The sequence below is a fragment of the Lysobacter sp. 05T417 genome (genome assembly GCF_056396405.1).
Map to the genome: position 1 here is coordinate 283,284 of NZ_JBFTLK010000008.1, position 57,444 is coordinate 340,727.

The 57,444-nt window shown below is 64.7% G+C and carries 44 protein-coding genes, 1 tRNA gene and 2 pseudogenes (1 of these 47 cut by a window edge); 25 read left to right on the top strand and 22 right to left on the bottom strand.

Going from position 1 to position 57,444, the window contains the following annotated elements; genetic code table 11:
- The 12 genes from AC1DER_RS16075 to AC1DER_RS16130 all read right to left on the bottom strand — a co-directional run.
- A protein-coding gene (locus AC1DER_RS16075) for an HvfA family oxazolone/thioamide-modified RiPP metallophore (RefSeq protein WP_441815904.1) crosses the window boundary here: on the bottom strand, nucleotides 1–202 show its 5' portion. It extends 185 nt beyond the left edge of the window; the window shows 202 of its 387 coding nt (coding positions 1–202); its start codon is at nucleotides 200–202; its stop codon lies beyond the left edge, outside the window.
- Between the two features lie 94 nt (nucleotides 203–296).
- Complete coding sequence (locus AC1DER_RS16080) at nucleotides 297–812, bottom strand: RNA polymerase sigma factor (RefSeq protein WP_441815905.1); 516 nt, start codon at nucleotides 810–812, stop codon at nucleotides 297–299.
- Nucleotides 813–1,118: 306 nt separating this feature from the next.
- Nucleotides 1,119–1,829 carry a phosphate signaling complex protein PhoU gene (phoU, locus tag AC1DER_RS16085; protein WP_441815906.1) on the bottom strand — a complete coding sequence of 237 codons (711 nt, stop codon included), beginning with the start codon at nucleotides 1,827–1,829 and terminating at the stop codon, nucleotides 1,119–1,121.
- 19 nt (nucleotides 1,830–1,848) lie between these two features.
- Entirely contained in the window at nucleotides 1,849–2,658 is an 810-nt protein-coding gene (pstB, locus tag AC1DER_RS16090; RefSeq protein ID WP_477244805.1) for a phosphate ABC transporter ATP-binding protein PstB, read from the bottom strand.
- A gap of 34 nt (nucleotides 2,659–2,692) precedes the next feature.
- Nucleotides 2,693–3,589 (bottom strand): phosphate ABC transporter permease PstA, encoded by an 897-nt coding sequence (gene pstA, locus AC1DER_RS16095; RefSeq protein WP_441815908.1) that lies wholly within the window; start codon nucleotides 3,587–3,589, stop codon nucleotides 2,693–2,695.
- Complete coding sequence (pstC, locus tag AC1DER_RS16100) at nucleotides 3,589–4,557, bottom strand: phosphate ABC transporter permease subunit PstC (RefSeq protein ID WP_477244803.1); 969 nt, start codon at nucleotides 4,555–4,557, stop codon at nucleotides 3,589–3,591. The genes pstA and pstC overlap by 1 nt, the downstream gene beginning before the upstream one ends.
- A 4-nt stretch (nucleotides 4,558–4,561) precedes the next feature.
- Entirely contained in the window at nucleotides 4,562–5,644 is a 1,083-nt protein-coding gene (gene pstS / locus AC1DER_RS16105; protein ID WP_477244801.1) for a phosphate ABC transporter substrate-binding protein PstS, read from the bottom strand.
- Between the two features lie 448 nt (nucleotides 5,645–6,092).
- Nucleotides 6,093–7,112: a phosphate ABC transporter substrate-binding protein PstS gene (gene pstS / locus AC1DER_RS16110; RefSeq protein ID WP_477244799.1), complete on the bottom strand. Its 1,020-nt coding sequence runs from the start codon at nucleotides 7,110–7,112 to the stop codon at nucleotides 6,093–6,095.
- Nucleotides 7,113–7,334: 222 nt separating this feature from the next.
- Complete coding sequence (locus AC1DER_RS16115) at nucleotides 7,335–8,618, bottom strand: OprO/OprP family phosphate-selective porin (protein WP_441815912.1); 1,284 nt, start codon at nucleotides 8,616–8,618, stop codon at nucleotides 7,335–7,337.
- 156 nt (nucleotides 8,619–8,774) lie between these two features.
- Nucleotides 8,775–9,491, bottom strand: a complete 717-nt coding sequence (gene nth, locus AC1DER_RS16120) for an endonuclease III (protein WP_477244796.1) — start codon at nucleotides 9,489–9,491, stop codon at nucleotides 8,775–8,777.
- Nucleotides 9,492–9,499: 8 nt separating this feature from the next.
- Nucleotides 9,500–9,895 (bottom strand): hypothetical protein, encoded by a 396-nt coding sequence (locus AC1DER_RS16125; protein WP_477358156.1) that lies wholly within the window; start codon nucleotides 9,893–9,895, stop codon nucleotides 9,500–9,502.
- Nucleotides 9,896–9,921: 26 nt separating this feature from the next.
- Nucleotides 9,922–10,704, bottom strand: a complete 783-nt coding sequence (locus tag AC1DER_RS16130) for an enoyl-CoA hydratase/isomerase family protein (protein WP_477244792.1) — start codon at nucleotides 10,702–10,704, stop codon at nucleotides 9,922–9,924.
- Between the two features lie 234 nt (nucleotides 10,705–10,938).
- Between AC1DER_RS16130 and AC1DER_RS16135 the strand changes: the two genes are divergently transcribed.
- The 4 genes and pseudogenes from AC1DER_RS16135 to AC1DER_RS16150 all read left to right on the top strand — a co-directional run bounded on the left by AC1DER_RS16135 (nucleotide 10,939) and on the right by AC1DER_RS16150 (nucleotide 14,994).
- On the top strand, nucleotides 10,939–11,625 hold the full coding sequence (locus AC1DER_RS16135) for an FKBP-type peptidyl-prolyl cis-trans isomerase N-terminal domain-containing protein (protein ID WP_441815916.1): 687 nt from the start codon (nucleotides 10,939–10,941) through the stop codon (nucleotides 11,623–11,625).
- Between the two features lie 147 nt (nucleotides 11,626–11,772).
- Nucleotides 11,773–12,590, top strand: a pseudogene (locus tag AC1DER_RS16140) (NUDIX hydrolase).
- On the top strand, nucleotides 12,587–13,498 hold the full coding sequence (locus tag AC1DER_RS16145) for a sulfurtransferase (protein WP_477244789.1): 912 nt from the start codon (nucleotides 12,587–12,589) through the stop codon (nucleotides 13,496–13,498). Before AC1DER_RS16140 ends, AC1DER_RS16145 begins: the two are co-directional and overlap by 4 nt.
- Before the next feature lie 152 nt (nucleotides 13,499–13,650).
- Entirely contained in the window at nucleotides 13,651–14,994 is a 1,344-nt protein-coding gene (locus AC1DER_RS16150; RefSeq protein ID WP_477244787.1) for a substrate-binding domain-containing protein, read from the top strand.
- 52 nt (nucleotides 14,995–15,046) lie between these two features.
- Here AC1DER_RS16150 and AC1DER_RS16155 read toward each other — a convergent pair whose 3' ends face one another.
- Both AC1DER_RS16155 and AC1DER_RS16160 read right to left on the bottom strand, forming a co-directional pair.
- On the bottom strand, nucleotides 15,047–15,814 hold the full coding sequence (locus tag AC1DER_RS16155) for an enoyl-CoA hydratase/isomerase family protein (RefSeq protein WP_441816321.1): 768 nt from the start codon (nucleotides 15,812–15,814) through the stop codon (nucleotides 15,047–15,049).
- Nucleotides 15,815–15,825: 11 nt separating this feature from the next.
- A complete protein-coding gene (locus AC1DER_RS16160; protein ID WP_477244785.1) occupies nucleotides 15,826–17,391 on the bottom strand; it encodes a DUF4139 domain-containing protein in 1,566 nt (521 codons plus the stop codon).
- Between the two features lie 38 nt (nucleotides 17,392–17,429).
- On the opposite strand from AC1DER_RS16160, the gene AC1DER_RS16165 reads away from it, so the two are divergent.
- The 5 genes from AC1DER_RS16165 (at nucleotide 17,430) to AC1DER_RS16185 (ending at nucleotide 24,303) form a co-directional block, all read left to right on the top strand.
- A complete protein-coding gene (locus AC1DER_RS16165) occupies nucleotides 17,430–17,885 on the top strand; it encodes a copper chaperone PCu(A)C (protein WP_441815920.1) in 456 nt (151 codons plus the stop codon).
- Nucleotides 17,886–17,989: 104 nt separating this feature from the next.
- Nucleotides 17,990–18,892, top strand: a complete 903-nt coding sequence (locus tag AC1DER_RS16170; protein ID WP_441815921.1) for a cation diffusion facilitator family transporter — start codon at nucleotides 17,990–17,992, stop codon at nucleotides 18,890–18,892.
- Nucleotides 18,893–19,125: 233 nt separating this feature from the next.
- Nucleotides 19,126–20,526: a DcaP family trimeric outer membrane transporter gene (locus AC1DER_RS16175; protein WP_477244783.1), complete on the top strand. Its 1,401-nt coding sequence runs from the start codon at nucleotides 19,126–19,128 to the stop codon at nucleotides 20,524–20,526.
- A 140-nt stretch (nucleotides 20,527–20,666) separates the two neighbouring features.
- Entirely contained in the window at nucleotides 20,667–22,973 is a 2,307-nt protein-coding gene (locus AC1DER_RS16180) for an Orn/Lys/Arg family decarboxylase (protein ID WP_477244781.1), read from the top strand.
- A 10-nt stretch (nucleotides 22,974–22,983) separates the two neighbouring features.
- Entirely contained in the window at nucleotides 22,984–24,303 is a 1,320-nt protein-coding gene (locus tag AC1DER_RS16185) for an amino acid permease (RefSeq protein WP_441815924.1), read from the top strand.
- A gap of 58 nt (nucleotides 24,304–24,361) precedes the next feature.
- Here the strand turns inward: AC1DER_RS16185 and potE are convergent, their stop codons facing one another.
- Nucleotides 24,362–25,714: a putrescine-ornithine antiporter gene (gene potE / locus AC1DER_RS16190; RefSeq protein ID WP_441815925.1), complete on the bottom strand. Its 1,353-nt coding sequence runs from the start codon at nucleotides 25,712–25,714 to the stop codon at nucleotides 24,362–24,364.
- Between the two features lie 533 nt (nucleotides 25,715–26,247).
- Here potE and speC point away from each other — a divergent pair.
- On the top strand, nucleotides 26,248–28,497 hold the full coding sequence (speC, locus tag AC1DER_RS16195) for an ornithine decarboxylase (RefSeq protein WP_477244778.1): 2,250 nt from the start codon (nucleotides 26,248–26,250) through the stop codon (nucleotides 28,495–28,497).
- A gap of 104 nt (nucleotides 28,498–28,601) precedes the next feature.
- Complete coding sequence (locus tag AC1DER_RS16200; protein WP_477244776.1) at nucleotides 28,602–30,953, top strand: Orn/Lys/Arg family decarboxylase; 2,352 nt, start codon at nucleotides 28,602–28,604, stop codon at nucleotides 30,951–30,953.
- An 80-nt stretch (nucleotides 30,954–31,033) separates the two neighbouring features.
- Here the strand turns inward: AC1DER_RS16200 and AC1DER_RS16205 are convergent, their stop codons facing one another.
- The 5 genes and pseudogenes from AC1DER_RS16205 to AC1DER_RS16225 form a co-directional block, all read right to left on the bottom strand.
- On the bottom strand, nucleotides 31,034–31,411 hold the full coding sequence (locus tag AC1DER_RS16205; protein WP_441816322.1) for an acyl-CoA thioesterase: 378 nt from the start codon (nucleotides 31,409–31,411) through the stop codon (nucleotides 31,034–31,036).
- A 188-nt stretch (nucleotides 31,412–31,599) separates the two neighbouring features.
- Nucleotides 31,600–34,476 (bottom strand): annotated as a pseudogene (gene uvrA, locus AC1DER_RS16210) (excinuclease ABC subunit UvrA); the annotation flags it as partial.
- Nucleotides 34,477–34,684: 208 nt separating this feature from the next.
- Nucleotides 34,685–35,584, bottom strand: a complete 900-nt coding sequence (locus AC1DER_RS16215; protein ID WP_477244774.1) for an OmpA family protein — start codon at nucleotides 35,582–35,584, stop codon at nucleotides 34,685–34,687.
- Nucleotides 35,585–35,671: 87 nt separating this feature from the next.
- Nucleotides 35,672–37,762 (bottom strand): S8 family peptidase, encoded by a 2,091-nt coding sequence (locus AC1DER_RS16220; protein WP_477244772.1) that lies wholly within the window; start codon nucleotides 37,760–37,762, stop codon nucleotides 35,672–35,674.
- A gap of 513 nt (nucleotides 37,763–38,275) precedes the next feature.
- The gene (locus AC1DER_RS16225) at nucleotides 38,276–39,337 is read right to left on the bottom strand and encodes an OmpA family protein (RefSeq protein ID WP_477244770.1); all 1,062 of its coding nucleotides are present in this window, start codon (nucleotides 39,335–39,337) and stop codon (nucleotides 38,276–38,278) included.
- A gap of 230 nt (nucleotides 39,338–39,567) precedes the next feature.
- Here AC1DER_RS16225 and rplU point away from each other — a divergent pair, with 230 nt between their 5' ends.
- From rplU to obgE, 3 genes are all read left to right on the top strand, one after another.
- On the top strand, nucleotides 39,568–39,876 hold the full coding sequence (gene rplU, locus AC1DER_RS16230) for a 50S ribosomal protein L21 (protein ID WP_441815931.1): 309 nt from the start codon (nucleotides 39,568–39,570) through the stop codon (nucleotides 39,874–39,876).
- A gap of 15 nt (nucleotides 39,877–39,891) precedes the next feature.
- Nucleotides 39,892–40,149 carry a 50S ribosomal protein L27 gene (rpmA, locus tag AC1DER_RS16235; RefSeq protein ID WP_441815932.1) on the top strand — a complete coding sequence of 86 codons (258 nt, stop codon included), beginning with the start codon at nucleotides 39,892–39,894 and terminating at the stop codon, nucleotides 40,147–40,149.
- Between the two features lie 121 nt (nucleotides 40,150–40,270).
- Complete coding sequence (obgE, locus tag AC1DER_RS16240) at nucleotides 40,271–41,350, top strand: GTPase ObgE (protein WP_477244767.1); 1,080 nt, start codon at nucleotides 40,271–40,273, stop codon at nucleotides 41,348–41,350.
- A gap of 136 nt (nucleotides 41,351–41,486) precedes the next feature.
- On the opposite strand, the gene rpsT is transcribed toward obgE, so the two are convergent.
- The gene (rpsT, locus tag AC1DER_RS16245) at nucleotides 41,487–41,756 is read right to left on the bottom strand and encodes a 30S ribosomal protein S20 (RefSeq protein WP_137833401.1); all 270 of its coding nucleotides are present in this window, start codon (nucleotides 41,754–41,756) and stop codon (nucleotides 41,487–41,489) included.
- 104 nt (nucleotides 41,757–41,860) lie between these two features.
- Between rpsT and murJ the strand changes: the two genes are divergently transcribed.
- The 10 genes from murJ to AC1DER_RS16295 all read left to right on the top strand — a co-directional run bounded on the left by murJ (nucleotide 41,861) and on the right by AC1DER_RS16295 (nucleotide 55,019).
- Entirely contained in the window at nucleotides 41,861–43,486 is a 1,626-nt protein-coding gene (gene murJ / locus AC1DER_RS16250) for a murein biosynthesis integral membrane protein MurJ (protein WP_477244764.1), read from the top strand.
- A gap of 40 nt (nucleotides 43,487–43,526) precedes the next feature.
- On the top strand, nucleotides 43,527–44,468 hold the full coding sequence (locus AC1DER_RS16255; RefSeq protein WP_477244762.1) for a bifunctional riboflavin kinase/FAD synthetase: 942 nt from the start codon (nucleotides 43,527–43,529) through the stop codon (nucleotides 44,466–44,468).
- Nucleotides 44,469–44,540: 72 nt separating this feature from the next.
- Nucleotides 44,541–47,354: an isoleucine--tRNA ligase gene (gene ileS / locus AC1DER_RS16260; protein WP_477244886.1), complete on the top strand. Its 2,814-nt coding sequence runs from the start codon at nucleotides 44,541–44,543 to the stop codon at nucleotides 47,352–47,354.
- The gene (gene lspA / locus AC1DER_RS16265; RefSeq protein ID WP_441816324.1) at nucleotides 47,351–47,857 is read left to right on the top strand and encodes a signal peptidase II; all 507 of its coding nucleotides are present in this window, start codon (nucleotides 47,351–47,353) and stop codon (nucleotides 47,855–47,857) included. Before ileS ends, lspA begins: the two co-directional genes overlap by 4 nt.
- 28 nt (nucleotides 47,858–47,885) lie before the next feature.
- Nucleotides 47,886–48,836 (top strand): 4-hydroxy-3-methylbut-2-enyl diphosphate reductase, encoded by a 951-nt coding sequence (ispH, locus tag AC1DER_RS16270; RefSeq protein WP_477244760.1) that lies wholly within the window; start codon nucleotides 47,886–47,888, stop codon nucleotides 48,834–48,836.
- 94 nt (nucleotides 48,837–48,930) lie between these two features.
- Nucleotides 48,931–49,006: transfer RNA gene (locus tag AC1DER_RS16275), tRNA-Thr, on the top strand.
- 375 nt (nucleotides 49,007–49,381) lie between these two features.
- Nucleotides 49,382–50,308, top strand: coding sequence for an S-4TM family putative pore-forming effector (locus AC1DER_RS16280; RefSeq protein WP_477244758.1), 927 nt, complete (start codon nucleotides 49,382–49,384; stop codon nucleotides 50,306–50,308).
- Nucleotides 50,305–51,711: an SMODS domain-containing nucleotidyltransferase gene (locus AC1DER_RS16285; protein ID WP_477358161.1), complete on the top strand. Its 1,407-nt coding sequence runs from the start codon at nucleotides 50,305–50,307 to the stop codon at nucleotides 51,709–51,711. Before AC1DER_RS16280 ends, AC1DER_RS16285 begins: the two co-directional genes overlap by 4 nt.
- Before the next feature lie 119 nt (nucleotides 51,712–51,830).
- A complete protein-coding gene (locus AC1DER_RS16290) occupies nucleotides 51,831–52,799 on the top strand; it encodes a toll/interleukin-1 receptor domain-containing protein (protein WP_477244754.1) in 969 nt (322 codons plus the stop codon).
- A 1,386-nt stretch (nucleotides 52,800–54,185) separates the two neighbouring features.
- Nucleotides 54,186–55,019: a DUF4238 domain-containing protein gene (locus AC1DER_RS16295; protein ID WP_477248542.1), complete on the top strand. Its 834-nt coding sequence runs from the start codon at nucleotides 54,186–54,188 to the stop codon at nucleotides 55,017–55,019.
- An 86-nt stretch (nucleotides 55,020–55,105) separates the two neighbouring features.
- Here AC1DER_RS16295 and AC1DER_RS16300 read toward each other — a convergent pair whose 3' ends face one another.
- On the bottom strand, nucleotides 55,106–56,797 hold the full coding sequence (locus AC1DER_RS16300; protein WP_477248540.1) for a hypothetical protein: 1,692 nt from the start codon (nucleotides 56,795–56,797) through the stop codon (nucleotides 55,106–55,108).
- Between the two features lie 533 nt (nucleotides 56,798–57,330).
- Here AC1DER_RS16300 and AC1DER_RS16305 point away from each other — a divergent pair.
- On the top strand, nucleotides 57,331–57,444 hold a 114-nt coding region (locus AC1DER_RS16305; protein WP_477357748.1), incomplete at its 3' end, for a transposase.

The window sequence follows — 57,444 nt, forward strand, 5'->3', positions numbered from 1 at the left end:
CCTTGCCGTCCTTGTCGGTGTCCATCTTGGCAACGCCGCAGCTGCCTTCGGCGGCCTTGGCGTCTGCTGCAGCGGCCTGGCCGGCGCCGAGCATGTAGCCCGAGGCCAGGTCGCTCATCGCGAATGCCGAGCCCGACAGGGCCAGGCCGCCGACGATGGCGCCAAGGGTAAGGGCGATGGGTTTGTTGGATTGCTTGGACATTCGATTTCTCCTGCGGGTGGTGGCGGGGGATCCGCCTTTGGATGAGCTGTATCGTTTCCGATGCACATAAGAGCCACCGGCCGTGCAAAAGGATTCACCGACTGAGGTATTCGCGTGCAAGTGCTCGTGCTCTATGCAGTCGCGATTTGACTGCTTCGCGTGTTAGCGCAAGGTGGTCGGCGATCTCGGCGATGGTCAGGCCCTCAAGGTCGCGCAGCAATACCACTTCCCGATAATGGCCCGGTAGCGATTCCAGTGCAGCGGCAACGTCGTGGCGCCACTCGGCCGGTTCAGGCGTCACCACCGGCAGGATGTCCTCGGTGATGGCGTCGCCGGTCAGCCAGCGCCGGCCACGCTTGAGGCGGTTGCACTCGCGCTTGACGATGCGGAACACCCAGGACGTGAAGCATTCGAGCGTCCGCAGGTCGCAGAGCTTGCGCGAAACCGTTATCAGGCTTTCCTGGACGGCGTCCTCGACGTCATTGACGACGCAGTGGACCTCGGCATAGCGGCGCAGGTTCTGGCGCGAATGGCACAGCACTCGCTCGAGTGCGAGCGAGTCGCCCATGCGCGCTGCTTCCAGGTCGCCGTTGGCCATGAGTTGCTTCATGCCGCGTATGTCCTCTTACCGAGCTTGGCGCACGGCGCTTGCCGACGCATAAGCCATGAGTTGGGGGAGGCGCGGGAAGATTCGGCGCGGAGGGCTTGTCCGCGCTCGCATTTACATTTCGTTCAGTTCCAGGCCCCGTTGCGGGGCTGGAGGGACCGGCTTGTCTGTTACCCGGCGCCGGGTATGCAGATCATCGTAAGCGGTCGGCTGCCCCGCGGCTTTTCACTGCACGCCAAGGGGCTGACTCTGTCGGGCCGGCGTCATTGCCGGCCAGGTGTCACGCGTTTGCGGTACGAGGCGTCCCGCTCAGACCGCGCCGGTCGTGCTGCTGTCGTCGCGCTTCTCGCGCGGCGGCAACAGTTCCTCGCCCCTGACCAGGAACCAGACGTTCTCGGCGATGTTGGTGGCGTGGTCGCCGATGCGCTCGATGTTCTTGGCCATGAACAGCAGATGCGTGCAGGCGGTGATGCTGCGTGCGTCTTCCATCATGTAGGTCAGCAGCTCGCGGAACAGGGCGGTGTAGGCGATGTCGATCTCGGCGTCGCGGGCGCGCACGCGCTGGGCCAGCTCGATGTTGTTGTCGCGATACGCGGCCAGGACGTCGCGCAGCTGCTGCACGGCCAGGGTGCCGATCGCGTGCAGGCCGCTCACATGCGGCAGGGGCGGCGACAGGTTCAGTGCGGTGGAGCGCTTGGCGACGTTGGCGGCGTAGTCGCCGATGCGTTCGATGTCTGCCGCGATGCGGATCGCCGACAGGATCTCGCGCAGATCGCGCGCCATCGGGCCGCGCAGCGCCAGCTTCATCACGTCGTGGCTGATCTCCAGCTCCATTGCGTCGATCGCCTCGTCGTTGGCGATGATGCGCTCGGCGGCCTTGTCGTCGCGACGCTGTACGACATCGAGGGCGGCCTCGAGCTGGGAGGCGGCCATCTCGCCCATGCGGAGGGTCTCGTTGAGCAGGCGGCGCTGCTCTTCGTCGTAGCTCTTGACGATGTGGTCGTGCATTTGGGTACTCATGTGGTTGTCCTGAAAAGCATCAGCCGAAACGACCGGTGATGTAGTCTTCGGTCTGCTGCTTGCCCGGGTTGGAGAAGATCGTCTCGGTGTTGCCGTGCTCGATCAGGTCGCCCAGGTACATGAAGGCGGTGAAGTCGGACACGCGCGCGGCCTGCTGCATGTTGTGGGTCACGATCGCGATCGTGTAGTCCTTCTTCAGTTCCTCGACCAGCTGCTCGATGCGGCTGGTGGAGATCGGGTCCAGCGCCGAGGTCGGCTCATCGAGCAGCAGCACGTCCGGACGCAGGGCCACGGCTCGTGCGATGCACAGGCGCTGCTGCTGGCCGCCTGACAGGCCCAGCGCGCTCTGGCCGAGCTTGTCCTTGACCTCGTCCCACAGCGCGCCCTGGCGCAGGGCGTGCTCGACACGGTCGTTCATGTCGGCCTTCGACAGCTTCTCGTGGTGACGGATGCCGTAGGCGACGTTCTCGAAGATGGTCATCGGGAACGGCACCGGCTTCTGGAACACCATGCCGACCTTGCTGCGCAACCGGTTCATCGGGTAGCGCGGGTCGAGGATGTTGTCGCCGTCGAGCAGCACCTCGCCTCTGGCCTCCAGCTTGGGGTAGAGCGCGTAGATGCGATTGAAGATGCGCAGCAGGGTCGACTTGCCGCAACCGGAGGGCCCGATCAGCGCCGTGACGCGCTTCTCCGGGATCTCCAGGTGGATGTCCTTGAGCGCATGGAACTTGTCGTAATAGAAGTTCAGTCCACGCGCGGCGAGCTTCACCGGCGCCGCGGCGGCGCTGGCGCGCTCGGGCGTGGCGACGGTAAGGCGGGAGTCGTTCATGGCCGGAGTCCGGGCGATTCGGGAGGGCGTGAGGTCAGTCATGGCTGATCTTGTTTCGAAGCACGATGGCGCGGGCCACCAGGCTGATTAGGAGGACGAACACCGTGAGGACCAGCGCGCCGGCCCACGCCAGCACCTGCCACGATTCGTAGGGACTGCCGGCGAACTGGTTCATCACCACCGGCACACTGGCCATCGGCTGGAGGATGTTGGTGCTCCAGTACTGGTTGCCGAACGCAGTGAACAGCAGCGGCGCGGTCTCACCGGAGATGCGCGCCAGTGCCAGCAGCACGCCGGTGACGATGCCGGCCGAGGCGCTGCGATACAGCACCTGCACGATCACCTTCCACTGCGGAACGCCCAGCGACAGCGCCGCTTCGCGCATCTGCGCCGGTACCAGCCGCAGCATCTCGTCGGTGGTTCGCACCACCACCGGCAACACGATGAAGGCCAGCGAGATCGCGCCGGCCAGCGCCGAGAAGTTGCCGCCGGACTGCATCACCACCAGGGTGTAGACGAACAGGCCCAGCACGATCGACGGCGCCGACAGCAGGATGTCGTTTACGAAGCGGACCACGGTGCCGATCTTGCGGGCATTGCCGTATTCGGCCAGCCACGTGCCGGCCGCGATACCCAGCGGCGTGCCGATCAGGATCGCGATCGCGCACATCACCGCGCTGCCGAAGAAGGCGTTCATCAGGCCGCCTTCCTGCATCGGCGGCGGCGTGCTCTGGGTGAACAGCGCCAGGTTGACGCCGCCGATGCCCTTGGAGACCAGGGTCCACAGGATCCAGCCCAGGAAGAACAGGCCGAACGCCGCGGCCGCACAGGCCAGCACGATCGACACGACGTTGACGATGCGGCGCTTTCGATAAAGTCCGTCGGACACGCGGTAATCGGTGGCCTTGAGTTCCTTGGCGGTCGTGGCCATCAGTTGCCCTCCTTGCGCGAAAGCTGCATCAGCATCAGGCGGGCGATGGCCAGCACGACGAAGGTGACGATGAACAGCACGAAGCCGAGCAGGAGCAGCGCGGAGCGATAGGTTTCAGTGGCCTCGCCGAAGTCGTTGGCGATCAGCGCGGCGATGGTCGTGCCCGGTTCGAGCAGCGAGGTCGAGAAGTTGACGCTGTTGCCGATCACGAAGGCCACGGCCATCGTCTCGCCCAGTGCGCGGCCCAGGCCGAGGAAGACGCCGCCGATCACCGCCGAGCGGGTGTAGGGCAGGACGATGTCCCAGCTCACTTCCCACTTGGTCGAGCCCAATGCGTAGGCCGATTCCTTCAGGCGTGTCGGCACGGTCAGGAACACTTCGCGCATCACCGAGGAGATGAACGGGATCACCATGATCGCCAGTACGATGCCGGCGGTGAGCATGCCGATGCCCAGCGGCGGCCCCTGGAAGAACTGTCCGATCACCGGCCACGTGCCGAGGTGGTCGTTGAGCCAGGGCGTCACGTATTCGGTCATCACCGGGACCAGCACGAACAGGCCCCACATGCCGTAGATGATCGACGGGATGCCGGCGAGCAGCTCGATGGCGGTGCCGATCGGGCCACGCGCCCAGCGCGGCGCGACTTCGGTCAGGAAGAAGGCGATGCCGAAGCTGACCGGAACCGCGATCAGCATGGCGACAAGGGCGGTGACGATGGTGCCGTAGATCGGAACCAGTGCGCCGTACTTGTTCTCGACCGGATTCCATTCGGAGGTGATGAAGAAATCCAGCCCCGACGCGGCCAGCACGTGGCGGCCGCCCCAGAGCATCGACAGCGCGGCGCCTGCCAGGGCGATCAGCACGAAGACCACGGTGCCGGTCAGGATGTAGCGGAACAGCTTGTCGTTGCGCGCGTCTTTGTGATCGCGCGAACCGGGCACTGCCGCGGGAATGGTGGTGGCGTTCATCAGGTCACTTGAATTCTGCTGCCCAGTAGGCTTCGACCTGTTGCACCAGCGCCGGCGGCAGCGGCACGTAGTCCAGCGACTTCGCATGGGTCTGGCCGTTCTCGAAGGCCCACTTGAAGAAGGCGAGCGTGTCGGCGCTGCGCTTGGCGTCCTTGGGCTGCTTGTACATCAGGATGAAATTGGTCGCCGTGATCGGCCAGGCCTGGGCGCCGGAGGCGTTGGTGATGACCAGGTTGAAGTCCTTGGCGTTGGCCCAGTCGGCGCCTTCGGCGGCGGCCTGGAAGCTTTCGGCATTGGGCTGCACCCAGTTGCCGGCAGCGTTCTGCAGTGAGGTGTAGGTCATCCTGTTCTGCGCCGCGTAGGCCAGCTCGACATAGCCGACCGAACCCTTGATCTGCTGCACGTACGAGGCCACGCCTTCGTTGCCCTTGCCACCGACGCCACCGGGCCACTTGACCGTGGTGCCTTCGCCAATCCCGCTCTTCCAGGTCGGGCTGACCTTGGACAGGTAATTGGTGAAGTTGAAGGTGGTGCCCGAACCGTCGGAGCGATGGACGATGTTGATCTTGGTGGAGGGCAGGCTGACGCCCGGGTTGACCGCGGCGACCGCCGGGTCGTTCCACGTGGTGACCTTGCCCTGGAAGATGTCGGCCAGCAGCGCGCCGGTCAGGCGCAGCTTGCCCGGCTCGATGCCGTCCAGGTTGACGACCGGCACCACGCCGCCGATGGCGGAGGGGAACTGGCCAAGACCGGCCGCGGCGAGGTCCTCGGTGCTGAGCGGCTTGTCGGAGGAACCGAAATCAACCGTGCCGGCCTTGATCTGCGCGATGCCGCCGCCGGAACCGATCGACTGGTAGTTGACCTTGGCGCCGGTGGCCTTGTTGTAGTCGTCCGACCACTTGGAAATCAGCGGATAAATGAACGTCGCACCGGCGCCGGTGATCTGCACGGCAACCTTGTCGCCGGCGGCGGCCGGAGCAGCGGCGCTGCCGGCAGGCGCCTGTGCTTCGCCGGACGGCTTGCAGGCGGTCGCGGCCAGGGCAATGGCAAAGGCGAGGGCAGCAATGCGGGCCTTCGTCGTGTTCATGCGCAACTCCGTATGGGGACGGGATATGAATTGGGAATCCAAGGCTCTCGCCCCGGGCTGCGCCATTTGATGATCTTTTTGTTACACCCCGATGACATCGAACCGTCACATATCTGTAGTGAAGGCCGAAAAGGGCTTTGCAGAAGGCCAAGAGCCACAGAGGGTGCTCGAGCGAGACGCAGCCGCAGCCATAACGACTCCGAGCGCTGTCCCCAGGGCCGGGGGATGGCGGAGCAGCGGGCCATGGATGGCCCGCGTCCCGCATAAAGACAGGATGTCGTCTGCGGGACGTAGCGATCCCCCGGCCCTGGAGACAGCGCCGTTCCGGAGCAAGCGCTGCTGCTGTAAACACAGCCCAGCCGAGTAACCGCCCGGTCCAGCGCCGGAGCACCCCAAACAAAAAAGCGGGCCCGAAGGCCCGCTTTCAGGTGTTACCCGAGCCGATGGCTCAGTAGTTCATGTTCGCCGTCCAGTACTTCTCGATCTGCTGGACCAGGGCGTCCGGCAGCGGCACGTAGTCGAGCGCCTTGGCCTGGGTGTCGCCGTTGGCGTAGACCCAGCGGAAGAATTCCTTGGCGTTCTTGGCGCCGGCGGCATTCTTGGGCTGCTTGTACATCAGGATGAAGTTGGTGGCGGTGATCGGCCAGGAATTCGCGCCCGGGGCATTGGTCATGACCAGGTAGAAGTCCTTGGCGTTGGCCCAGTCGGCGCTGGCGGCGGCGGCCTGGAAGCTCTCGTCCGACGGCAGCACGAAGTTGCCGGCGGCATTCTTCATGCGCGTGTAGGCCATCTTGTTCTGCAGCGCGTAGGACAGCTCGACGTAGCCGATGCCGCCGACGATCTGCTTGACGTAGGCGGCCACGCCCTCGTTGCCCTTGCCGCCGATGCCGACCGGCCACTTGACCGCGGTGCCTTCACCCACGCCGCTCTTCCACTCCGGGCTGACCTTGGACAGGAAGTTGACGAAGTTGAAAGTGGTGCCCGAACCGTCCGAACGGTGGACAACGGTGATCTTCTTGGCCGGCAGCTGCACGCCACCGTTGAGGGCGACGATCGCCGGGTCGTTCCACATCTTGACCTTGCCCAGGAAGATGTTGGCGAGGGTGTCGCCATCAAGCTTCAGCGCGCCCGAAGCGACGCCCGGCACGTTGACCACCGGCACCACGCCGCCGATCACCGACGGGAACTGCGCCAGGCCGTTCTGGGCCAGTTCTTCGGGCTTGAGCGGGGCGTCGGACGAACCGAAGTCGACCGTCGCGGCCTTGATCTGGGCGATGCCGCCGCCGGAACCGATCGACTGGTAGTTGACCTTTTTGCCCACTGCCTTGTTGTAGTCGGCCGACCACTTCGACATCACGGGATACACGAACGACGCGCCGGCGCCGGTAACGTCGGCGGCCTGTGCGTTGGCTACGAACGCCGTGGCCAGCGCGAGCGCGGCGAGGCGGAACTGGATGGATTTCAACACGAGGTGGTCTCCTGGAGTGACGACGGACGGGCCTGACCCGTACGCGGCGCATTTGATAACGGTTCGATGACAGTGCCGGGACGGCCATGTGACAACCGCATGACATGTGAAACATCCGCCCCCCGAGGCTAAAAAAATGGGCACGGCTGAGCCGCGCCCGAGGGGGAGGAAAGAGAGAATCGGAACGTCGGGGGCCCGACAAGGCCGGGCCCCCGCGGAGGCTTACCAGTACAGCTGGACGCGGGCTTCGATGATGTTCGGGTTGTCGTCGACCTTGCCGTTGACCAGGACGTTGTTGTTGGCCGGGTTGTCGGCGTACGGAGCGGCCGGGGTGCGCACGAAGTAGCGCGAGCTGTCGACCATCACGTAGTTCAGCATGAACTTGAAGTTCGAGCGCCAGTACCAGTTGACGCCGACGGTCCAGGTGTCCATCTGGCCGCCGAGGACGCCGTCGACCACCGAAGCTGCGGTCGGGGTGGCGCCCGGGATGGCGGTGCCGTCATCCAGGTCGATGGTGTCGTAGCGCACGGCGGCCTGCCACATGCCGGTGCCGGGTTCGTCGGGCAGCGGGGTGGTCGGCACGCCGTCCTTGTAGCCCCAGGTCTCGCCGGTGATGTTCCACAGGCCGCTGACGTACCAGCTGCTGCTGTCGAAGTCGTGCGACTGGCGCACGTTGCCGTTGTTGTAGCGCGAGACCGTCGACTGCATGTACTCGCCCTGCGCCTTGAACGGACCGGTCACCCACATGCCCTCAAGACCAACGGTCTGCTGACGGTCGGCGTTGGTCATGTTGCCGGTATCGACGATGCGCTGGCCGGCCAGGTCGGCGTCCGGACGGGCGCGGATGCGGGCGGTGTCGGTGAAGGTGTCGTAATCAACGTACGACAGACCGAAGTGCAGGATGTTGCCTTTCTCGTTGATCGGCGCCCAGTTGCCGCGGAAGCCGAAGCCCGGGCCGTGCGGCGTCGGAGCCGGATGCTCGGTCAGCTCGCGGGTGAAGTAGCTGCCGGTGATGCCCCAGTCGTTGGTGCCGTAGTGGTAGGCGGCGCCGAGGCGACGGGCGATACCGTAGGTATTGGTCACAACCGACTTGGAGATGAAGTCGTTGTTCTTGGTCGACGACAGCTCTTCCAGGCTGTTGGGCTGCTTGAACTGGCCCAGCTGGAAGTAGTTGTTGGCGTCGCCGCCGAGCTTGTACTTGGCGTTGACGTCGAGCCACTTGTCGGCCTTGGCGTCGTAGCCCAGGACCCAGTCGATGTTGCCCGGGCCCTTGCCCTTCAGCACCAGCTCGGCGCGACGCATTTCGTTGTCGCTGCTCTTGCCGTCCGGGGCGTCGCCGTTGAGGTTGGCGAAGTCGTTGTCGAAGTGGTTGAAATCGGCCTGGACCAGGCCTTCGAACGAGATTTCGGAACCGCCGATGACGTCGAAAGCGATTTCGGCGTGGGCCGCCGGGGCGGCGAGGACAGCGAGCAGCGCGACGGAAAGGGTGCTGCGGGACAGTTTCATGGACGTAGCCCTTGGGGCGTTGGAAGACGCTGCGCAGGCTAGGGTGTGAAAGTTGCGTAAATATGACAGCCCTGACTTATTTCTCCAGGATGACGCTGGCGTGACCGCCGCCAGCCGGCAAAAGCCGCGCCTGACCGGGCTATAGAGAACTTACGGCTATTCCGACAGACGGTCGGGTTCGCCGGCTGTCTTTTCCTTGAAACGGCACAGATCGCGCAGGACGCAGTGCGGGCAATCAGGCTTGCGCGCCTTGCAGACATAGCGGCCGTGCAGGATCAGCCAGTGATGGGCGTCGTGAAGGTATTGCGTCGGGATCACCTTGAGCAAGCCGTCCTCGACCGCCCGCACGGTCTTGCCGGGGGCCAGGCCAGTGCGGTTGGCGACCCGGAAGATGTGGGTGTCCACCGCCATGGTCGGTTCGCCGAAGGCGGTGTTCATGACCACGTTGGCGGTCTTGCGGCCGACGCCCGGCAGCTCCTCCAGGGCGGCGCGGTCGCCGGGCACCTGGCCACCGTGGCGTTCGAGCAGCTGGTGCGCCATCGCCACCACGTTGGCGGCCTTGGTGTTGAACAGGCCGATGGTCGCGATGTAGGGCTTGAGTCCCTCCACGCCCAGGGCGGCGATGGCCTGGGGTGTGTTGGCCACAGGGAACAGTTTGCGCGTGGCCTTGTTGACCCCGACGTCGGTTGCCTGCGCCGACAGCGTCACCGCCACCAGCAATTCGTAGGGCGTGCTGAATTCCAGTTCGGTGGTGGGTTTGGGATTGAGCGCCTTCAGGCGCGCGAACATCGTTTCGATCTCCGCGGCACTCAGGCGGCTGGCTCGGCGGGAACGTTTCGTTGCTGGCTTCTTCTTGGCGCTGGCCACTGGCATGGGTCGAGTCACGGCTTGTGGCGCGCGGCGGCCTTGGCGCGTGCGCGCGCCAGTGCGGCGGCGGCGGCCGAGGGCAGGGCGGGTGCGGCAGTCGCGCTGATTGCCGCGTTCGGGTTTGTGGCGCCAGCAGGCGTGGGCAGTGCAGTGCGTTGCTCTGCACGCTCGCGGGCCCGGCGCTCCAGACGCGCATTGCGAGTGAGGTGACGCGCGCGCGCCGCCAATGCCTGCAGTCGCTCGTTGCGCGCGGCGTGCAGGCGCGATTGGCAGTCAACGCTGCACATTGCGCACGCGATGGGTCGCGCGTCGATCAGGCCGAGCGTGATCGCCCGATCGATGTCGTCATCGGCGAGTGCCGTGGCAATGGCATGCGCGGCAGCACCGCCGTCATCGCGGCAACCACACACGCATGCAGGACTGCTCGCCGCCGCCATCACTGGCCGCTGAAGCTTGGCTTGCGGCGCTCCAGGAAAGCGGCCGTGCCTTCGCGCATGTCGGCTGTGGAGAACATCAGGCCGAACTGTGCGGTCTCGTATTCGAGGCCTTCCTCGATGCCGCACTCGCCACCGACATTGACGCAGTCGAGCACACCGCGCAGCGCCAGCGGAGCGGAAGCGGCCAACTGCTCGGCAAGCTTCATGGTCTCGGCTTCAAGCTCGGCAGCGGCAACGACGCGATTGACGATGCCCAGTTCGCGCGCGCGGGCGGCATCGATCGGCGCGCCAGCCAGGCACAGCTCCAGGGTCGCGGCGCGTCCGGCCAGCCGCAGCAGGCGCTGGGTGCCGCCAAAGCCCGGAATCAGGCCGAGGTTGATCTCCGGCTGGCCGACCTTGGCCGAGTCGGCAGCGATGCGCAGATGGCAGGCCATGGCCAGCTCGAGGCCGCCACCGAGGGCGAAGCCGTTGATCATGCCGACCACCGGCTTGGGCATCTTCTCGATCCGGCGCATCAGTTTTTGCCCGCGCAGGGAGAAGTCGCGCCCCTGGACCGGGGTCAGGGCGTTCATCTGGGAGATGTCCGCCCCGGCCACGAAGGCCTTGGCGCCGGCGCCCGTCAGGACAATGCAGCGGACCTCGAGGGCGGCCTCGGCGGCCTCGAAGGCGGCCAGGAGGGCATCGAGCGTCTGCGCATTGAGCGCGTTCAGCTTGTCGGGGCGGTTGACGGTGATCAGGCGCACGGCACCGCGATCGGCAATCAGGACGGGCGTTTCGGACATGATGGTGGGGTTCGCTCGGCGGGTTTGGGGTGGGCCTGAGGGCGCCGCGCACGGGCATTGAACTCCCGGCCGGGAGCGCTGTCAGAGCAGGGCGGCCTCAGTGGCGATTAAGCCTTGACGCCGTTATCCTAGCGCGTCCATCCGGGCCGATTCGACCGGTGCGGCCTGACTAGACTGGTATTACCCAACGGTGCGGCCAACCCGCCCCTCGATCCATCACGGAGATTCCACCGAATGAAGTTGCGTTTGATTGCTGCCGCCGTTGCGGCCCTGGCACTGACCGCCGGCAACGCCGTCGCGCAGGACACTTCGACCGAGAAAGGCAAGCTCAGCTACGCCCTCGGCTATGACCTCGGTCGCAACGCCGTGGAAAGTGGCGAGCAGGTCGATGTGAACACCATCATCAAGGGTCTGCAGGACGGCTACGGCAAGAAGCAGCCGACCGTTCCGGTCGACCAGCTGCGCACCGCCGTGCAGAACATGCAGCAGCGCCAGCAGGCCAAGGCCAAGGCCGAGTGGGACAAGGCCGCTGCGACCAACAAGACCAAGAGCGATGCGTTCATCACCGCCAACAAGTCCAAGGCTGGCGTGAAGGTGCTTCCGAGCGGCGTGCAGTACCGCGTGATCGAGACGGGCTCGGGCGCCAAGCCGACCCAGGCCAACACGGTGCAGCTGGAAGTCGCAGGCCCCTACGCCTGGGGCGAGCGTCCGCAGCAGCCGCGTCCGGCCCAGCAGATCCCGGCGATCAAGGTCAGCGAGATCGAAATGGCGGCAATGCGCGAAGCGCTGTTGCAGATGCCGGCCGGTTCGAAGTGGGAAGTCACCCTGCCGCCGGAGAAGGCGTACGGCGCCGACCCGCGTACCCCGTTCCCGCCGAACGTCGCCGTCCAGTTCGAAGTCAAGCTGGTCAGCGTCAAGTGACGCTCCGGCCCGTTCGCGCATAGCGCGAACAACCTTGAGAGCATTACGCATTGAGCCGGCCCTCGCCGGCTCAATGTCTTTATGAGGGGCGCAGATCGGCAACGCGCCGGTTGAATCCCTTGCACTCCCGCCTTAGGTTGTCGGTTGATGAACACTCTTTTTCGCGCCGTGCTCAGTCCCTGCATCGGCGTGTGCTCGCTCGACGATGACGGCCTGTGCAGCGGCTGCCACCGCACCAGCGCCGAAATCGCGCGCTGGCCGCAGATGAACGACGACGAGCGTCTGCGCCTGATGGAAACCACCTTGCCGCAACGGGAGCTGCAACGAGGGTGAAGCCACTGCCAGCCGGCCCGGAACTGCCCGATTGCCCCGGCCTGATGGTCGCGTTGCATCCGTTGGCGTCGCCGCCGCAAGGACCGGGCTGGAATCTCGCGGAACTGCACGATCTGGTCCCCGATGGCGCCGCGTCGGTGGCCGCGGCAGTTCTGGTTGGACTGATTCCGCGCAGCGGCGGGACGCAGGTGTTGCTCACTCGCCGCACCGACGCGCTGCGTCAGCATGCCGGGCAGGTCAGCTTCCCGGGAGGGCGCGTCGAAGTCGACGACGTCGATGCCGTCGCCACCGCCCTGCGCGAGACGTGCGAGGAGATCGGCCTGGTCCCGGCGCAGATTACGCCGCTGGGGTTTCTCGATCCGCTCGCGACCATCACCGGCTACCGCGTGCAGCCGGTCGTGGCACTGGTCGCTCACGACTACGTTGCCCACCCTGACGCGAACGAAGTCGCCGATGTGTTCGAGGTGCCGCTGTCGTTCCTGCTCGACCCGGCCAACCTCGCCACGCATACCCTGGACTTCCGCGGACGTCCGCGCGAAGTGCTCGAATACCGCTATCCCGCGCAACGCATCTGGGGCGCGACGGCGTCGATGCTGTTGAACCTGCGGCAACGCCTGGAGGCCATCGCATGAACACAACGAAGCCGGACACGAAATCGGAAACGAAGTCGGAAACGAAGTCCTGGGTAACGTTGATCCCGGCCGCCGAACTGGCCGCGGCACTGGGTCGCGACGATCTTGTCGTGGTTGATGCACGCTCGAAGCTGGGCGATGCCGCCACCGCCGAAGCGGCCTATCGGCAGGCTCATATTCCCGGTGCCCGTTACGCCCATCTGGAACGCGACCTGTCGGCGCCCGAGGGCACCGAGGCAGCCCTGCAGATCGACGCCGGCCGCCACCCGTGGCCGCAGATCGACGACTTCCTGGCGGTGCTCGGCCGATGGGGCATCACGCCGCAGACCCAGGTCGTGGTTTACGACGCCGGTGATGGCGCGCTGGCTGCGGCCCGGCTGTGGTTCCTCCTGCGCGTGCTCGGCCATGAGCGCGTGGCCGTGCTCGACGGTGGCTGGGAGCACTGGCAATCGCTGGGCCTGCCGGTGGACTCGCAGGTGCCCGCAGCCGCGCCGGGTCACTACAAGGCGTCGTTCGACGCGAGCCGCCTGCTCGATGCTGCGCAGGTTCAAGCGCACCTCGACGCGGGCGGGCTGCTGTTCGACGCACGGGCACACGAACGCTTCCGCGGCGACGTCGAACCGATCGACCGCGTCGCCGGCCATGTCCCCGGCGCGCGTAACCGGCCCTACGCATTGAGCATGCGCGACGGTCGTTTCCGGCCGGCGGCGGAGCTGGCGGTCGAACTGTCGACGCTGCTCGGTGGTCGTTCCGCGCGGGAGGCCGTAGTCATGTGCGGCTCGGGCGTCACCGCCTGCCATCTGCTGCTGGCAATGGAACACGCCGGCCTGGAAGGTGGGCGGTTGTTCAAGGGCTCGTGGAGCGGCTGGATCGGCGACCCGTCGCGCCCGATCGCAAATGGCGACTGATCGCAACGGGGGTGACTGATCGCGCCGCGGCTTTGCGTCAACCGCTCGCTGGGCCGGGCAAGGCGACTTCTGTAACAACAAATCGCACGCGGTAACAAGAACGTCATCGAACGTCCCGATGCTTGCGGGTTTTCGCAGGGGGGACGTGCGCGATGTCACGTATTGCACGGTTTGTGTGGGGTTTGCTGCTGCTTGGCACATGCGCGATGGCGCAGGCGCAGGGGGATGCCGAGCGCGTCCGCATCCATGGTTCGCAAACACTCGGAGCGCGCCTGGTGCCGACGGTGGCCGAGGCCTGGCTGCGCGACATCGGTTACCAGGACATCCGCCGCGTGCAAGCGGCGCCATCGACCACCGAGATCCACGCCACCCGCGACGGCCAGCCGCTGATCGTCGAGATCGCCGGCAGCAACACGGCGCAGGGCTACTCCGACCTGGTCAACGGCGAAGCGCAGATCGCATTGATGACGCGGCGACCGACCGCCGCCGAGCTCGATGAAGGCTGGCAGCTGGGCGATCTGTCCTCGCGCGATCAGGAATTCGTACTGGCGCTCGATGGCGTGGCCGTGGTCGTCAATCGCGACAATCCCGTCACGCGCCTGGACTTCGCGCAGCTGCGTCGCCTGCTGTCGGGACAAGTGCGCGACTGGCGCGAGCTGGGTGGGCGTCCGGGGCCGGTGCGGTTGCAGATGGTGGCGGGAGCGAACTCGGCCCGCGACCTGGTCGATACGCGCGTGATGGCCGGCAACGCTTACGGCATCAGCCGAGACCACGCCGACGGTCCGTCGCTGCTTCGTGCCGTTGCGGCCGACCCGCAGGCGGTGGGCTTCATCACGCTGCGCCAGCACTGGGGCGCGGGCGTTCGACCGCTGGCGATCGCCGAGGGCGGCCGTGCGGTGGCGCCTACCCGTCTGAACGTGCAGAGCGAGGACTATCCGCTGACGCGTCGCCTCTACATGTATGGCAGCCAGATGATGGGTGCATTGAGCCGCAGCTTCGCGCTCTATGCGATGGGGCAGCGCGGCCAGGATGCGGTCGCGGCAGCGGGCCACCTGGGCGTGACCATGCGTCCGGGTTACAAGCCGCCGTCGCTGTTCGGGCCGACGGAATACAAGGCGCTGATCGGCAACGCGATCCGGCTGCCGCTGAGCCTGCGCTTCAATTTCACCGGCAACAACGAGAGCGGCGTGGCCAGCAGCGTCTATGACAGTCGCTCGGTGCGCGACATCGAACGCCTGGCTGCATTCATGAAATTGCCGGTGAACCAGGGGCGGCAGTTGCTGGTGGTGGGCTTCGCCGACGTGGGCACCAGCACCTCGGTGGCAGCCACGATGATGATGAGCAACGACCGCGCCGACCTGGTCGCGCACGAGTTGATGGCGCTGGGCCTGCCGGTGCTGCATGCGCGCGGAATGGGCGCGCAGGTGCCGCTGAAGGCGCCTGCGGACTCGAACGCGCGCTTCCGCAACGAGCGCGTCGAGATCTGGCTGTTGTAGTGCCCGCCAGTGAAGGTGGCGCGGATGTGCGCCACCTTCCTGCCTGGCGCGGTTATTTCTGCAGTCGCGCCATCAATGCCCGCAGGGCGCTCTGCGTGGCCGGATCGCCCCAGGCATCGACGAAGCGCGAAAGCTGGATGTTCTCGGGCTGCAGCGCGGCCACCACGTCGGCGCGGGCGATGGCGCGCGTCTGCAGCATCACCGGCTGCGGCAACGCCAGGAGCGACGCCAGCCATTCGCGCGCACGCGAAACGACATCCTCCGCATCGACCAGTTCGTCGACAAGCCCGATGCGCTCGGCGCGTTCGGCCGGAACCATCTCGCCGGCAACGACCAGGCGTTCGGCGCGGTAGACGCCGACCACGCGCTGCATCAGGCGCAGGATGCCGACCGGCACCACCAGTCCGACCTGGGTTTCGTTGAGTCCGATCCGGAATGGTTTGGCCGTATCCTCGCTGCGCGCCATCACGCGGTAGTCGCAGCACAGCGCCAGCACGCAGCCGCCGGCAGGCGCGTGGCCGCCGATCGCCGCCACCACCGGCACAGGACATTGGGCCAGGGCCAGGGCTGCGGCGAAGAACGACTGCCAGGCCGCCATCACGGCATCGCGATCGTCGCCGAGCGACAGCAGGTACGGCACGTCGAGTCCGGCCGAGAACACCTTGGTGTTGCCACTGAGGATCAGGCCCTGCGCGCCCTGGTCGACCGCCGTGCGAATCGCGGCGACCAGCTCGTCGCACAACTGCGGGTTGAGCGCGTTGACCGGCGCGCGCGCCAGCTGCAATTCGACGATACCGTCGGCGGCGTGGGTCTGGATCATGGTGTTGTTGCTCATGGGTTGACGTCCTTGCTCCAGCGGTAGCGCACGGTATAGGTGAGTTTTGTTTCGCCGCCTGCCGGCACGGGCACTTCGAACTGCGCGTGGCTGGCGTCCTTCTTCTTCCCGGGCACGCTGCTGGCGACGAGTTCCCAGTCGCTCCAGCGCGGCAACGGTTCGATCACGCGAATGGTAGCGGCGGACGGCTTGCCGTTGGTGAGCGTGAGCTCGAAGGTCTCGGTGATGGTGCGGCCGCTGCGGTCCAGGCGGAAGTCGTTCTGCTCGCGTTCGGCGCGCAGGTCGAAGGCCTTGCCGACCTGCAGGCGGATCTCCTCGCCGGCGGCGGTGTGCGGCAGCATCGATTCGCCAAGGAAATCCTCGCCCAGGAATGCGCGAACGCGGCCGGCTGGCAGCGCCTCGCCGAGACCGGCCGCCTTGGAGTTGCGGATCGACACGGTGGTGGTGACCGGGAGCATTCCGGTCGTTCCGCGGTACGTCGGCGCGATCACCGGCTGCGGAGGCTGCCAGTCGCCTCCATCGGCCTCCACCACGTAGGCACGCTCGCAGGTAATCGACGGCCGCGGCGCGAACAACGGCACGCGTTCGTTGCTGCCATTGGCAAGGCGCACGCGACCGGGCAGGTCGTAGGCGTGGTATTCGCCGGACTGGCGCACCGTGGGCGGCGGTGGCGCAGGGGCGGGCGCGTTGCCCGCATAGGCGAACTGGTCCCTGACCGCGTTCACTGCCGCACCGTGTCGTTCAAGGTTGGGCTCGCCTGCGACCAGGCTCAGAGCGGCTTGGTCGAACGTGACGCCGGAACGATTGGCGATCAGCGCTGCGCCGTCGAGCGCGAGCAGGCAACCATCATCCTTGGTCACGGTGGCCAGGTACTCCGCTCGCCAGGCCATGCCGCCCATCGGATAGTTGAGGCGGAAGTCCGCATCGCCCGCGTGCGCGGCGGCCACCGTCCATTGCAGGCTGGCTTGTCGGGGCAACCGCGATTGCCCATCGACCAGGCTGAGGTTGTCGTAGTTGGGGATCACCTTGATGCGACCGTCGTCCAGCGCCAGGGTCAGTCCGCCGTCGGCCGACAACAGCGTGCCGGTGTCCGTCTGTTTGGCGCCGCCGGCCGTGTGTTCGACGGTGACCTTGCTCCCAGTTGCCTGACTCAGCGCGGAGGCGGCGCCCGCCAGGGCGGCAACATAACGCTGCCCGGTGATGGTGGCGCCGGGAGCGAGTGGCTGCAGGGTCGCCGCCTCGACGTCCATCGACGGCGGGATGTCGTCGGCCTCGATGGCGTTGTCGCCCTGCTTGAGGGTGCGATGCAGCCTGCGCTCGACCAGGGCGTAGCCGGGCATGCCCGCCTGCGGAGCGCCGTTGCCGGCCAACTGCTCGTAGCCGTCGCTGTAGACCGTCAGGCCTGTCTGCCCGTCGGCGCTCGAATCGCCGGGTGCTGCCACTTTTGCAGGTGCCGGTGCAGATCCGGACCGGGCGTCGCCACCGGCGGCATCGGGCACGTTGCCTCCGGAACAGGCGGCAAGCGAGCAGGCCAGGGCAAGCAGCGAGAGCGGATGTTTCATCGGCAACTCCTTCAGCATGTGGGCGGTATCATAGGCCGATGAACGCATCACGCCTCCGTCCGGGGTTACCGGTCCTGTTGCTGCTCCTGCTCGCCGCCGCTTCTTCCGTCGCCTTCGCGGGAGAGTGCAAGCCCGTGGTGCGCGACGGCTGGGTGCGCATGCCGCCGATGGCCATGCCGATGATGGCCGGATTCGGCCGCATCGAGAATGCGTGCAATACGCCGGTGACGATCGTTTCCGCAAGCAGCGCCGCATTCGGCGACGTGTCGTTGCACGAGACGCGCGTGGTCGAAGGCGTCAGCCGCATGCGCGCCTTGCCCGAGTTGCGCATCGCCGCAGGCGACGCCGCGGTGCTCAAGCCTGGCGGCATGCACCTGATGCTGATGCAGCCCAAGGCGGTGCTCAAGCCCGGCAGCAAGGTCGCCATCGAGTTCGTGCTGAAGGATGGCGGCAAGCTGCTGGGCGAATTCGTGGTCCGCGCCGCCGGAGAGTAATCCGCCGGGGCAGGGCGGCGCACGCAGCGACACTGGCGTCACGGGCCAGTGCAACACAATCCGGCACTTCCCACGATCCGACTCCGCCCGACCACGGAGATTCGATGGACACCCGCCCCGAGCAGCGCCTTCTCAAGCTTTCCATCGGCATCACGATTGTGGTCGGCGTCGTCGGCATCGCCAGCGGCTTGCTGGTCAATTCCGACGCGATCATCTTCGACGGCATGTACAGCCTGGTCGATGTGGTGCTGACCGTGGCATCGCTGAGCGTCTCGCGGCTGGTGGCTTACGAAGGCAGCCGCCGCTTCCAGTTCGGCTACTGGCACCTGGAACCCATGGTCGAGGCGTTCGGCGGCGCCACGCTGGCGTTGTCGTGCCTGTATGCGGCGTTCACCGCGATCATCGGCCTGACGTCCGGCGGCAACGAAGTGTCCTATGGCCTGGGTGCTATCTGGGCCGGCGTGCTGTGCGTGGTGGGCATGGGGATGTCGTTGTACATGCGCGGCCACGCGCGACGCCTGGGCTCCAATCTGCTCGCACTCGATGCACGCAGCTGGCTCGTCAGCGGCGCGCTCAGCCTGGCCCTGCTGCTGGGTTTCGCCATTGCCGTGTCGATGAAGGGATCGGGCCACGAAGACTGGGTGCCGTATATCGATCCGGCCATCTTGTTGTGCATCGCCCTGGCGATGCTGGCAGTGCCGATGCGTTCGACCTGGCGGGCGATCCGCGAAGTCCTGCAGGTCGCGCCCGGCGACCTCGATCGCGAGGTCAAGCAGGTCATGGACGAGGTCGTCGCCGAGCACGGTTTCCTCGCCTACTCCAGCCATGTCGCCAAGGTGGGGCGGGGACGTTTCGTCGAGATTCTGATCCTGTTGCCGCCCGACCATGAGATCGGGCCGATCTCCCGCGTCGATGCGATCCGCAGGGACATCTCCGCACGCCTGGATGCCGACGCGCCGCAGTTCTGGTTGACCATCGAGTTCACCGGCGATCCGGCCTGGATGTGATCCCGGCGTGAGCTGGCTGTATGCGCGACGCCATAACAGCTCGCGCCGTGAAGACATTTGTGAATCGAGCGTGGAGAAACCTCCTGTTGGAGGATCACGGCCGCTTCACGTTATGGCGCATTAAGTTATGCGCTCGCGCCCAACAGCCGCGCGAATCCAGTGGGAGGACAAGCATCATGCGAACCGATTTCGCAGCTTCCTCAGCGGCCGTCATCCTTGCAGGTTGCGCGGCGATGTCCGCGCAGCCGGTCCATGCACAGTCCAGCGCTTCGTCCGAGCAGATGAAGACCGAGATCGCGCAGATGCGACAGCAGCTGCAACAGCAGCAGCAGATGATGCAGAGAATGCAACAGCGCCTCGACGAACTTGAGTCCAGGGACGCGGCCCAGGCAAAGGCCGCGCCACCGCCGGCACCGGCCGCTGCGCCGGCGCCGCTGATCGCTTCGGCGACGGTGCCCGCGACCGAGCAGTCACGTGTGCACAAGCCACCGTCGGCGCTTCCAGCCGAGGAACCGTTGCCCGAGGGCTACGTCCAGCTCGGCGATACCGGCAACCTGATCAAGATCGACGTGGTCGCCCAGTTCGACATGATGTTCGACAACAAGTTCATGGGCGCCAAGGACCTGTTCGTGCCGTCGTCCATTCCGGTGCAGGGCCAGCCGTTCCACGACTCCGACTCGCGCAGCAACCTCAGCGCCAAGCAGAGCATCTTCCGCCTCGACTTCCGGCGCCAGACCGACTACGGCATGTTGAAGGTGGTCTACAAGAACAACTTCTTCGGCAGCGGCAGCGGCGACATGCCGTACAACATGCAGTACCTGTACGGCGAACTGGAGGCGAAGGACTATTCGCTGATCGCGGGCTACTACCTGTCCGCCTTCACCGACATCGACGCCTTCCCGAACACCCTCGATTACGAGGGTCCGAACTCCTTCACCTTCAAGTACACGCCGCAGGTGCGCTATTCGCCGATCGTGTACCGCTCCGGCGAAGGCAAGCTGACGATTCCGATGTCGGTGGAGAAACCCAATGCCGACATCGCCCTGATCGGCGATTTCGAGACCTACTCACGAATTCCCGACCTCACCCTCGGCCTGCGCTGGGAGACCCCGGACTGGCATCTCCAGTGGGCCAACCTGTTCCGCGACCTGGGCGTGCAGACGGCGATCGGGGACCATCAGCGCAACACGAATGCCTACGCCACCCAGCTGAGTTTCGCCGCCGGTGTGTTCGAGAACGACAGCGTCCAGGCGTGGGCCAGCTACGGCAAGGGCTATGCGAACTTCCTGCAGGACATCTCCGGTTTCGGGCTGGATGCGGCATTCAATGCCCAGGCCGAACTGGAAGCCATCGATGCCGGTGGCTGGGGCCTGGGCTACACCCATGGATGGTCCGACAACGTCAGTTCGAGCGCGTCTTACGGCTACCTGCGGATCGACCCGGACGAGGACATGCTGATCGATCCGACGCTGCCAAAGAGCACCCGCTTCGCCTCGCTCAACCTCGCCTGGCAGTTCAGCGAGCGGGCGATGTTCGGTGTCGAATACCTGTGGGGCAAGAACACCGATCTGGAGGATAACGACGGCGAGGCCCAGCGACTGCAGGCGACGCTCCGCTACGACCTCAATCCATGACACAAGCGCCTGCCGGCTGTGCCGGCTCCGCTGAGCCGGCCCTGCCGAGCTCGCCCCGCTGAGCTGACGGCGCGTCAGGACGACCGACATTCGCCGGACGCGGCCAGGCTGCGTCCTGTCCGTGAGCCAGGAGTGCAGCCATGCTTCAGCGCCGTGCCCAACGTCAGAAGTTCCGCGTCCTCATCGTCCACCCGAAGATCGGCACCGACACTGCCGGCGGACGGGCATGCAAGATGCTGGTCGACGAGTTCGACGACCGAAACGTCGAGACCGTGACGGCGACTCACGTGGAGGACGCGCGCGCCACGATCATTTCCGACGCCTCGATCCAGGCGATGTTGATCGACTGGTCGCTGCCGGATGGAGACGGCAAGGAGCGCAACAACGCCGCCGCGATCGACCTGATCACCACCATTCGCGCCCGCAACGAGTTCGTGCCGATCTTCCTGCTGACCGAGCGCGAGAAGGCGCGGTCGCTGACGATCGAACTGGTGCAGGCGATCGACGAGCTGGTCTGGCTGCTGGAGGACGCATCGACATTTGTCTGCGGCCGCGTCATGGCCGCGGTGGGCAAATACGTCGGTGGCCTGTTCGGCCCGCTGGTCAGCGCGCTCTACAACTTCAACCAGGTCCACGAGTACTCCTGGCATACCCCGGGCCACACCGGTGGCACCGCATTCCTCAAGCATCCGGCCGGGCGCGCGTTCCATGACTTCTACGGCGCCCATGTGTTCCAGACCGACCTGTCGATCAGCGTCGGCGAACTGGGCTCCCTGCTCGACCACACCGGGCCGATCGGCGCCAGCGAGAAGTACATCTCCACCGTGTTCGGTTCCGACCGCAGCTACACGGTGACCAACGGCTCCTCGACTTCCAACCGCATCATCTTCATGGCCTGCGTCCCGCGCGACAAGGTCGTGCTGTGCGACCGCAACTGCCACAAGTCGATCGAGCACGGCCTGACCATGACCGGCGGCGTTCCGCAGTACCTGGTGCCCTCGCGCAATCGCTACGGCCTGATCGGGCCGATCTACCCCGAGCGGCTGGCCAAGGCCTACCTGACCAAGGCCATTGCCTCCACGCCGATCAGCAAGGGGCTCAAGGACAAGCAGCCGGTGTTCGCGGTCGTCACCAACTCGACCTACGACGGCCTTTGCTACAGCGCCACGCGCGTGCTCGAGCAGCTTGGCGGCTGGGTCGATCGCGTCCATTTCGACGAGGCCTGGTTCGGTTACGCGCGCTTCAATCCGCTCTATGCCGGGCGCCTGGGCATGCACGGCAAGGCCGCCGACCACGACCGCAAGGGTCCGACAGTCTTCAGCACGCATTCCACGCACAAGCTGCTGGCGGCGTTCTCGCAGGCGTCCTACATCCACGTTCGCGACGGTCGCGATCCGATCCCGCATGCGCGTTTCAACGAGTCGTTCATGATGCACGGCTCGACTTCGCCGTTCTATCCGATCATCGCCTCCAACGAGATCGCCGCCTCGATGATGGACGGCGCCGGTGGCCTGGCGCTGACGCGCGAGAGCATCGATGAGGCGATCAGCTTCCGCCAGACCATCGGCCGCATCAACGCCGGCTTCGCCAAGAAGAAGGAATGGTTCTTCCGCACCTGGAACCCCGACAAGGTCAAGGTCGGCGGCAAGCGCGTGGCCTTCGAGGATGCGCCGCCGGAGGTGCTGGCGACCGATCCGTCGTGCTGGGTGCTGCACCCGGGCGATACCTGGCACGGATTCGACAAGCTCGAAGACGACTACTGCATGCTCGATCCGATCAAGGTTTCGGTGCTGACGCCGGGCATGGGCGACGATGGCGCCCTGCAGAAGCAGGGATTCCCGGCCTCGCTGCTGACCGCCTATCTGGACGCGCGCGGCATCGAGGTGGAGAAGACCAGCGACTTCGCCGTGCTGTTCCTGTTCTCTATCGGTATCACCAAGGCCAAGTGGAGCACGCTGCTGGCGGCGATGCTCGACTTCAAGCGCGACTACGACATCGACCAGTCGCTGAGCCGGGTGATGCCGAACCTCGTCAAGGATCATCCGGAGCGTTACGAAGGCATGGGCCTGCGCGCCCTGGGCGACCAGATGTTCGCCGAGCTGCGCAAGGGCGGGCAGACCGCGCATCTGCAGAAGGCCTATTCGAACCTGCCGGACATCAAGCTCTCACCAGCCGATGCCTACCAGGAACTGATCCTGGGAAAGGTCGAGCGGGTGCCGCTGCCCAAGCTTGCCGGCCGCACCGTGGCGACCAGCATCGTGCCGTATCCGCCGGGCATTCCGATGGTCATGCCAGGCGAGTCTGCCGGTGCCGCCAATGGGCCGCACATCGGATACCTCAAATCGCTGCAGGGATGGGACGCCGCATTCCCCGGCTTCGGGCACGACACGCACGGCGTGGAGGTCGAGGACGGCGAGTACTACGTTCAGTGCCTGACAACGGGCTGAGGCCACGTCCATGCATGGTGGCAACGGCAAGATGGGGTTGCTCGGCGCCTCCTCGCTGGTAGTGGCGAACATGGTCGGCACCGGGATCTTCCTGCTGCCGGCCAGCCTGGCCTCGATCGGCAGCATTTCGATCTTCGGCTGGATTGCGGCCGCAATCGGGGCCTCGGCTCTGGGACTGGTGTTCGCGCACCTGGGGATGGTCGACCCGAAGGCGGGTGGTCCGTACGCGTACGCGCGCGACCACCTGGGGCCGTTCGCGGCGTTCCAGACCAACCTGCTGTACTGGGTGGCCAATGTCATCGGCAACATCGCCATTGCGGTCTCGGTGACCGGCTACCTGGCCGTGTTCTTCCCGGTACTGGCCCACCCATGGCTCGCCTGCCTGTGCACCGCCGTGGTGATCTGGGTGTTCATCTGGCTCAACATGCGTGGCGCCAACGCGGTTGGCCACTTCACCGCGATCACCACCGTTGCCGGCATCCTGCCGATCGCGGTTATCGGTCTGCTGGGCTGGTTCTGGTTCCGTCCCGAGGTCTTCATGGCGGGCTGGAACCCCGGCGCGGTCCCGGCGCCGACGGCCATCACCCACAGTGCCTCCATCGCGTTGTGGGCGTTCCTGGGCGTGGAGAGTGCGGCGGTCTCGGCGGGCGTGATCGAGAACCCGAAGCGCAACGTGCCGCTGGCCACCATCATCGGCCTGGTGGTGTCGACGGTGATCTATGTCGTGTGCTGCACGGTGATCATGGGGTTGCTCAGCAACGAGCAGCTGAAGGCGTCCGGCGCTCCGTTCGCGGACGCGGCGCGGGTCATGCTGGGGCCGTGGGGCGCCATCGTCATTTCGCTGGCGGCAATCGCGAAGGCCGCCGGCGCGCTCACTGGCTGGATCCTGATCGTGGCGCAGTCGGCCCAGGCGGCGGCCGAGGACGGGATGTTTGCGCGCGTGTTCGCGATCAAGAATGCGCGTGGCATGCCGGCGCGCAACCTGATCATCACCGGTGTGCTGATGACCGCGCTGCTGGTGCTGACGGTGTCGCCGACGGTGGCGGACCAGTTCACCCGCATCACCAGCGCCACGGTCGTGCTCATGGTCATTCCGTACGTCTATTCGGTGGTGGCGATGTGGCGGCTCAACGCCACTCTGGATCTTCCGGCAGCACGACGGGGTCTGCTGGCCGTGGTCGGGCTGCTGGCCTGCGTGTACTGCGGTGGGGTGATCCTCGGCCAGTCCGCGGAGCTGGATCGAAATGCCTTCGTGGTGCTGGTGCTGACGATTCCGTTCTATGCGCTGGTGGGACGCAGCGCGGCGAGGGTGGGGGCCAAGTTGCCCTGAGCGCCTTGAGCCTCTCTCCCGCGTGCGGGAGAGAGGCTGGGGTCAGGGCGCGTGAACGTCAGGTCTGGAACGACTTGCCCGGGTTCGGCACGTGCGCCTCGTTCTCCATGCGGTAGAAGCGGTTGGCGGCGAAGAAGCCAAACAGCGTCCAGCCCAGGAAGATGCACAGGCCGCCCAGCACGATGGCCTCGGTGCCCGAACTGTAGAGGGCATAGAAGCTGTAGACCGTTGCGATCAGGGCGACGAAGTTGGTCAGCCTCGCCTTGTCCTTGGGAATGTTCGACACGTTCTGGATGGTGACGATGGCCGCCATCGACATCACGTACGGCACCAGGTTGGTGACGACCGCGAGGTTTACCACCTTGCCGAACGTCTCGCTCAGCTCGGGGCTGGCGGTCATCAACGCCAGCGCGGTCTGGACGGCCAGCAGCACCAGCATGCCGACGATGGGCGTGCCGATCTTGGTGACGCGGCTGAAGATCGGAACGAAGTAGCCGACGTCGGCCGAGCTCTTGAACACCTGGGCGACGGTGAACTGCCAGCCCAGCAGGGAACCGATGCAGGCGATGACCATCAGCGCGGTCACGGTCTGGCCAATGCCCGGGCTGAACATATGGGAGTAAGCAAGCCCGAACGGCGCGCTCGACTTTGCCAGCTCCGCGTTCGGGATGATGCCGGCGATGACGTTGGTCGACACGATGTAGACCACCGCCGCGCCAATGGTCGCCACCAGCACGGCGATCGGCACGTTCTTCTCGGGATTCTCGACCGCGTCTGCGTTGGCGCAGGCCGATTCCAGGCCGAGGAACGCCCACAGGGTGACCGAGATCGAACTGCCCACGGCGGCCCAGAAGCCCATGTCGTGGGGGTTCCATGCTGCCGACCAGGTGCTGGGGCTGAACCAGAACCAGCCGATCAGGCAGATGAGAACCACCGGCAGGATCACGCCCCACACCGTCACGGTACCGATCTTGCCGGTGATGCTGGCGCCGCCGAAATTGGCGAACGTGGTGATCCACAGCAGGACGATGGTCCAGAAGCAGGTCTGCATCGGGCTCAGCGTGGCGCCGAACAGCACGGTGGCATATCCCACGGCGGTGACGCCGATGGCGACGTTGCCGATCACCAGAGACAGGCCATAGGTGTAGTTCGCCATGTAGTTGCCGCCCTTGCCGAAGGCGTACTCGGCGTAGCCGCCCATGCCGCCTGGCTTCCTGCTCAGGAAGCCGCAGCGGGCGAACACGTAGGCGAGGGCAAGCGAGCCGCCGGCGGTGAACAGCCAGGAGAAGATCGTGATGGTGCCGATCTCCGCCAGTTTGCTTGGCAGCAGGATGATGCCAGAGCCCATCATGTTGACCAGCGTGATCACAGTCAGCTGGAACACATTCATCTTCTTGTGGGACTCGCTCATGACAGGCTCCGTGAAAGGGTTCGGAACTTCAGGCGTTGCAAGTCGTGCCTCTTGTGCATCCGCGGGAGCTGCGTCCGGGGCGGATCGTCGTGCGCTGGCGGCAGTGCGGATTCAAGAATGTTCGGTGCGCGGCGGAAATGAATGCGCGTGCCCAGGTCGGCGGGGCCGGTTACCGCCGACCGCACCGGCCGTACGCGGCGGCAAGGCCACTGGCGAGCAGTGAGTCCCCCGTTTAGGACAGCGATCGCCGCGAGGTTTTCATAGCGTTCGTAACGCTCGCGTGAAGTCTGGAGCCGCTTCATTCCGCCCGGACGAACGGTAATTATCACCGAGGCGAAACGCTCGCAAATGACGTGTTTCGGTGCGAGCATCTGCGGGCCGGACCAGGCGCGATAGAGCACGGGCACTCTGCGGCGGTCGCCGTCAACGACTCTGTTTCTTGGCAATGGTGTCAGCCGATGCCGCGCGATGCGCGATGGTCCGCTGGCTGCTGTCGACAAGCTCGCCGGAACACTGGAGAAGAGGACGCCGCGATGAGTATTCCCCTTGAACGCTTCTTCCGCATCCTGGTGGTGGGCGAGCACAGTGGCGTCGTCGCCCAGGTCATCGAGGACGAACTGCATTTCCCGGTGACGTCGATAGATTCCGAGCAGATCGCAACGGCGATCCGTGGCGGCGTCGACCTCGGCGCGATCATCTGCGCCCGCGCCGACACACAGGCGGTGGTCGACGCGCGTGAAGAGCGCGGCCTGCGCATGCCGATCTTCATGATCAGCGGTCGCGATGACGAAGCGCTCGCCGAGCCCTTCCTGAAGTCGCTCGACGGAGTCCTCATCGCCGACCTGGAAACGCGCGACTTCTACGAGAAGCGCCTGGTCGCATCCATCGAGCGCTATGCGGCGAGCCTGCGCACGCCGTTCTTCGGCGAGTTGATGAAGTACGACTACGACGCCAACCGCACTTGGGCGTGCCCGGGCCACCAGGGCGGGCAGATGTTCATGCGCCACCCGGTCGGCCGGCTGTTCTACGAGCACATGGGCGAGAATGTGTTCCGCGACGACATCTGCAACGCGATGGTCGCGCTGGGCGACCTGCTGATCCACGAAGGACCGGCGCTGGCGGCGCAGCAGGCTGCCGCCAGGGTGTTCCAGTCCGACCGGACCTACTTCGTGCTAAACGGCACGTCTTCGTCCAACAAGGTCGTCAACACGTCGCTGCTGCGCAGCAAGGACGTGGTGCTGTTCGATCGCAACAACCACAAGTCCAACCACCATGGCGCGCTGCTGATGGCCGGCGCGATTCCGGTCTACCTGGAAACCGACCGCAATGGCTTCGGCATGGTCGGACCGATCGACTGGTCGGCGTTCGACGAGACAGCGATCCGCGACAAGCTCAAGCATCATCCGCGACTGGCCGGCACCGATGTGTGGAAGCGCGAACGCCCGATCCGGGTCGCGATCATCGAACAGTGCACCTACGACGGCACCGTCTACAACGCCCGCAAGGTACTGGAGAAGATCGGCCACCTGTGCCAGTACATCCACTTCGACGAAGCCTGGGCCGGGTTTGGTGCGTTCCACCCACTGATGAAGGACCACTTCAGCATGGGCCTTGCACTGGATGGCGATTCACCGGGCATCATCGCCACGCAGTCGACGCACAAGCAGTTGGCCGGTTTCTCGCAGGCCTCGCAGATCCACGTGCGCGACGAGCACATCCGCGACAAGCCATTCCGCGTCAACCACAAGCGCTTCAACGAGATGTTCATGCTGCAGGCGTCGACGTCGCCGTTCTATCCGCTGTTCTCCAGCCTCGACGTCAATGCGCAGATGCACGCCGACAAGGCCGGGCAGGTCCTCTGGGACGACATGGTCAAGCTCGGCATCGAGGGCCGCAAGGCGGTGCGCAAGCGCTTCTCCGGCTTCATCGATCCGTTCGTGCCGGACAAGGTCGAGTACCAGGGCAAGTCCGTTGCGTGGGAGGACGTGCCGACCGCGGTGCTCGCGCGCGAGCAGGCCTACTGGCAACTGGCCCCCGGCGCGAGCTGGCACGGCTATCGCAACCTCGGCGAAGACGCGGCGATGGTCGATCCGACCAAGCTGATGCTGACCACGGCCGGGATAGACGTAGCCACGGGCAACTATGCCAAGAGCGGTGTGCCGGCCACGATCCTGGCCAACTTCCTGCGCGAGAACAACGTCATCCCGGAGAAGAACGATCTCTACAGCATCCTGTTCCTGATGACCCCGGCGGTGGGCGAGGGCAAGATGGCGATGCTGCTGGCCGCGCTTGAGCGTTTTCGCGACCACTACGAGGCGGACAGCCCGCTGGCCGCCGTCGTGCCCGGGCTCTACCAGCGCAACGAGGCGCGCTACCGGGACTACTCGCTGCGCCAGATCGCGCAGGAGATGCACGACTACTTCGTTGCCAGGAACATCAAGGAGCTGCAGCGGCTCAGCTTCCGCTACGAATCCTTCCCCGAACAGGCCATGCCCGCGCGGGAAGCGAACGAGGCGCTGGTCGGTGGCGAAGTGGACTTCGTGCCGATGAGCGAGGTCTCCGGCCGGGTCGCGGCCACGCTGGCGCTGATCTATCCGCCGGGCATCGGGATCATCATTCCCGGCGAACGCTACGACGCCAAAGCCCAGCCGATGATCGACTACTTCCTGGCGTTCGAAGAGAACTGCAACCGCTTCCCGGGCTTCTCCTATGAGGTCCAAGGGGTGTACCAGGTGCACGAGGAAGGGCGCATCCGCTTCTACACCTACGTCGTGCAGGAGTGAGGCAAGCCCGGATGCGCCCCGGCTTCATCCGGAATTTACGCGGCGTGGGATGAAGTCGCCGCGGTACCCCCGTCATCGTCAGCACCACTTCGAGAGGAATCGCCATGTCCATGACCAAGCCCTGGGTGCTGTACGTCACGACCGATCTTCCCGACCAGGGATCGGCCTACGCGCTCGCGCTGGCACGGCTTGGGCAGGCGGTCCAGGACCAGGGCATCGAAGTGTTGCGCGCGCACAGTTGCGAGGACGGGCTGATCATCGCCCGCGGTTCGGCGTCGTACTCGTGCGTGGCCATCGACTGGGACCTGGGTGAAACCGCAGGCATGAGCGAGAAGCCGGTGCTGGAGATCATTCGCGCGATACGCGAGAAGTCGCTGCGCATCCCGATCTTCCTGCTCAGCCGCGGCGTCACCACCCGAAACCTGCCAATGAGCGTGGTCCGCGAGGTGCGCGAGTACGTCAACCTGATCGGCGAGACACCGGAGTTCTTTGCCAAGCGCGTGCGCTTCGCCATCGACGACTACCACAGCGGCATGCTCCCGCCGTACTTCAAGGCGCTCAAGAAGCTGACCGAAGAAGGAACCTACCAGTGGGACGCGCCGGGCCACATGGGCGGCGCGGCCTACCTCAAGCATCCGGCGGGCGCAGAGTTCCACCGCTTCTTCGGCGAGAACATCATGCGTGCCGACATCGGCATCTCCAATGTCGAGCTGGGCTCGTGGCTCGACATCGAAGGGCCGCCGGCGGAGTCGCAACGCATGGCCGCGCGTGTGTTCGGCGCGGACTGGACGTTCTACGTGCTGGCGGGCTCGTCGGCGTCCAACCGCATCGTCGTGCAGGCGGCGGTCGGCAATGACGAGATGGTGGTAGTCGACCGCAACTGCCACAAATCGCTCAACCATGCGATGACGCTTGCCGGTTCGCGCCCGGTGTACTTCCAGCCCAGCCGCAACGGCTACGGCATGATCGGCCTGATTCCGCCCAAGCGCTTCTCCAAGGCGCACATTGCCAAGCTGGTCGCCGACTCGCCGCTGACGGCCGGTGCGAAGTCAAGCGCGCCGGTGCATGCGGTGGTCACCAACCCGACCTACGACGGCATGCTCTACAACGTCGACAAGGTCGCCGAGATGCTGGGCGAGAGCGTGCCGCGCGTGCACTTCGACGAGGCCTGGTACGCGTACGGAAAGTTCCATCCGTTGTTCAAGCACCGCTTCGCGATGGGCGTGCCGCGGGACATGAAGAACCGGCCGACGGTCTTCGCGGTGCAGTCGACGCACAAGATGCTGCCGGCGTTCTCGATGGCGTCCTACATCCACGTCAGCAACAGCGAGCGCGGCAAGATGGAGTGGGCCCCGATCAAGGAGGCCTTCATGATGCACGGCACGACATCGCCGTTCTATCCGCTGATTGCATCACTGGACATTGCCAGCGCGATGATGGACGAGCCCTCGGGCAGCGCGCTGCTGCGCGAGACCGTCAGCTACGCGGTCGAGTTCCGCAAGGCGGTGGCCTCGGTCAACAAGCGCTTCAAGGAGGAGGGCGAGTGGTTCTTCTCGTTGTTCCAGCCCGACCAGGTGCCGGTGGGCAAGAAGAAGGTCGACCTGGCGGACGCGGCAACCGACGTGCTGTGCAACGATCCCGCATGCTGGACGTTGCGCGCAGGCGAAAGCTGGCACGGCATCCCGGACGAGGTTGTCGCCGGCGACTTCTGCATGCTCGACCCGACCAAGGTCACCATCCTGTGCCCGGGTACTGATGCGAAGGGCAAGATCGCCAAGCGCGGCATCCCCGGCACGATCCTGTCGAAGTTCCTTGACGCGCGCCGGCAGGAGATCGCCCGCACCGGCGACTACACCGTGCTGGTGCTGTTCTCGGTCGGCACCACACAGGGCAAGTGGGGCACGCTGCTGGAAACGCTGATGGCGTTCAAGCGGCTGTACGATCGCAAGGCGCCGCTGGAAGAAGCATTGCCCGAGCTGGTCCACGCCTATCCCCAGCGCTACGGCGGCATGACGCTGCCGCGACTGTGCGACGAGATGCACGAGGTCATGACCGAACTCGACCTGCAGGCCATGGCCAATGCCGCCGGCGAGGTGATTTCCGAACAGGTGCTGACGCCTTCGGAGGCCTACCAGCAACTGATCCACGGCAAGACCGAGGAAGTGCGCGTGGCCGATCTGCCCGGGCGCGTGGCGGCATTGATGATCGTGCCGTATCCGCCGGGCATCCCGGTGCTGATGCCGGGCGAGCGGGTCGACCGCAAGGGCGGCACGATCGTGAAGTTCCTCATCGCAGTCGAAGCGTTCGGCAAGCGTTTCCCGGGATTCGGGCGCGAAGTGCAGAACGTTCACCCGGACGAGAATGGCGACATGTGGGCCAAGGTCACGCTCGAGGGCGCTGCCGGGAAGGCCGACAAGGCACCCAAGCCGGGCAAGAAGGCGGGGCGCAAGCACTAGATCGCCTGGGCGGGTCTGAGGGCGCCTGGGCACGACCGGATGGCGCCGCCCTTCGGGTGAGGGCGGCGCAGGCTGCGGCGTCAGTGTTGCGAGCAGGACTCGCGCACGGCGTCCGGCAGCGGCGCGGCGCGACCGTCGCCACGATCGATCCAGACCATCACCACGTTGCCGTCGCAATACAGCACGCTGTCATCGGCGGCATCGACGATGCGATGGCCGATGCTGACGCTGCTGTTGCCGAGGCGGTCGACGAACAGTTCGATCGCGACCTGCGCCGGCCATTCGATCGGGCGGCGGTAGTTGAGGTTGGCCGCGGCGACGACCGGGGCGACGTGCTCGTCCAGTCCTTGTCCCGGCACCGACAGCATCCAGTGCAGGCGGGCTTCCTCGAGGTAGCTCAGGTACTTGGAATTGTTGACGTGGTTGAACGCGTCCAGGTCGCGCCAGCGCACCGACATCGGCACGCGGATCAGCGCGACCGGCGCGGGCGCACCGGTGACGATCGGATCCGGCGCGACGGCAGCAGCGGCCTGGTTTTTCTCGCCGCTGGCCTTGGCGGTCTTCTTCGCGGCCGGCTTGCGCTTGCGTGCAGTCGTGCGGCCCGTCTTCGACGGGGCAGGGGTGTCGCTCATGCGGTGGTTTTCTTCTTGCTGGGCTTGCGGCCCGGGGCTTGCGGTTTCGCGCCAAGGAGCGGTGCGAGGAAGCGGCCGGTGTGGGAGTGGGTCAGGCTGGCGATGTGCTCCGGCGTGCCGGTGGCGAGGATGGTGCCGCCACGGTGGCCGCCTTCCGGGCCCAGGTCGATCACCCAGTCGGCAGTCTTGATCACGTCGAGGTTGTGCTCGATCACGACCACGGTGTTGCCGTCGTCGCGCAGGCGATGCAGCACCGCAAGCAGGTGCTCGATGTCGTGGAAGTGCAGGCCGGTGGTCGGTTCGTCGAGGATGTACAAGGTGCGGCCGGTATCGCGCCGCGACAGTTCCTTCGACAGCTTCACGCGCTGCGCCTCGCCACCGGACAACGTGGTCGCGCTCTGGCCGAGCTTGATGTAGCTCAGGCCGACGTCCATCAGCGTTTCAAGCTTTCGCGCGATCGCCGGGATCGCGTCGAACAGGCCCAGCGCATCCTCGACCGTCATCTCCAGCACGTCGTTGATGTTGTAGCCCTTGTAGAGGACTTCCAGCGTCTCGCGGTTGTAGCGCTTGCCGCCGCAGACGTCGCAGGGCACGTAGACGTCGGGCAGGAAGTGCATCTCGACCTTGATCAGGCCGTCGCCCTGGCACGCCTCGCAGCGACCGCCACGGACGTTGAAGCTGAAGCGTCCCGGCGAGTAGCCGCGCGCACGCGCCTCGGGCACCTGCGCGAACAGCTCGCGCAGCGGCGTGAACAGACCGGTGTAGGTCGCCGGGTTGCTGCGGGGCGTACGGCCGATCGGCGACTGGTCGATGTCGACGACCTTGTCCCACAGCTCGATGTTCTCGTACTCGCGGTGTGGCGCCGGCGTATGCGAGGCGCCGTTGAGTTCGTTGGCGGCGATCGCGAACAGGGTGTCGTTGATCAGCGTCGACTTGCCCGAACCCGACACGCCGGTGACGGCCGTGAACAGCCCGCTCGGCACCGCCAGGTCGACGTCCTTGAGGTTGTTGCCGGTGGCGCCGCGCAGGTGGAACGTGGTCTTGGGATCGGGCTTGTGGCGCTTGGTCGGGATCTCGATGCGCTTCTTGCCGCTGAGATACTGGCCGGTCAGCGAGCGCGGCGCCTTGAGCAGGTCGGCCAGCTGGCCCTGGGCGATCACTTCGCCGCCGTGCACGCCGGCACCGGGGCCGATGTCGACGACGTAGTCGGCAAGGCGGATCGCGTCTTCGTCATGCTCGACCACGATCACCGTGTTGCCCAGATCGCGCAGGCGGGTCAGCGTGCCCAGCAGGCGTTCGTTGTCGCGCTGGTGCAGGCCGATGGAGGGCTCGTCGAGCACGTACATCACGCCGACCAGGCCGGCGCCGATCTGCGAGGCCAGGCGGATGCGCTGGGCTTCACCGCCCGACAGCGAGTCGGCCTTGCGCTCCAGGGTGAGGTAGTCGAGACCCACGTCCACCAGGAAGCGCAGACGGTCGCTGATTTCCTTGACGATCTTGCCCGCGATCTCGCCGCGCCAGCCGGGCAGGTTGAGGCCCTTGAAGAACGACAGGGCCTCATCGACCGGCAGCACCACGATCTGCGGCAGCGGCCGGTCAGCTACGAAGACGTTGCGGGCGGCACGGTTGAGACGCGCGCCGCCGCAGTCGGTGCAGGCGCGCTCGCTGATGTACTTGGCCAGTTCCTCGCGCACGGCCGCCGACTCGGTCTCGCGGTAGCGACGCTCGAGGTTCGGGACAATGCCTTCGAAACGGTGCTTGCGCTGGCTGCGGCCGCCGCTCTCGGTGAGGTAGGTGAACGTCACCAGTTCCTCGCCGCTGCCGAACAGCACGGCCTGGCGCACCTTCTCGGGTAGCGACTGCCACACCGCGTCGGTATCGAACTTGTAGTGCTTGGCCAGCGACTGGATCAGCTGGAAGTAGTAGGCGTTGCGGCGGTCCCAGCCACGCACGGCGCCGGCCGAGAGCGACAGCTCCGGGTGCACGACCACGCGCGTGGGATCGAAGAACTGCGCCACGCCCAGGCCGTCGCAGGTCGGGCAGGCGCCGACCGGCGAGTTGAACGAGAACAGGCGCGGTTCGAGTTCGGGCAGCGAATAGTCGCAGACCGGGCAGCTGTACTTGGACGAGAACAGCAGCGGGGCGGCCTCGGCGTTGTCGAGCGACATCACCTGGGCCATGCCGTCGCCGAGCTTGAGCGCGGTCTCGAACGATTCGGCCAGGCGCTGCTTGATGTCTTCGCGCGGCTTGAAGCGGTCGATCACCGCTTCGATGGTGTGCTTGACGCGCAGCGCCAGCGGCGGCACGGCGTCGACCTCGTACAGTTCGCCGTCGACGCGGACGCGGACGTAGCCCTGGGCGCGCAGTTGTTCGAAGACCTGGGCATGCTCGCCCTTGCGCTCGCGAATGACCGGGGCCAGCAGCATGTAGCGCTGTTCGCGCCCTTCTTCGGTCTCGCCCAGGGCGATCACCTGGTCGACCATCTGGCTGACGGTCTGTGCTTCCAGGGGGTAGCCGTGGTCGGGGCAGCGCGGGGTGCCTACGCGGGCATAGAGCAGGCGCAGGTAGTCGTAGATCTCGGTGATCGTGCCGACGGTCGATCGCGGGTTGTGCGAGGTCGATTTCTGTTCGATCGAGATCGCCGGCGACAGGCCTTCGATGTGGTCGACATCGGGCTTTTCCATCACCGACAGGAACTGGCGTGCGTAGGCCGAGAGGGATTCGACGTAGCGGCGCTGGCCTTCGGCGTAGATGGTGTCGAAGGCGAGCGATGACTTGCCCGAGCCCGACAGGCCGGTAATCACGATCAGTTTGTCGCGCGGCAGGTCGAGATCGATATTCTTGAGATTGTGCGTCCGCGCGCCGCGGATGCGGATGTAGTCCAGCGCCATCGGTTGCCTGTCTGGGAAGAAGTCGCCGCCGCGCAATGCAGGGGCGAACAGGGGAGCGTATCGACTGGCGAAGATGGGGGCAATTAGTAGTTTTGGAAGGGGCGCAGGGTGGGGCTGGTGGGCGTAGTTCAGCCCTGGCCGGTGGCTGGGTGCGTGGGGCGCCGCCCGCCGGACGACGCTCCAGCAGTTCATTTCCCGTCTTCGTCCCCTATAACAAGCGGAAGCTCGCCTCGCTGTCAGCGGCCCCTGCCGGTTGGCCCCTGGTCTCGATCGCGGCGGGGCTGACGCCATTGACGATCAGTTGCACCTTGATCGCCTCGGCGCGCTGTTGCGACAGCGCCAGGTCCTCGCCGGCACCGGCCGGGCCGGTGATCTCGATCCGGCGCTCGCCAGCGCTGCCCTGGATGGCCCTGGCGGCCTGGCTGAGCGCTGCAAGGCTGTCTGCGCTGACCTGGGCGCTGCCGTCGATGAAGTGGATCGGGGTCTGGTTCAAGGCCTGGACGACCTCGCCGGCCGATGCGCCGGACTTCAGTGCGGCCAGTGCCTGTGCGGTGTCGTCCGGGGCGATGTCGCCCACGCCGCGGAACAGGCCGGTGAGTTCGTAGCCGGGGAACAGTTGCCGGGCGCGCGCCAGCAGGGTCGCGCGGTCGGGTTCGGACGCGTAGCCGCCGAGTTCGAGCCGCTTGCCGTCGAAGCCGATTGCGGCGCCGGGCATCGTGAATGCGGGCAGGAACTGCGGCAGTTGTGCCTGCCAGGGAGCCGGGCGGGCGCCTGCGTCGATGGCAAGGGCGCCGGATATGTGGCCCGGGCCGTACGCCTGGCCAAGCATGGCGACGATGGCCTTGCGGCTGGCGTCGCTGTCGACGGTGCCGTCGTAGCGCACCGTGCCGTTGTTGTTGACCAGGCTCAGGCGCGAATCGAACTGCGCGGGCGGAAGCGTCGCGGCGGTCGTGTGGGCCTGTGGCGCGGCCGGCGCTGCTGCTTGGCGGCTGCAGCCGCCGAGGGCGATCAGGGCCGTCATCGTCATCGTGGCGACAATCGCGACGTGCGATGGCGTGACGTGCGACCGCGCGGGGGAGTTCGATGCAGTCGTGCGGACTGGCTTCATGGGTGCTCCAGAGGGCATGTCGTGGTGAAAGGAAGGGCCCGGCGCACCGGGCCCTCCAAGGTGGTTCCACGCGTGTTGCTTGGCCGCTTACTTGTGCGAGGTGTAGTCGATCTCGACCGGGTCTGCGCACTCCTGCGTACCGTTGTTGCACAGCTTGTAGCTCATGGTGCCGCTGCCGATGATGCGGAACGTATCGGTGGCCGCGCCCTTGTTCTTCACGGTCTTGAGGATCGCGCCGTTGCGGTAGATGTCGATGTTCTTCTTGCCGAAGGTCCAGGTGAGGTCAACGCGGGTGCGATGGTTGTTGAGCGCGGTGGCCTCGGCCTCGACCGAACGCGGCCAGTTGGCGTCGGTGAAGCTCGGATACAGCGACACGCCGGTGGCGGCACTGAAGCCACGGATCGTCACGTACCACTTGCCGCCCTGCGGTGCCGGGAAGAAGCAGTTCTCGTTGTTGCCGAAGCTGAACGGTCGGCAGTCGTACGAGGTCAGTGTCGGTTCGCTTCCACGCTTGACGTAGATGTCGGCATCGCCGGTGCCGCCGTACATGGCGAACAGCAGGTTGGATGCGCCGTTGGGGACCAGCAGCTCGTAGCGGATCGCGCCGTTGGCGCCGACGCTGATGCCGGTGACGGTAACCCCGTTCTTCAGCGGGATCGCCGGCGGCGGCGGCGGCGGCGGCGGGACGTCCGGCGGCAAGGCTTCGGTGCCCGCCGCGACCGCGACCGCGTAGCGCGCATCGATGATGCCCGCGCCGCAGTAGAGGCTATAGCTGCAGCCGCCCGGGAATCCGCCGGAGGCATAGGCGGTGTTCTCGAGGATCTTCTTGATCTGCGCCGGTGTCTTCGGCGTTGGCGCCGCGGCCTGCATCAGGGCGATCGTGCCCGACACGTGCGGTGCCGACATCGAGGTGCCCGCATACCAGGCATAGCCTTCGCCTTCCTGCTCCTTGAGGCCCAGGTTGAGCGTCGACAGGATGTTGTCGGCGGCCGGCGCTTCGCCCGAACCACCCGGCGCCGCCACGTCGACGACATTGCCGTAGTTGGAGAAGCCGGAGATCTCGCCGGTGGGACCCACGGAGGCCACGGTGATCACGTCGTTGCAGCTGGCCGGGGAGTAGTTGGCCGCGTCATCGGACGAGTTGCCGGCCGATACCACCACGGTTGTGCCGCGGCCGACGGCTGCGGTGTAGGCCGCCTGTTCGGCGACCGAGCAGGCGCCACCGCCACCCAGGCTGAGGTTGATCACTTCGGCCGGAGTGGCATTGGCCGGAACGCCCGCCACCGTGCCACCGGAGGCCCAGGTCACCGCATCGATGATGTCGGACTCGTAGCCGCCGCACTTGCCGAGCACGCGGACCGGTTGCACCTTGGCGCCGAAGGCGACACCGGCCACGCCGGCGTTGTTGTTGGTCGCCGCGGCAACCGTGCCGGATACGTGCGTGCCGTGCCAGCTGCTGTCCTCGGGGATCCCGAAGATGTTGCACTCGCCGTCGTGCCAGTCGCCCGGATCGTTCGGGTCGGCATCGCGGCCATCGCCGTCGACGCTGACTTCCGGGTCGATGATGAAGTCGTAGCCGGGGACGGTTTGTCCGGCCAGTTCCGAATGCGGCGTGATGCCGGTATCGAGCACGGCCACGACCACGCCGCTGCCGGTGCTGATGTCCCATGCCGGCTCGACATTGATGCCGCCCGGTCCGTTCTTGTAATGCCACTGCTGCGCATAAAGCGGATCGTTTGGAACCATCAGCGGCTTGCGCAGGCGATCGGGCTCGACCGCGAGCACGTTGGGATCCTTCAGCAGTTCGACCATCAGCTGCTTGGTTGCGGCGAGGTCGAGCTTGCGATCGGTGCGGATCAGCGAGCTGCCGGTGGCCAGCGTGCGCATCGGCGCGATGCCCACGCCCAGCGTCTTGGCTGCCGTCGCCAGCTGCGTCGCCAGTTGCGTGCCGCTGGCAGCGGCGCTGAGCTTCTTCGCATCCGATCTGTAGGTGATGATGAAGCGGTCGTATTGCGCGGGCTGTTTCTTCGCCGCCTTCGCCGCTTGCTTGGTGAGTGTGGAGACCTTGGACGTGCTGACGTTTGGCAACTTTCCGCCGGAGTTGGCGACAGGTGCAACGATGAACGCCGTGGCGATGGCCAGCGCGGTCCACTTCAGGGAACGAGTCTTGCGAGTCATGACAACATCCTTTGTTGGCTGCTCAGGATTTTCCCGTCGCCTCCCCTTGGCTCCGGGTACGTGTCGGCTACATCGGAGCAGTGCCGTGTCGCCCGACGGGGTGCGTGCCAGACACGCGTGCGCTGCGTGGCAGCCGCGTGCGGGCACTTGCGATCAGTGCGCAGGAGGGGGAGGGGGTTGCGAGCACATCGATTGCTGCGCCGTCGGTGATGGACGGACCGGATCCTTCCAGTGACATGCCGGGGCCCCAGGTTCTGGTAGTTCAGATTGAACTCGCGGTCGATCCCGTACGCCGCGTTGAAGGCGCGCAGCCGAATGGGATCACTCGTGCGTGATTGCAGCCCCCTGTAGCTGCTCACAACGTGAACGTATTCCAAACCATCGGATAAGTGCAAGCGTTTGCGTAGTAAAAATGCGTGCACGTGGGCACGAAGAACGCGCGCGATCATCTTCGTCAATCATGAATGCGCAATTGCGCAGATGCAGTCGCGCTGATGTCGCGTGACGTGATGATCACTTCACAACACTGAACTCGATTCGTCGATTGCGTGCGCGCCCTTCATCGCTGGCGTTGTCGGCGATCGGCCGGTCCTGGCCGTGGCCGATGCTGGTCAAGATCGTGGGGTCGACGCCGCGCTCGATCAGTCGCTGCTTCACCGCATCGGCGCGGTCCTGCGAGAGTTTCAGGTTTGCCGCGGCGTTGCCGCTGTTGTCGGTATGGCCACCGATCTCGATGCGTGTCCCGGCAGGCGCCGACGCGATCGCCTGGGCCGCTTTTGCCAGGATCGCATCGCTGTGCGCGGAAATGCGCGCACTGTCGGAATCGAATTCCACCACCATCAGGTTCAACGCGTGCACCAGGTCGTCGGCGCTGAACTTGCGTGAGATCAGCAGGTCGAGCGCCTGGGTGGCCGCATCGACGCCCTGGCTGCGCGGTGGCAGGGAAGCATCGGTGGCCGCGGTGCGTTCGCCATGGCATCCGCGTGGCAACAGCACCGCGACGATGATCACCAGGCCGATCAACAGCCATGGCAACCAGCGATGCGCGCCGGAGCGATGGACGGCCGGAGCGATCACCTGCGGTTCGGCGCGCGTCGGCGTGACTGCTTCGGCGGTGACGGCGCCGGCCATCGGTGCGGCCGCCCACTGGCCGAACTCATCCAGTCCAACGCCAACGCCGCCGAACCAGTGCTGCAGCTTCTGCGAAAGCGGGCTGGCCGCGATCGGCAGGTCGCCGTGCTCGCTCAGCTCGTCGATGGCGTCAGGCAGCATCGCCGCCGATGCGCTGCTTACGGTCGCCGCCGGAAGCCCCAGGCGCTGACCGAATCCGTTCAGGGTTTCGGCGCCCAGGACGGCCTCGAGCTGGGCGGGGGTGATGGGCAGGTTGGGGCCCGGGCCCAGCCAGGAGTCGACCAGGCCGTCCAGGCTCTGGTCCCTGAACGCCTGGATGAACCCCGTGGGGCCGCCGTGCCTGGGATTGAAAACCTGGGCCACCAGCAGGCCCATCAAGCGCTTGGCCTGCTCTGGCTGCAGCCCGAAACGGCCTACCACCTGTTCGAGGATCTGGCTGAACATGGCGATTCCCTCCTGCGCGAGCGCCCCGGAAGGGGGCTGGGGACGCTCCAGACCCCGGCGTCGGGAGTACATCACGGGCGGCGTTAAGCCGGTGGCAGGCGGCGCCCGCCTCCGGGCCCCCGGGAGTGGCCCAGGACTTGCCGTAACCCGCTGAAAGCCCTAGAATTCCGCTTCTGTTCGCCCGAGTGTGGGTGCGACAGCGACCAAAATAACTACAGAGGAATCTGGTCATGTACGCAGTAGTAGTCACCGGCGGTAAGCAGTACCGCGTCATGCAGGGCGAAACCCTGCGCGTCGAACTGCTCGATGCCGAAGTTGGAAGCGAGATCAAGCTCGACAACGTCCTGATGCTGGGCGGCAGCGACGGCGTGAAGATTGGCGACGCCCTCAAGGGTGCCACCGTCTCCGCCAAGATCGTCGGCCATGGCCGCGCCGACAAGGTGCGCATCGTGAAGTTCCGTCGCCGCAAGCATCACCGCAAGCAGATGGGTCACCGTCAGCATTACACCGAAATCGAAATCACCGGCATCGCCGGTTAATCAGGAGAAGCAGCCATGGCACACAAAAAGGGCGTAGGTTCCACCCGTAACGGCCGCGACTCCAACCCGAAGTACCTCGGCGTGAAGATGTACGGCGGCCAGGCCATCGAGGCCGGCAACATCATCATCCGCCAGCGCGGCACCCAGTTCCATCCGGGTTCCGGCGTCGGCCTCGGCCGCGATCACACCCTGTTCGCGCTCGTCGATGGCAAGGTCGAGTTCTCGACCAAGGGCCCGAAGAAGCGTCGCACCGTCAGCGTCGTCTCCGCGTAATCGGAATCGAAGCTGCAGCGAGGGGCCCCGCTTCGGCGGGGCTTTTCGTTTGTGATTCACACCGAGGCGATGGATTCGCATCCGTTCACCCGTTCTACTACTGAAGTAATTCAACGCTCCCATGAAACTCGTCGACGAAGCCGAAATCCAGGTCAGCGCAGGCAACGGCGGCAATGGCTGCGTTGGCTTCCGCCGTGAGAAGTTCATTCCGCTCGGTGGCCCCGACGGTGGCGACGGCGGCGATGGCGGCAGCGTCTGGCTGGTGGCGGACGAAAACCTCAACACCCTGGTCGACTTCCGCCATCAGCGCCAGTTCCGCGCCAAGCGCGGCGAGAACGGCATGGGCCGGCAGATGTACGGCAAGGCCGGCGAGGACCTGATCATCACCGTGCCGGTCGGCACCGTGATCACCAACGTCGGCACCGATGAAGTCATCGGTGACCTGACCCGGCACGGCGATCGCCTGCTTGTCGCCATGGGCGGCAAGGGCGGCCTGGGCAACATGCATTTCAAGAGCTCGGTCAACCGCTCGCCGCGCAAGGCGCTGCCGGGTTTGCCGGGCGAGGAGCGCGAGCTCAAGCTGGAACTGAAGCTGCTCGCCGACGTTGGCCTGCTTGGTTTCCCCAATGCCGGCAAGAGCACGCTGATCCGCGCGGTGTCGGCAGCGACGCCTAAGGTGGCGGACTATCCGTTCACCACGCTCTATCCGAACCTCGGTGTCGTCAGCGTCGAAGCGCATCGCAGCTTCGTCATCGCCGACATCCCGGGCCTGATCGAAGGCGCGGCCGACGGTGCCGGCCTGGGCGCGCAGTTCCTGCGCCATCTGCAGCGCACGCGTTTGCTGCTGCACCTGGTCGACATGGCGCCGATGTCATTCGATGAAGGCGACGACAGCGAACTGATGAGCCCGGCCGAGCAGGTGCGCGCGATCGAACGCGAGCTGGCCAAGCACGACCCCGAGCTGCTCGACAAACCGCGCTGGCTGGTGCTCAACAAGGCCGACCTGCTGCTGGAAGAAGAACAGCAGGCCGTCGCCAGGGGGATCATCGAAGAACTGGGCTGGAAGGATCGCTGGTACATGGTCTCGGCGATCGGCCGCGAGGGCACCTTCCCGATCATGAAGGACGTGATGGCCTTCTTCGACCGCCAGCGCGACGAAGCGCTGGAGGCGGCGCAGGCGGCAGGCCCGCATGCTCCGTAAGCCTGTTCCGCAGGCAACAAAAAACCCGGCATCGGCCGGGTTTTTGTTTTGCGCTGCCGGCGGTAAGGCCGGGCAGTGCGGCGAACTTGGCATTGACCACAACCGCTGCGCCGGCGATGCCGGCGCGTCAGTTGTATCAGGCAGCCTTGAGCGCCTTGATGCGAGCGTTCAGGCGAGCCTTGTGACGGGCAGCCTTGTTCTTGTGGATGAGACCACGCGAGCTGAAGCGATCGAGGATCGGCTGCGCGACTGCGAAGGCGGTCTCGGCGCCGGCGGCGTCGTTCTCGCCCAGGGCCTTGAGCACCTTCTTCACAGCGGTACGCAGCATCGAACGCTGGCTGGCGTTGCGGGCATTGCGGACGACGGTCTGCTTGGCGCGCTTTTTGGCGGACTTGATGTTTGCCACGGCGAATTCCTGGAAACTGGTAAGAGAAAAATGAGATTGCGGAAAATCAGACCGGAAAGTATGGAGTATTCAGTGGCTTGCGTCAACAGCAGGGGGAAGGGCCGATGAGTGGGGGCCTGTTGCGCTCTACAACCGTTTTCAGCGCGATGACGTTCATCTCGCGGCTCTCGGGGCTGGTGCGGGACCAGATCTACGCGGCAGTGTTCGGGGCCAGTCCGGCCATGGACGCCTTCGTGGTGGCCTTCCGGATCCCCAACTTCATGCGCCGGCTCTCGGCCGAGGGCTCGTTCTCGATGGCCTTCGTGCCGGTCCTGGCCGAGTACAAGGCCAAGCACGACGAGGCCGCGGTCAAGGAGCTGATCGACCGGGTCGCCGGCACCCTGACCGCGGCCCTGCTGGTGATCACGGCCCTGGCGGTGATCTTCGCGCCAATGGTGATGCGCCTGTTCGCGCCCGGCTTCGAGCCCGGCAGCGCGCAGAGCGAGCTGGCCGAACTGATGCTGCGGATCACCTTCCCGTATGCCTTGTTCATCTCGCTGGCATCGTTCGTCGGCGGCATCCTCAACAGCTACCAGCGCTTCGCCATCCCGGCGCTGTCGCCGGTGCTGCTGAACATCTCGATGATCCTGGCCGCGCTGTGCCTGGCGCCGCAGCTCAAGGCGTGGGGCTACGAGCCGGTGCTGGCACTGGCCTGGGGCGTGTTCGCCGCGGGCGTGGCGCAGCTGGTGTTCCAGTTGCCGTCGCTGGCGCGGATCGGGCTGTTGCCGCGACCGCGCTGGGGCGGGGACCATGGTGGCGTGCGCAAGATCATGAAGCTGATGGTGCCGACCCTGTTCGGTTCCTCGGTGGCGCAGGTGAACCTGCTGCTCAACACCGTCATGGCCTCGTTCCTGATCAGCGGCAGCGTGACCTGGCTGTACTACACCGACCGCCTGCTGGAGTTCCCGCTGGGCATGTTCGGCGTCGCGATCGGTACGGTGATCCTGCCGCACCTGTCGGCGCGCCATGCCGACACCGACCCGAAGGGCTTCTCGCGCGGCCTGGACTGGGGTTTCCGACTTTGCATGATGATCGGCGTGCCGGCCTGTATCGGCCTGGTGCTGTGCGCCAAGCCGCTGATCGCCGCGCTGTTCCAGCACGGTCACTTCAGCGCCGAGGACACGCGGATGGCGCAGCTGAGCCTGATCGCGCAGTCCACCGCGGTGCCCGCGTTCCTGCTGGTGAAGGTGCTGGCGCCGGGCTTCTATTCGCGCCAGGACACCAGGACGCCGGTGAAATCGGCGGTGGTGTCGGTGGCGGTGAACGTGCTGATGACCGTCGCGCTGATGACCGGGCTGCTGTTCCTGACCGATGCCGGCACCGCGGCGCGGGCGCAGTCGACCGGGCTGCTCGATGCCCTGGGCCGCATCCCCGGCGCACATGCGCTGCTGGCACTGGCGATCGCGATTGCCGGCTGGACCAACGCCCTGCAGCTGTGGTGGTACCTCAGCCGCGCCAAGGTGTACGAGATGCAGCCGGGCTGGCGTCGTTTCCTGCGCCAGATTGCGGTGGCCAGCGTCGCGATGACAGCCGTGCTGCTGGCCATCCTGTGGGCTTGGCAAGGCTGGTCCGAATGGCCCTGGTGGGAGCGGGTGTGGAAGCTGGGCGTGCTGGTCGGCGCCGGTGGCATCTCCTACGGCGCTGTGCTGTGGCTGCAGGGCATTCGTCCGCGCGACCTGCGCGGGCATTGAGGGCAATGAAAATCCCTTGCCCCGGCTATACTTAATGGCAATGAGCAGGCTTTTTCGTGACGTCGAGGGCGGGCCCCGGTGCCCGCACGGCAGTGTGGTCTGCATCGGCGCATTCGACGGCCTGCACCTCGGGCATCAGGCGCTGGTGCGCCACACGGTCGCCCGTGCCCGCGCGCTGGGCGTGGAAGCGGTGGTGCTCAGCTTCGAGCCGCTGCCGCGCGAGTTCTTCGCCCCGGCCGCACCGCCGCCGCGGCTGCTGCTGACCCACGCGAAGGCCGAACGCCTGTTCGGCCTGGGCGCAGACCAGCTTGGCCTGCTGCGCTTCGATCGCCGCTTCAGCAGCATGTCGGCCGAGGACTTCGTCCGCACCGTGCTGCTGGGCCGTCTTTGCGCACGCGAAGTCTGGGTCGGGCCGGAGTTCCGGTTCGGCAAGGGCCGCGGTGGCGACATCGCGCTGCTGCAGCGGATGGGCGCCGCGCATGGTTTCAGCGCCGGCGAGATCGAGCCGTTCCTGCTCGATGGCGAGCGCGTCTCGAGCACGAAGATCCGCGAGGCGCTGCTCGGCGGCGACTTCGACACGGCCGCGGAATTTCTCGGTCGGCCCTATGCGATCGACGGCCATGTCGTTCCCGGCAAGCGCCTCGGGCGCACGCTCGGCTTTCCTACTGCCAACCTGCGTTTCGCCGGCAAGACGCCCGCGCTGTCGGGCATCTACGCGACCTGGGTGCATGGCGTGGGCGACAAGCCCCACGCCTCCGTGTCGAGCCTGGGCACGCGACCGACCGTGGCCGGCGTGGAGCCGCTGCTGGAAGCGCACTTGTTCGATTTCAACGGCGACCTCTACGGTCGTCGTATCGAAGTGGAGTTCGTCGCCAAGTTGCGCGACGAGCTGAAGTTTTCCGATCTGCCGGCATTGACCGCGCAGATGCATCGCGACGCCGAACAGGCGCGCGCCATCCTTTCGCAAGAAGTTTTCGCCTGAGCGCACGCTGTGACCAATAACGAAACCAACCAGTACAAAGCCACCCTGCATCTTCCGGCGACGGACTTCCCGATGCGCGGCGACCTGCCCAAGCGCGAGCCGGAAACCCTGGCGCGCTGGGAAGGCGAGGGCCTGTACCAGCGAATCCGCGAGAAGGTCGGCAAGCGCGAGCGCAGCTTCGTACTGCACGACGGCCCGCCGTACGCCAACGGCGCGATCCACCTCGGTCACGCCGTCAACAAGGTGCTCAAGGACGTAGTGGTGAAGTCCAAGCTGCTCGCCGGCTTCGATGCGCCGTACGTGCCCGGCTGGGACTGCCATGGCCTGCCGATCGAACACCAGGTCGAGAAGAAGTTCGGCAAGGTCGGCGACAAGATCGACGCGAGCGAGTTCCGGCAGAAGTGCCGCGAGTACGCCGCCGAGCAGATCGACCTGCAGCGCACCGACTTCAAGCGCCTGGGCGTGCTCGGCGACTGGGAAAACCCGTACCGGACGATGGATTTCCGCTACGAGGCCGACATCATCCGTTCGCTGGCGAAGATCGTCGAGCGCGGTCACCTTGTGCGCGGCGCGAAGCCGGTGCACTGGTGCTTCGATTGCGGTTCGGCGCTGGCCGAGGCGGAAATCGAATACGCCGACAAGCAATCGTGGGCCATCGACGTCGCCTACGACGCGATTGATCCCAACAAACTGGCGGCGCTGTTCGGCGCCACCGTTGATGACGGCGTGCGCGTGGCGATGCCGATCTGGACCACCACGCCGTGGACGTTGCCGGCCAGCTTGGCGGTGAGTGTCGGGCCCGACCTCGAATACGTGCTGGTCGAAGGCCCGCGCATGGCCGACGGCGGTCGCCGCCTGCTGGTGATCGCCGAAGCGCTGGCCGGCAAGGCGTTGTCGCGCTACGGCATCGAGGAAGTGCAGGTGCTCGGTCGCGCGCTCGGCAACGACCTCGACAGCCAGCTGCTGCAGCATCCGTTCTATGCCGATCGCCAGATCCCGGTGCTGGTCGGCGACCACGTTTCGGCCGAAGACGGCACCGGCATCGTCCATACCGCCCCGGGCCACGGCCAGGAAGACTATGCGGTCGGCCTCAAGTACGGCCTGATGGATCGCTACAGCGCCGGCCAGATCAATCCGGTCGACGGCCGCGGCCTTTACCTGCCGTCCACACCGCCGGCGGACGGCACGACGCTGGCCGGCCTGCATATCTGGAAGGCCGAGCAGCCGATCCTCGACGTGATTGGCGCCAGCGGCCACCTGCTGTTCGCCCACCGCATCACCCACAGCTACCCGCATTGCTGGCGCCACAAGACGCCGGTGGTGTTCCGCGCCACGCCGCAATGGTTCATCTCGATGGAGCAGGCCGGCCTGCGCCGCGACAGCCTGGCCGAGATCGGCAAGGTCGGCTGGGTGCCGGAGTGGGGCGAGGCGCGCATCTACAACATGATCGAAGGCCGTCCGGACTGGACGATCTCGCGCCAGCGCTACTGGGGCGTGCCGATCGCGCTGTTCTTCAATCGCGAGACCGGTGAGCCGCATCCGCGTTCGCCCGAACTCATGCGCAAGGTGGCCGAGCGCGTCGAGCTCGAAGGCGCCGATGCCTGGTACGCGATGACCGCCGAGGAACTGCTCGGAGCCGAGGCCGCGGACTACGAGAAGGTCACCGACATCCTCGACGTCTGGTTCGACTCCGGCGTCAGCCACGAGTGCGTGCTCGCGCAGCGTCCGCAGGACGGCCTGCGCAAGCCCGCGGATCTCTATCTGGAAGGCTCGGACCAGCACCGCGGCTGGTTCCACAGCTCGCTGCTGACCGGCGTGGCGATGGACGGCGTCGCCCCGTACCGTCAGGTGCTCACGCACGGCTTCACCGTGGATGCGCAGGGCAAGAAGATGTCCAAGTCGCTGCAGAACACGCTGGCGCCGCAGAAGGTCATCGACCAGATGGGCGCCGACGTGCTGCGCATGTGGATCGCCTCGACCGACTACCGCAACGAGATGTCGGTCTCCGACGACATCCTCAAGCGCAATGCGGACGTCTACCGCCGCATCCGCAACACCGCGCGCTTCCTGCTGGCCAACCTCAGCGGCTTCGACCCGGCCGTGCACCTGCGTCCGCTCGGCGACATGGTCGCGCTCGACCGCTGGATCGTGCACCGCGCCGCCGAACTGCAGGACCGCATCGCCAGCGCCTACGAGCGCTACGACTTCGCCGAGATCGTGCAGGCGCTGTCTAACTTCTGCAGTGTCGACCTGGGTTCGCTGTACCTCGACGTGACCAAGGACCGCCTCTACACGATGCCGGAAGACTCGCGCGGCCGCCGTTCGGCGCAGAGCGCGATGTACCGCATCGCCGAGGGCTTCGTGCGCTGGATCGCGCCGATCCTGGCCTTCACCGCCGACGAGATGTGGCGCCACCTGCCGGCGGTCACCGACAAGGGCCCGCGCGAAGGCAACGTGCTGTTCACCACCTGGTACGACGGGCTGGCCGTACTCGGCGAGGATTCGGTGCTGTCGGTGCAGGACTTCGATCGCCTGCTGGCGCTGCGCGAAGAGGTCAGCAAGACCCTGGAGCCGATGCGCGCCGCCGGTGAGATCGGCGCCGCTCTGGAAGCCGAGATCGCCCTGCGTGCCGGCGTCGCCGACCAGAACTGGCTGGCGCAGTTCAGCGACGAGCTGCGCTTCCTGTTCATCAGCGGCGACGTCGAAGTAGTCGCCGATGACGGCATCAAGGACATCGCCGTGCTCGCCACGCCAACGACGAAAACCAAGTGCGTGCGCTGCTGGCAGTACCGCGCCGACATCGGCAGCGACACCGCCCATCCGGAGCTGTGCGGCCGCTGCGTGGTCAACCTCAGCGGCGCCGGCGAACACCGGGAGTGGTTCTGATGACGCCGGTTCGCCCGAATGCGCTGCCGTGGCTGGTGCTGTCGGTGCTGGTCATCGTCCTCGACCAGCTGACCAAATGGTGGGTGCTGACCTCGCTGCCCGAGTACACCGCGATCCCGGTGATCGATGGCTTCTGGAACTGGTACCGCACCTACAACACCGGCGCGGCATTCAGCTTCCTGAGCGATGCCGGCGGCTGGCAGAAATACGTGTTCGTGGTGCTGGCGGTGGCGATCAGCGGCCTGCTCGGCGCATGGCTGGCGCGGACCCCGCGCAGCGACTGGAAGAGCGCCCTGCCGTACTCGCTGGTGATCGGTGGCGCCCTGGGCAATGTCATCGACCGGCTGCTGCATGGCCATGTCGTCGACTTCATCCAGTGGCACTGGCAGGACCACTATTGGCCGGCGTTCAACATCGCCGATTCGGCCATCGTGGCCGGAGCGGTCGGCATCGCCCTGTTCGGCCTGCTGGCGGGCAACAAGCCGCAGCCGGCCACGAAGTAGCCCGGCAACGGCGGAGTACAATGGCGCCATGGACGTCCTGCTAGCCAATCCCCGCGGTTTCTGCGCCGGTGTCGATCGCGCGATCGAGATCGTCAAGCGCGCGATTGAAACGCTCGGTGCGCCGATCTACGTGCGCCATGAAGTGGTGCACAACCGGTTCGTGGTCGATGACCTCAAGCACCGTGGCGCGATCTTCGTCGAGGAACTCGACGAAGTGCCCGATGGCGCAACCGTGATCTTCAGCGCCCACGGCGTATCCAAGGCCGTGCGCGAGGAAGCGCAGCGACGCGACCTCAAAGTGTTCGACGCGACCTGTCCGCTGGTGACCAAGGTCCACCTTGAAGTGGCCCGCCACTGCCGCGCCGGCCGCGACGTGGTGCTGATCGGCCACGAGGGCCACCCGGAAGTCGAAGGCACCATGGGCCAGTGGAAGCGCGAGGCCGGCTCGGGAAAAATCTATCTCGTCGAGGACAGCGACGACGTCGCCGCCCTGCAGATCGACCAGCCGCTCAATGTCGCCTACACCACCCAGACCACGCTGTCGGTGGACGACACCCGCAGCGTGATCGAAGCGCTGCGGGCCAAGTTTCCGGCGATGCAGGGCCCCAAGAACGACGACATCTGCTACGCCACCCAGAACCGCCAGGACGCGGTGCGCGAGCTGGCTGCCAAGTGCGACCTGGTGCTGGTGGTGGGCTCGATCAACAGCTCTAACTCGAACCGCCTGCGCGAGCTGGCTGAACGCGAAGGTGTCGCGGCCTACCTGATCGACGGCGCGATCGAGATCAACCCGTCCTGGGTCGAGGGTCGCAAGCGCATTGGCGTGACCGCCGGTGCCTCGGCGCCGGAAGTGCTGGTGCGGGGCGTCATCGAGCGCCTGCGCGAGCTGGGCGCCCTCCACGTCAGCGAGCTCGACGGCGAGCCCGAGGACATGGTCTTCGCGTTGCCGAAGGAACTGCGGCTGCAACTGGTCGACTGATCAGGTCGATTGACCGGAAACCCGCGCAACGCCTAGAATTACCGCCTCGCGGAGACATCCGCTGCCGACCCGCCAGGGCCCGGCCGATAGACCCGCCGGAATAGCTCAGTTGGTAGAGCGGCGCATTCGTAATGCGTAGGTCGTAGGTTCGATTCCTATTTCCGGCACCAATGAAATCAAGGGCTTGCAGCGGTTTACGCCCTGCAGGCCTTTTTCATTCCGGCTTCGGGTCCCAGCGGGGTCCCAGAATGGGCGCTGACGGCAAACCACATGCTACGGCGCCTGCGATCTCATCTGTGGCATGAAGGCCTACGCCTTGGCCTCCACCAGGCCGCCAAGCGCACTGGACTACTCGGCCATGCACCGACGGAGGCGGGTCGCCACAACCATAGAGCGATTCGGAGCACAGTCTGATATCCGCCTTCGGCCAGGGAAGGCATTGCGGGTCCGCCCCGGGTAGGGAAAGACCGCGACATTGTCTCTCGCCACCGTGCTCGAGATTCGGCATCCTACGGTTGGCTGCGAATACTGCCAAAAGGGGAAACATGACCAGCGATACGATCTCTCCGAACAACATCGGAGAGCTGCAGAACAGCGCGCCGATGGTCAAGCTCCTTCGCGCCCGTCGACGAGTCTATGCCCTCGTGAAGCGTCTCCAGCAGACATATTTTCTAATCACGCTGGCGCTGCCAATTGTTTCGCTCGTGGTTGTCTTCAACTTCGACGAGGCTAAGCCGGGATTGAGCCTCGCTGCCCTAATAATTGGCGCTCTAGACGCTATGTTCTTCGACGCTTGGCGAAAGCGGAAGATCAAGATGGCCGCCCGACTGCAAGAAGAGTTTGATTGTTGCGTCCTCGACATGTCGTGGAACAGTTTCACCGCTGGGTCGCAAGTTTCGCCGGAGGATGTCGACGAGTACGGCCGGAATCCCTTGAAACCTGACGCCGAAAAGCAACTCCAGGACTGGTATCCCTCGGATGCATGCAAGCTCCCGCTCCACCTGGCTCGCTTGGTGTGTCAGCGCACCAACCTTTGGTACGACTCCAAGCTGCGTAAAACGTATCGCTCCTGTCTTTGGGTTATCACGGCGATCTATTTTGTGGCGCTGCTCATATTTGGACTAGATCTGACGCTTGGCGATTTCATCTTGGTTGTCCTTGTGCCTTTCGGCCCATTCTTCACTTGGGTTGTCCGAGAGCACCACCGGCAGACAGACACGATCACACTCGTTGATCGTCTTTGTACAGACATCGAGAAATCAATTGGCAGCCTCTCTAATCCGGAGAGTCAGGAGGATGCGCAGGCGCGAGCGCGTGAGCTGCAGGATGCAATTTTTGCTCATCGTGCGAGCAGTCCCTTGGTTAGCGATCTGGTTTACAAATTCAAGCGCAAGGGTCTCGAAGAACAGATGCAAGCCGGGGCGAGGGAGTTCATCTCGCGTGTTACAGCCGCATCGAGGGCCACCGTGTGAAGCTGGTCTCCTCGTTTGACGCGTTTCTTGCCGATACTGTTAACCTAAACGATACGCGGCTCAGCCAACTCGACAACTCGTTCGAGGCAATCAAGCGATTCATTCGTGGGAGTGATTACCGCCCGAAGGTTCTGTCCTTTTACAAACACGGCTCGTGGGCGCACAAGACGATCATTCGGCCAGTCGAAGGCCGACCCTTCGATGCCGATGTGATCGTATTCGTCAAGCCGGTGGAGGGGTGGAGTGCAGCTCAGTATGTGAATGAGCTTGCCCGAGTCTTCCGGGGAAGCGGTCTGTACGAGGACAAGCTACGTGTCTATTCGCATTGCGCGACGATCGAGTACGCAGGAGATCGCAAGATGGATATCGCGCCTTGCGTGGTCGATCGCGCGTCCTTCATCAACTACGAGGTTTGCAACCGAGCTAGCGATGGCTTCGAGCAAAGCGAACCCGAGCGATACACCACCTGGCTTCGCGGTAAGAACTCCAACAGCGGTCTTAACAGCCTGCGCAAGGTCACGCGCCTACTGAAGTATCTGCGGGACATAAAGGCGACATTCACCTGCCCATCGTTTCTGCTTACCACGCTGCTGGGCGAGCAGGTCCGGCAGGGCGACAAAGACGATGCTGGGTTCGTGGACTGCCCAACCGCACTTCGGACCTTGGTTGGACGCCTTGACGACTGGCTGCAGGCTCGGGCTTTCGTTCCAGTCGTGTCGAACCCAGTGCTCGCCCACGAGGATCAGGCGAGCAGTTGGAGTTCCGCCCAATACCTAAACTTCCGCACTCAGGTGAATCGGTATCGTGGGTGGATAGATGATGCCTATAGCGATCCTGATGCGGCGGAGAGCCTTGCCAAGTGGCGGCGCGTTTTTGGCGACAGCTTCGGTACCGTGCGAAAGGCGATAGTGACACTCGAATCGGCCGCGCCTTCTCCCGCCACTGCCTTGGATGACGTAGATGCGGTCCGAACCAAGGGTCTCTCGTCACTGGGTCGATCCATTTTGCAGCCAGGCTGGCGGAAGACGCCGACTTGGCAGCCGGACCTCATACAGGCCAAAGTGTCCGTTCGAGCTCGCCTCATAACTTCCTCATCGGGCCGAGGCATGCGGGTTGCCAATGGAATGCCCGTGGAAAGTGGTCAATGGATCGAGTTCACGTCGATGCTCGGTGGCGTCACCCCGGGGGACGACTACCGAACGGAGTGGCGTGTGACCAACACTGGGCCGATAGCGCAGCAGAGGGGAGCTCTCCGGGGCGAGTTCAATTCCTCTGCACCGGCACATACCCGCCAGGAGGAGCTGTCCTATCGCGGAGTTCACATGGTGGAGGCGTTCATCATCCGGAAGTTCAATCAGAGCCTGGTCGGCTTCAGCCAGCCGTTCTACGTCGTAATTGAGTAGGTTTCTCCAAGGCCGTTTAGGTAGAAGGCGGTCATTGCAAAGTTGTGTAGCGTTTGGGAGTTCCGCAGATGCATTAAGTGCGGAGCTAACTGTGACTGGGGATTCGTAAAGGGGGGCGGATGTTTAACAAATCGCTGGAGCGGATCATCGGTTCTTGCTACAAGAACGCCCGCATGCTTCGACATGAGTACATGGGAACAGAGGATCTCTTGCTCCACCTCTTGGATGACGATGAGGTTCAGGAGGCTGTTACCTCCGCAAATGGTGATTTGGCCGTTCTCAGATCAGAACTGATTAAGTACATCACCGAGAGTGCCAAGGTTCTACCTGCAGGGGACGAGCGTGATACTCAGCCAACAATTGGCTTCCAGCGCGTCCTACAGCGCGCGGTTTATCATGCTCAGTCTTCCGGGCTAAGCGAGGTAACGCCCGGTCGATGCCTTGTAGCACTCTACGGCGAGAAGGATTCATTTGCTGTATTTGCGTTGGTCAATCAGGACGTCCAACGATTCCATGTTGTGAGCTTTGTTTCGTCCGGGACTGTACGGGAGCCGCTGCCAAGCTCGGATGAGACGATCAAACGAATCAAGGACACGCCGGCAAGTAGCGCCGAGGCCGAAGCCCAGTCAAAGCTGAGTATCTTCATTTCCTACAGTCATAGCGACACTCGATGCCTTGATCGACTCTTGGTTCATCTCAAACCGCTTGAGCGGTCGAGTGTATTGGAATGTTGGTCGGACAAGAAAATTCGGGTCGGCGATAAGTGGAGAGGGGAGATTGAACGGCACATCGACCAGGCGGCAGTCGCTGTGCTGTTGCTGAGTGCGGATTTCCTAGCCTCAGATTTCATTGCCAACCATGAGCTTCCCCCTCTACTTATCAAAGCCGAAGCGAAAGGCACACGAATTATTCCAGTTGTGCTGAAACCTTGCGGATTTCATCGAGATCGGGAACTGAGTAGCTTTCAATGCATCAATGACCCCAAAACTCCGCTGTTGGCGTTGTCGGATATCGATCAAGAGCGCTTGTATGACCAGATCGTAGAGGAGATCCACAAGGAGTTCGAAGTTCGCAAGCAGCAGGGCTAGCTACTTGCCTCGAGCGGCTATGAACTGCTCCTCTTCGAGGGCAGCGAGGCCTAACAGTTCATTCAAGCCGAAGGCGATTCGCACCTTGGCTTAGTTTAGGCGTCAGGTTGGCGCCAGAGGCGTCTTAGTAGGAGAGGCGTAGTGGCATCGAAAGGTCAAATGACAGGAATGCGCGGGGTCTATCTCACCGCATCGGAGCTGTCTCGGCTTGGTTTCATTGCATCTCCAACTTCGCGAAGCGCCGCGGGCGCGGACCTTCTGGTAACGAATCATTCGTGCTCCGCCGCCTTCTCGGTTCAAGTCAAGACTAATGCCCGAAGCTTCGGATTCTGGCTGGTTGGTGAGAAAGCTCAGCTCATATCGTCCCGATCCCACATTTACGTGCTCGTCAACATTCGGCCATGCAAAGAGGATGAGGTGCACGAGTACTTTGTCGTTCCAAGCAAGGCAATCACCCAGTTAACGCAGCGATTGGACAGAGCAAACTCAACGTTCTACGCCGTCAGTCGCATAGCGGTAGAGAAGTATCGTGACAAATGGTCGGTGTTCGGTGAGCCGGCTTAGCAGTTCAACCAAATCGAAGTCGCTTCGCGGCTCGGTTCTACTAAGGCGTTGGGGCCCGCATTGAAACGACTCGTCACCCGTGAGAAGGACCTCATCACCCGCTCATCCAGCGAGCTCTGGTTCCGCCGCATCAACTGGAAGATGGAGACGCGGCACCGCGTTCGGCGTGCCTTGGAGTCTGTTGTAGTCGCTGCTAAGACATCTGGATACCCCTTCCAGCTTTACGTGCAGGAGTTCGAACAGCCCAACGAGGGTCTAATTCAACTGTCGGCAGGGCAGAATCCGACTGGCGTCGTCAATCGCGAAGAGTGCTTCGACCTTGAGCACGGTAGCTGGAACAGAGACACATCAGTTATGGAGAGCGGGGCGGGCCTAGTTGTCTCTCAATCAGTGACAGGCCACGTGCATTTCACCGTGAATCTGTATGCCTGTGACCGCATTAGGCCGAGGCGCCAGGAGGTGCTTCTATTCGTACCGTTGGATCCAGCTAGCGTAACGGAACGGCGAGTTATGAGGGCGGTCCGCCTGTTCTTCCTATTTGTTCGTGACTCGTCTGTATATGGCATCTCCGGCAGTCGATCTTTTTCTAGCCGCGCACTGCTAGCCTGGATACGCTTCCGCGATCTCAGGAGCCGATACAAGCTTGTCAGGTCGCTAGCTTCACTCAAGAACGAATGGGCAAAAGCAGTATTCGCGGCAATTCTCGCCCTGGTCGTTACCATCGTTGCGGCCACCGCCGTCCGCAATGAATCGGCGGGATCCAGCAATGCGTCCAAGCCGACGTCGTATCGCGGCTCGACTTCACTCGGGCGGTAGATGCGCATGGGGCATCACTATCTGCCGCAGCATTATCTTCGCGGCTTCGCAGCGGACAAAGCAATCTGGGCCCACGACCTGCGCGAATCGCGCTCGTATAGGAGTCAGGTCAAGTCGGTCGCGAATGAGACTGCAATGTATACGGAAGACCTGGAGGCTCACCTCGCGAATGCGATCGAGGGGCCTGCTCAGAAGGCAATTGACGATATTCGCGAACTGAAGTCACCGGCCGGTCTCGAGAGAGAGGCGCTCGCTCATTACATCGTCGCAATGTGGAAGCGTGTTCCGGCTGCTCGGGCCCGAGTGGCCGCAACAATCCCTCAGGTGGCAGACACAATCCACGCAGAAATTCAGCAGGGACTCGATCAGGTCGCTAAGGACGAACCAGATTTAGCCGACATTGCTGCTTCGCGCAAGCGCGACGTTGCGAATCTAATTGAGTCCTACAAGCAGAATCCTCCGGACTACTTCTGGCATCAATCAGTGGGCTCGGCGGCTACGCCACGCATGGTTCAAGGTCTTTTGGACATGCAGTGGACAGTTCTGCACTCTGAAGGCGAACCCTTTATTTCCTCGGACAATCCGGTGTTCTTCTTTGAATCCGAAGGCATCGGCTCTCCTCAGTCAGAGTTGAGTATCCCCTTTGGATCGAGCGTCGCCCTTTGGGCAACCCGCGGGCGGCCGGCTAGACCGTCGGTCCTGCATGCTGATCGCAGCGTTGTGCTGGAGATCAATAGACGGTCCGCCTGCAATGCGCGGCGGTTTCTCTACACCATGCGCGAATCGCCTTGGGCCGTGAGCTTCGGAAGAAAACCGCACAGCTTGCGCGGCCTATGGTAGTAAGGCCGCCTAAAGACTCGACCAAGCCGACGCCGCTTCACGGCGCGACTGAACGCAGGAAGCAGTTCGATGCTGTGCGCTGGGGCTCAATCATTGCCCTCAAGTTTCACGCCAAGCTTGAGCATCCTGTCCGCTGAAAGTGGCGATCGGCGCGCGATCTGAATCGCGGCTTCTCTCATTCGTTCGCGCGCCGCCGAGTGAGCTTGCCTGTGAGGGTGGTCATCAAGGTCCAGAGTGTTCTTCATTGAGCGCATGGGGTCTCCCATACTGCTCTTGGTGAGTTCGTCGACGATGTCGTCGACGCTAGCCTCCGCTATGGCCTTCACGGCGTCGTCGTTAAGTGGCATATCCACTCGAGCCATCATTTCCAGCGCATCTGTCAGTGACACGGTTGGAGGAATCTCTTTGACTGAGGATGCAATGGCGTCGAGAAGTTCCTTGTCTGATATTTGCCCAAACATCGGCTCAGTTTCACCCAGTTCTTCCTCAATATCAGTGTGCTGATCGACCCAGGTATTGATGAACGACGTCGCTAGATCAGGTCGGCCAACGAGTCGTAGCACCCGCGCGGCAGACTGAAGGTTGTGCACGTGGTCGGAGGCTGATACTGGTGGCCAAGCTAGCTCAAATGCCTCGGCAATCTCCTTGTCGTTCTCCCCGAGTCTCTTGTGATAGAGACTCCACGCTCGAGACATCGCATTTCTATTTGCCTCCCTCTGAGCGCCTCGTTGGTACGCGTCAATGGCCACCTTGAGATCGTCTGCATCCGGATATCCAGCAACAACCATGTTGTACAGCGCTTGATCTAGTTCATCCCCGAGATGCAGGCCGTAGTCACTTAGGATTTGAAGCCACTTCTTCTCATTCTCCGGACGATCCGCCTTGTTCATCATCGACATGGCCATCGCGTAGGGGCCAGTGGCCATCACGAATTCGATCGGCGGGGCTCCATCGGCTTGGCCAGCACTTGCAAACGTGAGAAGCGCGACCACCTTCGCGATGTTTCGGATTGTCCCTTCCCGAAGACTTTGTTCCTCCGCGGCGTCCATGGCTAAACTGATGAAGCGTCGAGTTCGTTGAATCACTCGAATATTCGTTACCTTCAGGAGCTCGAGCGAATGAAAGGCATGTTTGTACCAGCGCTCGACCTCCGCTCCGTCTAAGCCAAGCTTGATGCTTTCGGTGACCGATGGGGCGTAGGTCAGCTCACCCTGGAATACCTTCTCTTTGTATTGGTTCCATGTGTCTTGGTCTTCGCCCAGAGTTCCCGCATTGAGGATTACGACGATGCGGCAGTTGCGCTGGTCAACCAACTGCGAGACGAGGCCAAGAAAGTCTCGTAGGGGTAGTGCCCCACGTCGTTCAATATCGTCGAAGCAGATCAGTCGGCTCCTGACGAAATAGAAGCTGAGGGCGTTGTAAGACCCTGCAACGCCACCGCGAATGTAGGGAAGCTCCAGGGAATCCAGCGCGAAGGAGAGGAAACTCTGTCCTTTCCACCAGAGCCACTTAGGGTGTATCCAGCGCCACCACTTTAGGCGGAGGTCATAGTCGAACTCTTTGGTCGCCTGAAACACGGCTACCTTGAGGTCGTCCAGCGAGCTAACGCCAAAGAGTGAAACGTATGAGTACGTCTTTCGCCAGGGCTTCTGAAGGTAAGGCTCAACAATGCGCTTGCGCCAGAAGTAGGTCTTGCCTATCCCCCATCTGCCTTGCAATACGAGTGCACCAGGCTCTTTGGAACAGACAAAGCGGTTGAGAATGTTGTCGATCGACATATCGCCCCGAGTGTTGACGCCGCCGGCCATACTAAGCGAGGTTGCGGCGCTCGCTTCTATTCTGATCGAAGTTCCACTCCGAGCGGTCGATCCCCCCCCCAGGTCGAACCTGCGGCGATGCGCGCGCGTGCCCCCACGCCGGTGGGCGAGGGAGGGGCGACTCTCTATGGATCGCCCCCCCGGTCGGGGCACCGGTATCAGGGGTGGTCCAAGCCAATTCCGCTACGCGTTGGCACTCCGGGAAGGGGCAGGTGTCATCACCAACCTTCACCGGCACTGGTCGTGGGCGCTCCAAGTGTGGGTGACGGTGTTAGCGGACACGTGGCCAGCGAGGGCCTGCTGAGCAAGGCTTTCACTAAGGCGGTCACTAAGGCCATCAACTTCTGTGTTCGCGGTCAGTTGACGGTCTTGTTCGCCAACGACCATTCCCAATGGCCTGCCGGCCCGAGCCCGGCAACGCGGTGGGCGCTGGGGTTCTACCCCGCTAACACGGACACATCAGTTAAGCCCCATCATGGGGCAGGAGGAGTGTCATGCGACAGCGGAAAAGATACAGCGAAGAGTTCAAGCGTGAGGCCGTGGGCCTGACCCGGCTGCCAGGGGCGAACGTTTCGCAGATTGCCCGTGATCTTGGCATCGGGGCCAAC

Coding starts and splice junctions, on each gene's coding strand:
- AC1DER_RS16165 (WP_441815920.1), top strand. CDS start 17,430: ATGAACGCATCACGCCTCCGTCCGGGGTTACCGGTCCTGTTGCTGCTC.
- AC1DER_RS16130 (WP_477244792.1), bottom strand. CDS start 10,704: ATGTCCGAAACGCCCGTCCTGATTGCCGATCGCGGTGCCGTGCGCCTG.
- AC1DER_RS16170 (WP_441815921.1), top strand. CDS start 17,990: ATGGACACCCGCCCCGAGCAGCGCCTTCTCAAGCTTTCCATCGGCATC.
- AC1DER_RS16115 (WP_441815912.1), bottom strand. CDS start 8,618: ATGAAACTGTCCCGCAGCACCCTTTCCGTCGCGCTGCTCGCTGTCCTC.
- nth (WP_477244796.1), bottom strand. CDS start 9,491: ATGCCAGTGGCCAGCGCCAAGAAGAAGCCAGCAACGAAACGTTCCCGC.
- AC1DER_RS16180 (WP_477244781.1), top strand. CDS start 20,667: ATGCTTCAGCGCCGTGCCCAACGTCAGAAGTTCCGCGTCCTCATCGTC.
- murJ (WP_477244764.1), top strand. CDS start 41,861: ATGAGTGGGGGCCTGTTGCGCTCTACAACCGTTTTCAGCGCGATGACG.
- AC1DER_RS16150 (WP_477244787.1), top strand. CDS start 13,651: ATGTCACGTATTGCACGGTTTGTGTGGGGTTTGCTGCTGCTTGGCACA.
- obgE (WP_477244767.1), top strand. CDS start 40,271: ATGAAACTCGTCGACGAAGCCGAAATCCAGGTCAGCGCAGGCAACGGC.
- AC1DER_RS16295 (WP_477248542.1), top strand. CDS start 54,186: ATGGGGCATCACTATCTGCCGCAGCATTATCTTCGCGGCTTCGCAGCG.
- AC1DER_RS16080 (WP_441815905.1), bottom strand. CDS start 812: ATGAAGCAACTCATGGCCAACGGCGACCTGGAAGCAGCGCGCATGGGC.
- AC1DER_RS16255 (WP_477244762.1), top strand. CDS start 43,527: ATGAGCAGGCTTTTTCGTGACGTCGAGGGCGGGCCCCGGTGCCCGCAC.
- ileS (WP_477244886.1), top strand. CDS start 44,541: ATGCGCGGCGACCTGCCCAAGCGCGAGCCGGAAACCCTGGCGCGCTGG.
- AC1DER_RS16205 (WP_441816322.1), bottom strand. CDS start 31,411: ATGTCGGTGCGCTGGCGCGACCTGGACGCGTTCAACCACGTCAACAAT.
- phoU (WP_441815906.1), bottom strand. CDS start 1,829: ATGAGTACCCAAATGCACGACCACATCGTCAAGAGCTACGACGAAGAG.
- pstA (WP_441815908.1), bottom strand. CDS start 3,589: ATGGCCACGACCGCCAAGGAACTCAAGGCCACCGATTACCGCGTGTCC.
- AC1DER_RS16225 (WP_477244770.1), bottom strand. CDS start 39,337: ATGTTCAGCCAGATCCTCGAACAGGTGGTAGGCCGTTTCGGGCTGCAG.
- AC1DER_RS16175 (WP_477244783.1), top strand. CDS start 19,126: ATGTCCGCGCAGCCGGTCCATGCACAGTCCAGCGCTTCGTCCGAGCAG.
- AC1DER_RS16160 (WP_477244785.1), bottom strand. CDS start 17,391: ATGAAACATCCGCTCTCGCTGCTTGCCCTGGCCTGCTCGCTTGCCGCC.
- AC1DER_RS16135 (WP_441815916.1), top strand. CDS start 10,939: ATGAAGTTGCGTTTGATTGCTGCCGCCGTTGCGGCCCTGGCACTGACC.
- ispH (WP_477244760.1), top strand. CDS start 47,886: ATGGACGTCCTGCTAGCCAATCCCCGCGGTTTCTGCGCCGGTGTCGAT.
- potE (WP_441815925.1), bottom strand. CDS start 25,714: ATGAGCGAGTCCCACAAGAAGATGAATGTGTTCCAGCTGACTGTGATC.
- AC1DER_RS16200 (WP_477244776.1), top strand. CDS start 28,602: ATGTCCATGACCAAGCCCTGGGTGCTGTACGTCACGACCGATCTTCCC.
- AC1DER_RS16220 (WP_477244772.1), bottom strand. CDS start 37,762: ATGACTCGCAAGACTCGTTCCCTGAAGTGGACCGCGCTGGCCATCGCC.
- pstB (WP_477244805.1), bottom strand. CDS start 2,658: ATGAACGACTCCCGCCTTACCGTCGCCACGCCCGAGCGCGCCAGCGCC.
- AC1DER_RS16155 (WP_441816321.1), bottom strand. CDS start 15,814: ATGATCCAGACCCACGCCGCCGACGGTATCGTCGAATTGCAGCTGGCG.
- AC1DER_RS16290 (WP_477244754.1), top strand. CDS start 51,831: ATGTTTAACAAATCGCTGGAGCGGATCATCGGTTCTTGCTACAAGAAC.
- AC1DER_RS16185 (WP_441815924.1), top strand. CDS start 22,984: ATGCATGGTGGCAACGGCAAGATGGGGTTGCTCGGCGCCTCCTCGCTG.
- speC (WP_477244778.1), top strand. CDS start 26,248: ATGAGTATTCCCCTTGAACGCTTCTTCCGCATCCTGGTGGTGGGCGAG.
- AC1DER_RS16300 (WP_477248540.1), bottom strand. CDS start 56,797: ATGTCGATCGACAACATTCTCAACCGCTTTGTCTGTTCCAAAGAGCCT.
- rplU (WP_441815931.1), top strand. CDS start 39,568: ATGTACGCAGTAGTAGTCACCGGCGGTAAGCAGTACCGCGTCATGCAG.
- AC1DER_RS16215 (WP_477244774.1), bottom strand. CDS start 35,584: ATGAAGCCAGTCCGCACGACTGCATCGAACTCCCCCGCGCGGTCGCAC.
- rpmA (WP_441815932.1), top strand. CDS start 39,892: ATGGCACACAAAAAGGGCGTAGGTTCCACCCGTAACGGCCGCGACTCC.
- AC1DER_RS16280 (WP_477244758.1), top strand. CDS start 49,382: ATGACCAGCGATACGATCTCTCCGAACAACATCGGAGAGCTGCAGAAC.
- pstC (WP_477244803.1), bottom strand. CDS start 4,557: ATGAACGCCACCACCATTCCCGCGGCAGTGCCCGGTTCGCGCGATCAC.
- pstS (WP_477244801.1), bottom strand. CDS start 5,644: ATGAACACGACGAAGGCCCGCATTGCTGCCCTCGCCTTTGCCATTGCC.
- AC1DER_RS16145 (WP_477244789.1), top strand. CDS start 12,587: ATGAACACAACGAAGCCGGACACGAAATCGGAAACGAAGTCGGAAACG.